Here is a 55,636-nt window from a genome sequence, read left to right as displayed (position 1 = left end):
TAAGAGAGGAAGCTACAACTGGAGTACGTTCGCGACGGCCTGCCTTTTAATTGTAACACTACGAGATAAGAGAGAAAGCTACAACTCCAACTGCCGCCGGTCAAACAGCGTGCAGATTGTAACACTACGAGATAAGAGAGGAAGCTACAACGCGAAAGCCATGACGGGCATGGCGGCCATAATTGTAACACTACGAGATAAGAGAGGAAGCTACAACTCGGCAGATAAAATTCCGCTCTGTGATAGAATTGTAACACTACGAGATAAGAGAGGAAGCTACAACCATCCAGTTCATCAAGGGCAAAGACCGCACATTGTAACACTACGAGATAAGAGAGGAAGCTACAACGTAACGCTCGGAACGTTGGAATTGTTCAAAATTGTAACACTACGAGATAAGAGAGGAAGCTACAACACAACGGTTTTCTCAACGCTACTGCAATCGATTGTAACACTACGAGATAAGAGAGGAAGCTACAACCATTTGATTGATATGGCGACCAAAGATGCAATTGTAACACTACGAGATAAGAGAGGAAGCTACAACCGGGGGCGTTACACAGGAAGGATTACCAGAATTGTAACACTACGAGATAAGAGAGGAAGCTACAACCGGTTTTTGTTTGCCTAGTGCTTGATACCGATTGTAACACCACGAGATAAAATGTAGAAAAAGCTAGCGTTGTTTACAGTATTCTAAGGACAATACCGTAAATGAAGATCCACAAAAACACACGCCTTACCCCGCACCACCGCCAAGTCATCTGGCTGGCCTACACACAGAACAAAGAAAGCGTTACCTCACTCGCCCGCCGTTACATGGTTAGCCGTCAGACCATCTACCGCGTGCTCAAAGCCGCACGCGGCAGGTTGCTCGCACCGCAAAACAGCACCAACAACCGCTGTAAGCAAGCGTATTACGGAATGCGCCGTTTGACCAAAGTGGAACGCGCCATTCAATAGAAGCTCAAAAAGCAAGCCAAACGCTACAACAAGTTCATGTGGATACCACCGAATGGCTGCCGCTGCTCAAAGGGCGGAGAGCCACCGATAAACTCGATTATCTGTTTGTTGCCATTTGCAACTTCTCGCGCGAACTGTACGTCGCCATTCTGCCGGACAGAACTGCACAAAAGTGCGGCCGAGTTTTTCGAATGGCAGGTCATCAAACCTTGCTCGCACCAAATCGACTGCATCTATTCGGACAACAGCAGCGAATACAAAGGCGCAGCCAATCATGCGTTTGGAGTGGCCTGTTTTGAAAACGGTATCAACCAAAAATTCACCCGTCCCGCCCGCAGACCAACGGCAAAGCCGAACGGATAATTCGGAGAATTATGTAAATTTATCGAAAACAACAGGTTGATAGCACTGAACATCGTCAGAAAGAGCTGTGCCGTTTTGTGAATTTCTACAATACCGTGAAGCCGCACGGCAGCCTGAAAGGAGATACTCCGTTTAAGGTGCTAGGCATGCTTTCCCAACCTGTGGTGTAAACAACGAGGTGGTTTTCTATACCTTAAGGTAAGGGGGGCTCGTTACTCCGTTTGCGGAGGCGGGCATGATTGAGAGTCAAGACCCACCTTGTCGCATATATTTACTGCATTGGGCAGGTGCGGTACAGTCCGCACGCGTTTCCTGCTGCAAAACATTCCTCGAAAACATTGCCGCCGACCTGCCGCGCGGCGCGTCCGATACGAGCATACATCGTCCATGAACCCGAACAGGCCGTCTGAAAACCGCAAAAACCGCCCGCGCGACGCCGCCTTCGCGCTTACCCTGTCCGCCCTTTTCGCCCTGCTGTTCGCGGCGGTTTACGGCGGCGCGAACCTGCTGGCTGAGGCTGTGCCCTGGCGCGTGCGCCCCGCGCTGGCGTTTGAAGCCGCGATTCCCTTCCTGCCTGCCGCCGCCACGGTTTATCTGAGCCTGCCGCTGCTGCTTGTTTGCTGCGCCCTGCGTGCCGACCGGCGCGGCGCGTGGACGCTGTTTGCCGTGCTGTGCGCCGAACTCTTGGCCGCCGCGCCGTTTTTCGTGCTGCTGCCGGTGGAAACCGCCTGGCCGCCGCGCGAAGTTCACGGCGTTTGGCGGCCGTTTTTCCTGCTGGCCGACGCGCTGAGCCTGCCGCGCAACCATTTCCCTTCGCTGCACACCGCCTTCGCCTGCACTGCCGCATGGTTCGCATGGCGGCAGAAATTTCCCCGCCGCGCATGGCTTGGCGCGTGGGCGGCGGCGGTGGTCGTGTCCACATTGCTGATACGCGAACACCACCTCGCCGATTTGGCCGGCGGCCTGCTGCTCACCCTCGCTGCCTGCCGCTGGGTGCCGCCGCGCGCCGCCGCCGGGTTCCGCCGCGCCGAAACCGAATATCTGCTGTGGCGCGAACAGGCTGCCTTCGCCCGCCGCCACCGCCGCTACGCCCTGATCAGCCTCGTCCTCGCCCTCTACCGCCTGCGCCGCCCCAAGCGCGGCGGCTTGATGGCGGCGGGCTACTGCTTCTTGCAGGCGTTCGACGACTTGATGGACGGCGACAGGCCGTCTGAAAAACCGCCCGCCGCCGAAGCCGCCCGCCTGATTGGCGAATGGCAGCGCAGCGCGTTCTGCCCGCGCGACCGGTACAGCCGCCTCGCCGCGCATTTCCGAGGCCGTCTGAACGCCGTTTTGCCGCCCGAGACCGCCGCCGAAGCCGTTTTTCAGACGGCCTCACTGCTACACACCATGCGCCGCGACCGCCTCCGCGCCGAACGCGCCGAATTGTGGACGGCCGCCGAAATCGCCGCCCAGCACCGCGCCACCTTTTCCCTGTCGCTCGATCTGCTGTTTGCCGCCGCCGGTGCGTCCGCCCGCAGCCGCGACCTGCCCGAGCTGGCCGACGCGCTGGGCTGGTGCTCCACCATGCGCGATTTGCGCGAAGACCTCGCGGCGGGCATCGTCAACATTCCCATGGAAATCTGGCAGGCGGCGGGCTGGCCGTGCGCCGCCGTGCATACGGAGGCGGACGGCGGTTTTCAGACGGCCTCAATCAAACCGAACGGCGTGCAGACCCAAGACGGCCGCCGCCCCGCCTTTCAGACGGCCTCCGCCGCCGCTGCCGCCCTGTCCGCCAGCCCCGTGATGCGCCGCTGGATACGCGCCGAACGCCGCCGCGCCCTCGCTCTGCTCGACGCGCTCGACCAACGCGCCGCCGCGCTGCCCGACCCAGCCGCCCGCCGCATCGCCCGCCTGTTCGCCCGCTCCGTGCGCGGCTTCGCCGACAAAAGGATGCGGCGGCTGTATCCGTGGCTGTGAAGGCCGTCCGCGTTCGGGCGCAAACCGGCGGCACACGCGTTCTGCGGAGGCAGGGCGGGTCTCGACCCGCCGTTTGCGGGAGTCGGCATGGTTGTGGTGGGTCAGGACCCGCCCTACTGTATGGATTTGCCGCCGAGGCAGGGTGTGTGGCGCAGCCACGCATGCGGTTTGCACCGTTTGAGGCCGTCTGAAAAAGTCCGTAGGTCGGGCATTTATGCCCGACATTATTCGATTTGCCCGTGTCCGCCAGTCGGGCATAAATGCCCGACCTGCCCGCTGTTTTTCAGACGGCCTGTTCCATTCCGACCTATGTCGAACCTGCCGTAGGGTGTGTCGCCCCAAGGCGACGCACGCGTTCCCTGCCGCCCGACGAATCTGTGCTTTCCCCAACATCCCAAACCGCTGAACGGCAAAGGCCGTCCCCGTCTGCGCGGGGATGACGTTTCTGAAAACGCCGCGCAAGCCCGCCGCCGCCGTTTTCAGACGGCCTCTGTGCTACAATCCGCGCCCTTTACAACCGCCTGAACACATTACGGATATGACAGACAATATACAGGCCGGCATACAGGCCGCGCTCGCCCAGCTCAACCAACTGATTCTGGGCAAAGAACCCGTGCTCAAACAACTGCTTGCCTGCATTCTCGCCGACGGCCACGTGCTGCTGGAAGACGTGCCGGGCGTGGGCAAAACCACGCTGGCGCACGGGCTGGCGGCGGTGCTGGGGCTGGACTATCGCCGCGTGCAGTTCACCAACGACATGATGCCCGCCGACCTGTTGGGCGTAAGCGTCTACCGTCCCAACGAGGGTAAATTCGAGTTCCACCCCGGGCCGGTGTTCCATTCCTTCCTGCTGGCCGACGAAATCAACCGCGCCTCGCCCAAGCTGCAATCCGCGCTGTTGGAGGCGATGGAGGAAAAACAGGTGTCGGCAGACGGCAAAACCTACCGCCTGCCGCAGCCCTTTTTTGTGGTGGCGACGCAAAACCCCACCGACCAAATCGGCACTTTCCCGCTGCCCGAGTCGCAGCTCGACCGCTTTATGATGCGCCTGAGCATGGGCTATCCCGCGCCCGAGGCGGAAAAAATGCTGTATTTCCACGGCGACCGCCGCCGCGCCCTGCCGCAGGTGAAACCGGTGTGCAACGCCGAAACATTGCGCGGTTGGCAGCAGCAGGCCGCGCAGGTGCGTTTCGCGCAGGCGGCGGCCGATTATGTGTACCGGCTGGTGGAGGCAACGCGCCGCCCGGGACAGTTTGTTACCGGCCTTTCGCCGCGCGCGGGGCTGGCGGTGGTGAACGCGGCCAAAGCCTGGGCGTTTATGCACGCGCGCGGCCATGTGCTGCCCGACGATGTGAAGGCGGTGTGGGTGTCCGTGGCCAACCACCGCCTGCAACCGGTGCAGCAGGGCGCGACGGCGGCGCAGATTCTCTCGGGCATCCTCAGCCATGTTCCCGTCCAGTAAGCCCGCTCCGGCATCCGGCCGCTCGCCCACCCTCGCCGCCATCCGCTGCCGCCCGACGCGGCTGGGCGCGGGGCTGCTGGTGGTGGTTTTCCTGCTGTGGCTGGTGGGCGTGAACTATCAGGTCAACCTCGCCTACGTCGCCGCCTTCTGGCTGCTGGGCTTTCTCGCCGTGGGCGTGCTGCTCAACCTGCGCCAGCTGCTCGCGCTGAAAATCGACGTGGCCATGCCGCAGGAGGTGTTCGCGGGGCAGGACGCGGTGTTGCAGCTGACGGCGCAGAGCCCGCAGCGCACCCGTTTCCTCTGGCTGTGCAGCGAAGACGACTATCTGGCCGCGCAGAGGCCGTCTGAAAACATCTGGCAGCCCTGGCGCGCGGAAGAGGGCAGCGCGGCTTTCGACTGGCGCGTGCCCGCCCTGCTGCGCGGCCATTTGCGCGTGCCGCCGCTGCGCACCGCCTCGGTCGCCCCCTTCGGCCTCACCGTGTCGCAATGCGTGTGGCACTGGCCGAGCGACGCGGTGGTGTATCCCGCCCCGATTGCCCACGCCGTGCCCGCCGCCGCCCCGCGCGGCAGCGGCGAAACCGCCGAACGCCGCCCCGCCGAAGGCGGCGACGAACCGGCCTATCTCCAAGCGCACCGGGACGGCATGCCGGTGCAGCACATCGCGTGGAAAACCTATGCTAAAACGGGCGAGATGCTGTCCAAACGCTTTGAAGAGGAAGTGCCGCCCGCCGACAAAAACATCATTTCCTACCGCGACTATCCCGCCGGCACGCCCAAAGACCGTCTCGCCGGCCTCTTGTGCCGCCGCGTGCTCGACGCCGACCGCAGCGGCCTGCCCTACATCCTCGAAATGCCCCAGCGCAGCATTGCCCCGCAGCACGGCCAGCGCGAAATCTGCCTGACCGCGTTGGCCTTGTGGTAAGCGGGTTTGAGGCCGTCTGAAAAGCCTGTTTTTCGTTTTTGGCTGCGCCGAAACCGCGTTTTCAGACGGCCTCTCTGCAAGAGGGCGAAACCAAATCAACACGACCCGCCGCAGGCCGGGCTTCGGATGTGTTCAATCCGTATCTACTTTATATATGAAAAACAAAGGCTGTCTGAAAGACGGAAAAGCGCGGGCAGGCTGCCAAGGGAAAACCAAACATCATGCTGATTCTGAACCCCGAATTTTTAAAAGAAACGCCGCCGAAAAAAGCCGTGTCGGCGGTTTTGCTCGCCCTGCTGTGGTCGTCGCTGCCGCTTCTGGCGCAGCTTCCGCTGGGCGTGGGCGCGGTGTTCCTCGGCCTGCTGACTCTGCGGTTTTTCCTGTTGCAGGCGGGCGTGAACAAGCTGCCCGCCGTGGTATTGCTGGCGTTGGCCGTCGGCGGCGGGCTTCTGGTGTGGAGCCAGCTGGGCACGGTCATCGGGCGCGATGGCGGCATTTCCTTTTTGCTCCTGATGGTGCTGCTCAAATCGTTTGAAGGCAGCGGCATGCGCGACTGGCAGGTGCTGCTGCTGGCCATGCTGTTTTTGATCGGCTCGGCGGTGCTGTTCGGCCAGGGGCTGACTACGGGGCTGTGGCTTTTGGCCGCGCTGTTGGCGGTGGGCGTGTGTTTTGCCCTGCTGTGCGGCGCGGACGCGAAAAACGCGCTGCGCCAGGGGTTGTTGGCCTTCGGCCTCACCCTGCCGCTGGCGGCGGTGCTGTTTGTAGTGATGCCGCGCCGCAGCGAGCCTTTGTGGGCGATTCCGCAGCAGAAAGAGGCGCAGGCGAAAACCGGTTTGTCCGACACCATGCAGCCGGGCAGCATCGGCAATCTGGTGCAGAGCAACGAGCTGGTGGCCAACGTAACCTTTTCAGGCAGCCTTAACCCGCGTCAGGACCAGCTCTACTGGCGCGCCATCGTAATGGCCGATTTCGACGGCAGCGCGTGGCACGCCATGCCCGATTTCGACGAAGTGAGCGACCCGCAGGTTTCAGACGGCCGCAAACTCTCCTACCAAATGATCCTGCGCGACCAAAACGGCGTGATTCCCGTGCTGGACTACCCCGTCGGCAGAGTCGGGGCGGGCATGAAAGTGCAGCTCGGCGACGTGGTGCGCGTGCGCAGCCGCGAAGGGCTGCGGCGGATACAGTTACAGTCGCGCGCCAACGACCGCCTGCCGCAGAAACTCAAAAATTTTGAAAAACAAATCTACCTGCGCCTGCCGCCCTCGGGCAACATCCGCACCCGCCAGCTGGCGCAGCTTCTGGCGCAGCAGAGCGGCTCGGCACGGGAGTTCGCAAAAAAAGTCCTCAACCACTACCGCAGCCAGCATTTTTCCTACACCTTGCAGCCGCCCCTCTACGGCAGCGGCGGCGACAGCATCGACAACTTCATGTTCAACGGGCGGCAGGGCTTCTGCGAACACTACGCGCAAAGTTTCGTCGTCATGATGCGCGCCGCCGGCGTGCCCGCCCGCGTCGTAACCGGCTACCTCGGCGCGGATTATCAGGAAAGCGGCGACTTCTGGCAGATACGCAGCAAAAACGCCCACGCCTGGGCGGAAATCTGGCTGGAAAACGAACAAGCCTGGCTGCGCGTCGACCCCACCGCCGCCGTCTCTGCCCAACGCCTCTCCGGCGGCCTCGACAACGCCCTGCCCGAACAGGAACGCGAAATGATTGTCGGCAGCGGCAGTGGCGCGAAAATCTGGAACAAATGGCTCGAGAGCGGCCAATTCTACTGGCAGCAGTGGGTGGTCAACTACGACGAAAGCAGTCAAAACAACCTGTTCGGCAAACTCGGCCTCGGCCGCTTCGGCCCCGCCACTGCCCTGTTCGCCGTCCTCATCGGCACCGCCGCCGCCCTCATCCCCGTCGTCTGGTGGTGGAAACGCGGCCGCCGCAAAGAGCAGGAACCGCTCACCGAAGGCTTCCTGCTGCTCAAAACCGCCTTCGTCGGCGAAGAAGACGAAACCTTCCCCGCCGTTACCGCCTCCGAACTTTTACAATGGATGGAACAAAACCAAACCGCCGACGACACCGTCGCACAATTATTGCGCCAATACGAAGACTGGCAGTTTGCCTACAGCCGTCCGCCTTCGCCCGCCGAACAAAGGGCATGGCTGGCGAAAGTCAGAAAAGCAGTGAAACCCTACCTGGCAAAATGAAAGAACCGCTTTTCAGACGGCCCCTTAAAGCCTTTCACCTGCCTTTGCCCGTTTTTTCCAAAACAAAATTTCCTTTTCTGCCAAGGCAATGCCGTTTTCCCCCGAAATATCCCCGCTGCAAGGCTTGACCTGAAATTCCCGTTCCCGTATAGTTCGCGTCTTCGCTGCTTCGGCGGCACAGTTCTTTAACAAAACGATTACCGATAAGTGTGGGTGCGCGAGCCCCGCACTGCGACAAAAAACAGACAGAGACAAACATTTGTTTCCTGTCGGTTTCTTTGAAGCGGACCAGAAGTTGAATAAGTTAGAGATTGAACATAAGAGTTTGATCCTGGCTCAGATTGAACGCTGGCGGCATGCTTTACACATGCAAGTCGGACGGCAGCACAGAGAAGCTTGCTTCTTGGGTGGCGAGTGGCGAACGGGTGAGTAACGCATCGGAACGTACCGAGTAATGGGGGATAACTGTCCGAAAGGACAGCTAATACCGCATACGCCCTGAGGGGGAAAGCGGGGGATCTTAGGACCTCGCGTTATTCGAGCGGCCGATGTCTGATTAGCTGGTTGGCGGGGTAAAGGCCCACCAAGGCGACGATCAGTAGCGGGTCTGAGAGGATGATCCGCCACACTGGGACTGAGACACGGCCCAGACTCCTACGGGAGGCAGCAGTGGGGAATTTTGGACAATGGGCGCAAGCCTGATCCAGCCATGCCGCGTGTCTGAAGAAGGCCTTCGGGTTGTAAAGGACTTTTGTCAGGGAAGAAAAGGGGCATGTTAATACCGTGCTCTGATGACGGTACCTGAAGAATAAGCACCGGCTAACTACGTGCCAGCAGCCGCGGTAATACGTAGGGTGCGAGCGTTAATCGGAATTACTGGGCGTAAAGCGGGCGCAGACGGTTACTTAAGCGGGATGTGAAATCCCCGGGCTCAACCCGGGAACTGCGTTCCGAACTGGGTGGCTAGAGTGTGTCAGAGGGGGGTAGAATTCCACGTGTAGCAGTGAAATGCGTAGAGATGTGGAGGAATACCGATGGCGAAGGCAGCCCCCTGGGATAACACTGACGTTCATGCCCGAAAGCGTGGGTAGCAAACAGGATTAGATACCCTGGTAGTCCACGCCCTAAACGATGTCGATTAGCTGTTGGGGCACTTGATGCCTTAGTAGCGTAGCTAACGCGTGAAATCGACCGCCTGGGGAGTACGGTCGCAAGATTAAAACTCAAAGGAATTGACGGGGACCCGCACAAGCGGTGGATGATGTGGATTAATTCGATGCAACGCGAAGAACCTTACCTGGTCTTGACATGTACGGAACCTTCCAGAGACGGAAGGGTGCCTTCGGGAGCCGTAACACAGGTGCTGCATGGCTGTCGTCAGCTCGTGTCGTGAGATGTTGGGTTAAGTCCCGCAACGAGCGCAACCCTTGTCATTAGTTGCCATCATTTGGTTGGGCACTCTAATGAGACTGCCGGTGACAAACCGGAGGAAGGTGGGGATGACGTCAAGTCCTCATGGCCCTTATGACCAGGGCTTCACACGTCATACAATGGTCGGTACAGAGGGTAGCCAAGCCGCGAGGCGGAGCCAATCCCAGAAAACCGATCGTAGTCCGGATTGCACTCTGCAACTCGAGTGCATGAAGTCGGAATCGCTAGTAATCGCAGGTCAGCATACTGCGGTGAATACGTTCCCGGGTCTTGTACACACCGCCCGTCACACCATGGGAGTGGGGGATACCAGAAGCAGGTAGGCTAACCGCAAGGGGGCCGCTTGCCACGGTATGCTTCATGACTGGGGTGAAGTCGTAACAAGGTAGCCGTAGGGGAACCTGCGGCTGGATCACCTCCTTTCTAGAGAAAAGGGCTTGGCACCCACACTTATCGGTAATCGGACAGAGCGTTACAAAGGGTTTGTAGCTCAGGTGGTTAGAGCACACGCTTGATAAGCGTGGGGTCGTAGGTTCAAGTCCTACCAGACCCACCAGCGAACATCCGGGGGCATAGCTCAGTTGGTAGAGCACCTGCTTTGCAAGCAGGGGGTCATCGGTTCGATCCCGTTTGCCTCCACCAAGATTTTCAAATTAAAGCGAATTAAACAGAAAGCAAATTGTTGGAAAGTAAAACATACCGGCAATTTGCAAGAGAAACATTCTAAATAGTTTATTTTAATTTGCGAATCAAAACGCATCGATCTTTAACAAATTGGAAAGCCGAAATCAACAAACAAAGACACTGAGGTTTTATCAGAACTACCAAACAGTTCGAAATAAAGCCCAGTAATTTGGGTGATGATTGTATCGACTTAATCCCGAGACACAAAAGGCGGGATTAAGACACAACAAGCAGTAAGCTTTATCAAAGTAGAGGCCTTAAGGTGCCAAGCTAGTCAACGGCAAAGTACCGAAGTCAGAAAGGTACTTCAAATGATAGAGTCAAGTGAATAAGTGCATCAGGTGGATGCCTTGGCGATGATAGGCGACGAAGGACGTGTAAGCCTGCGAAAAGCATCGGGGAGCTGGCAATAAAGCTATGATCCGGTGATGTCCGAATGGGGAAACCCACCTCTTAGGAGGTATCCTTGTCCGAATACATAGGGCAAGAGAAGCGAACCCGGAGAACTGAACCATCTAAGTACCCGGAGGAAAAGAAATCAACCGAGATTCCGCAAGTAGTGGCGAGCGAACGCGGAGGAGCCTGTATACGATAGCCGAACTGTTAGAAGAAAGAATTGGAAACTTCTGCCATAGCGGGTGATAGCCCCGTATTCGAAAACAGATTGGTGGTACTAGGTATACGACAAGTAGGGCGGGACACGTGAAATCCTGTCTGAAGATGGGGGGACCATCCTCCAAGGCTAAATACTCATCATCGACCGATAGTGAACCAGTACCGTGAGGGAAAGGCGAAAAGAACCCCGGGAGGGGAGTGAAATAGAACCTGAAACCTGATGCATACAAACAGTGGGAGCGGAATAATTCCGTGACTGCGTACCTTTTGTATAATGGGTCAACGACTTACATTCAGTAGCGAGCTTAACCGGATAGGGGAGGCGCAGGGAAACCGAGTCTTAATAGGGCGATCAGTTGCTGGGTGTAGACCCGAAACCGAGTGATCTATCCATGGCCAGGATGAAGGTGCCGTAACAGGTACTGGAGGTCCGAACCCACGCATGTTGCAAAATGCGGGGATGAGCTGTGGATAGGGGTGAAAGGCTAAACAAACTCGGAGATAGCTGGTTCTCCCCGAAAACTATTTAGGTAGTGCCTCGAGCTAGACACTGATGGGGGTAAAGCACTGTTATGGCTAGGGGGTCATTGCGACTTACCAACCCATGGCAAACTAAGAATACCATCAAGTGGTTCCTCGGGAGACAGACAGCGGGTGCTAACGTCCGTTGTCAAGAGGGAAACAACCCAGACCGCCGGCTAAGGTCCCAAATGACAGATTAAGTGGTAAACGAAGTGGGAAGGCCCAGACAGCCAGGATGTTGGCTTAGAAGCAGCCATCATTTAAAGAAAGCGTAATAGCTCACTGGTCGAGTCGTCCTGCGCGGAAGATGTAACGGGGCTCAAATCTGTAACCGAAGCCGCGGATGCCGCAAGGCATGGTAGGGGAGCGTTCTGTAGGCCTGAGAAGGTGTATCGTAAGGTATGCTGGAGGTATCAGAAGTGCGAATGTTGACATGAGTAGCGATAAAGCGGGTGAAAAGCCCGCTCGCCGAAAGCCCAAGGTTTCCTACGCAACGTTCATCGGCGTAGGGTGAGTCGGCCCCTAAGGCGAGGCAGAAATGCGTAGTCGATGGGAAACGGGTTAATATTCCCGTACTTTGATTCAATGCGATGTGGGGACGGAGAAGGTTAGGTCAGCAAACTGTTGGAATAGTTTGTTCAAGCCGGTAGGTGGAAGACTCAGGCAAATCCGGGTCTTCATAACACCGAGAAGTGATAACGAGCATCTACGGATGCGAAGTGACCGATACCACGCTTCCAGGAAAAGCCACTAAGCTTCAGTTGGATCAGAACCGTACCGCAAACCGACACAGGTGGGCAGGATGAGAATTCTAAGGCGCTTGAGAGAACTCGGGAGAAGGAACTCGGCAAATTGATACCGTAACTTCGGGAGAAGGTATGCCCTCTAATGTGAAAGACTTGCTCTGTAAGCATAGGAGGGTCGCAGAGAATCGGTGGCTGCGACTGTTTATTAAAAACACAGCACTCTGCTAACACGAAAGTGGACGTATAGGGTGTGACGCCTGCCCGGTGCTGGAAGGTTAATTGAAGATGTGAGAGCATCGGATCGAAGCCCCAGTAAACGGCGGCCGTAACTATAACGGTCCTAAGGTAGCGAAATTCCTTGTCGGGTAAGTTCCGACCCGCACGAATGGCGTAACGATGGCCACACTGTCTCCTCCCGAGACTCAGCGAAGTTGAAGTGGTTGTGAAGATGCAATCTACCCGCTGCTAGACGGAAAGACCCCGTGAACCTTTACTGTAGCTTTGCATTGGACTTTGAAGTCACTTGTGTAGGATAGGTGGGAGGCTTGGAAGCAGAAACGCCAGTTTCTGCGGAGCCGTCCTTGAAATACCACCCTGGTGGCTTTGAGGTTCTAACCCAGACCCGTGATCCGGGTCGGGGACCGTGCATGGTAGGCAGTTTGACTGGGGCGGTCTCCTCCCAAAGAGTAACGGAGGAGTTCGAAGGTTACCTAGGTCCGGTCGGAAATCGGACTGATAGTGCAATGGCAAAAGGTAGCTTAACTGCGAGACCGACAAGTCGAGCAGGTGCGAAAGCAGGACATAGTGATCCGGTGGTTCTGTATGGAAGGGCCATCGCTCAACGGATAAAAGGTACTCCGGGGATAACAGGCTGATTCCGCCCAAGAGTCCATATCGACGGCGGAGTTTGGCACCTCGATGTCGGCTCATCACATCCTGGGGCTGTAGTCGGTCCCAAGGGTATGGCTGTTCGCCATTTAAAGTGGTACGTGAGCTGGGTTTAAAACGTCGTGAGACAGTTTGGTCCCTATCTGCAGTGGGCGTTGGAAGTTTGACGGGGGCTGCTCCTAGTACGAGAGGACCGGAGTGGACGAACCTCTGGTGTACCGGTTGTGACGCCAGTCGCATCGCCGGGTAGCTAAGTTCGGAAGAGATAAGCGCTGAAAGCATCTAAGCGCGAAACTCGCCTGAAGATGAGACTTCCCTGGGGATTTAATCCTCCTAAAGAGCCGTTCGAGACCAGGACGTTGATAGGCAGGGTGTGGAAGCGCGGTAACGCGTGAAGCTGACCTGTACTAATTGCTCGTGAGGCTTGACTCTATCATTTGAAGGACTTTGCTTCTTTGAAGATAATGCTTGCATAGGACTTGTTCCGATATGTTCATCACAGTTGATACGCCGCAAAAGACGGATGTCTTGCTGCGGCCGGCTTTGCCGATTTGACAGTTTCAGTCTGGCGGCCACAGCGGTTTGGTCCCACTCCTTCCCATCCCGAACAGGACAGTGAAACGAACCAGCGCCGATGATAGTGTGGATTCCCATGCGAAAGTAGGTCACTGCCAGACACCTATTGCAAACCCCGCCAAAGTGGCGGGGTTTTTGTTTGGCCGGAAAACGGATCTGTATCTCGGATGCCGTTGTACGGTATGTTGCGGCGTAACCGGCTTGCCTGTTATGTCATTCTTGATTATGATACCTGCTCTTTATATTTAATCCTTTATTTTTAACGGAAGGGACACTATGGATTTGAAGAAATCTTTGTTCGGCCTTTTGGCTTACGGTGTGGCGGCCTGGGTGGCGGCTGCGGTGAATATCAATACGGCGACGGCCGAAGAGCTCAAAGCGCTGCCGGGTATCGGCCAGGCGAAGGCGCAGGCGATTGTGGACTACCGTAAGGAGAACGGCGCGTTCAAGTCGGTGGACGATTTGAAGAAGGTCAAGGGTATCGGCGACGGTATCCTGGGCAAGCTGAAAGACCAGGCGACGGTCGGCGGTGCCGCCAATGCCAAACCGGTCAAACCGGCCGTGCCAACTACAGCCGCGCCCGCAGCAGCAGTGAAAAAGTAGGGCGCAAAACGGAGGATGCCCCGTCCGCAGACGGGTGGGGCTGCAAGACAAAGGCCGGCGGTATGCCGGCTTCGCTTTTGCCCGGTGCGGGCTTGTCCGCCTGCGGGCGGGTCGTGTCCTTCCCAGGCTTGCGGTACAATACAGGCCGTCTGAAAAACGGGAATCCCGCGTTTCAGACGGCCTTTTATTTTCCTAACCAACCTGTTACAAAAGTTTCTCAATCGGGAACAAGGAAAGGATGTTGCTGAACAGCCGTTTCCACAAACCCGCGTCCGGTTCGTTTTTCAGAATTTCTCCCGGTCGGTCGGGGTCTTGCCAGCGCAGGCGGCGGCCTTTGGGATCCAAAATGACTTTATAGGCGTATTCGGGTGCCATCTGCCGGAGCTCCTGCCTCATATCGGCGGCGATTTCGGGGCTGTCCAAGACGATGCCCATTTCGGTGTTGAGGCGGGCGGAGCGGGGGTCGAAATTGAGCGAGCCGATGAAGACGCGTTTGCCGTCTACAACGAAGGTTTTGGCGTGCAGGCTGGTGGCGGAACTGCCGGTAAGCCCTTTGTCTTTGGCTTTGGGCGGGGCGAAGTCGGGTTTGACTTCGTAAAGTTCCACGCCCGCTTTAAGCAGGTCTTTCCGGTAGCGGGCGTAGCCGGAGTGGACGGCGGCTACGTCGGTGGCGCGCAGGGAGTTGGTGAGCACGGTTACGCCCACGCCTTTGGCGGTGATGCCGCGCAGGGCTTCCATGCCCCATTTACTGGGGACGAAATAGGGGGAGACGATGAACAGATCCTGCTGCGGTTTGCCGAGGGTTTCGAGCAGCTTGTCGGCAACGGAAGGTTTTTCGCGGCTGCGTGAGAGACCTTTGGCGGGGTCGTCGCTGACAAGCTGCGCGTCGGTGTAAATCCAGGGGACTTTGCCGGCGGATACGGCGGCGGCCAGCGGGGCGTTTTCGAGGTCGTCGAGATAGCTTTCGCGTATCGGGGCGTCTTTTTTGCGCGACTGCCGTATTTTCAGACGGCCTTTTTCTGCGTTTGCATGTTTGGCGACGGCGGCGAACGGGTAGCTTGACCCGCTCGCCCAATAGCGGTCGAAATCGCGCGAGATGTCGGTTACGACCGCGCCTTTGGCCAGCACGTCCAAATCGGCGAAGCCCGTTTCGGTGGATACGTTGAAATACTCGTCGCCGACGTTGCGACCGCCGATGATGGCATAGCGGTTGTCGGCGGTGAGGGATTTGTTGTGCATGCGGCGGTTGAGGCGGGGAAAGTCGGTGAGGTAGCCAAGGGCGCGGAATTTGCGGTGGGTGAACGGGTTGAACAGGCGGATTTCGATGTTTTCTTCCGCATCGAGCGCAGCGAGGGTGTCGTCCATGCCGCGCGTATTGTTGTCGTCGAGCAGCAGGCGCACGCGCACGCCGCGACGGGCGGCCTGTTGCAGCATTTGGAACAGCATTTTGCCGGACACGTCGTCGTGCCAGATATAGTAGGCGATGTCGAGCGTATGGTCGGCGTGGCCGATAAGGATGGCGCGGGCGACAAAGGCGTCGTGCGGGTCGGCCAGCAGGTACACGCCCGTCTGCCCTGTCTCTTTTTCAGACGGCCTCTCCGAGGGCAGGGCGGCTTCCAAGCGCGGGGAGGATTCGGTGTCGATATAGGTGGAAACGCTGCGCTGTGACAGGTCGGGCAGGCTCTGGCACGCGCCCAAAAGCAGCGCGGAGCCGGAAAAAAACAAGGATTTTGGCAGCTTCATAAATTCGGTCTCAGCAAAAGGAAAGCGGTTCCGGCTGCGCCGCAGCCGCGCTTTCAGACGGCCTATTTTTTCATCACCGCCCGTTTGACAATCAGCCACCAGTCCTGTTTTGCCAACACAGGTCGTTCTTCAAACACATTGTAGCGGCAGGCATCGAGCTTTTGCAGAATCATCTGGCCGCCCACCACAATCATCCGCAGCTCCAAACCGATGCGCCCTTTGAGCGTTCTGCCCAGCGGCGAACCCGCTTTGAGCATCTTAAACGCCCGTTCGCACTGGTAGGCCATCAGCCGCTGAAAGGCGAAATCCGCGCGGCCGGCGGCAATCTGTTCCTCCGTTACCTTGAACTTCGCCAAATCGTCCTGCGGAATATAAACACGCCCTTTTTGCCAGTCGGCAGCCACATCCTGCCAGAAATTAATCAGTTGCAGCGCGGTGCAGATGCCGTCGCTCTGCGCGATGCTGCGCGTGTCGCTCTCGCCGTAAAGGTGCAGCATAATCCGCCCCACGGGGTTGGCCGAATGACGGCAGTAGTCGGCCAGCTCGGCGAAATTCTGATAACGCGTTTTCACCACATCCTGCGAAAATGCATCGAGCAAATCGTAAAACGGCTGCAAGGGCAGGGCAAACGGCGCAACCGCCTCATCGTTCAAACGGCGTACCAAATCCGTCTGCGGCACTTCACCGCGTCCGATGCGGCCGAGTTCCTCCCGCAAAGCGTCCAAAGCCGCCAGCCGCTGCGCCGCCTCCGCCGCACCTTCGTCCGCCAAATCGTCGGCATAACGCGCAAACGCATACACCGCATGCACCGGGCGGCGCAGGCGGCGCGGCAATGCCCACGAGCCGACGGGGAAATTTTCATAATGGTTGACTGACATGAACGAATCCTTGAAAGAAAAAGAAAACCGTCCTTTCAGACGGCCTGTTTGAACGGCGCAACATTCTAAAACAAAGCCCCCGCCGAGGAAACCGAAGCCGCCGGCAAATCCGCTATAATGCCCCGCACCGTTTTCAGACGGCCTGTCATACATAGGAGGCCGTCTGAAAACACATCTGCCGCACCGCAAACCGCTGCCCGAAAGAACCGACCCATGCCGTGGAACATACCGATCCTCCTGACCTGGATGCGCGTCCTCCTCATCCCCGTCTTCACCCTGCTTTTCTACCTGCCTTCAAACTGGATGCAGCCGCAAACCGCCAACTGGGCGGCAGCTTTCGTCTTCTCCGCCGCCGCCGTAACCGACTGGTTCGACGGCTATCTCGCCCGCCGCTGGAAGCAAACCTCCGATTTCGGCGCGTTCCTCGACCCCGTCGCCGACAAACTGATGGTCGCCGTCGCCCTTATCCTCCTCGTCAGCCTCAACCGCACCCATCCGGTGTTCGCCATGATCATCATCGGCCGCGAAATCACCATCTCCGCCCTGCGCGAATGGATGGCACAGATGGGCAAACGCGGCAGCGTCGCCGTCGCCCGCATCGGCAAATTCAAAACCACCGCCCAAATGGCCGCCGTCATCATGCTGCTTATCGGCCTGAAAGACTGCTACGGCTGGAATCTCCTCTTTATCGGCAATATATTGATGGCCGCCGCTTCCGTGCTCACCATTTGGTCGATGTTCTACTACCTCAAAATGGCTTGGAACGAATTCAAATAAATCCCGCGCCATGCTTGACAGGGCGGCAAAAGCCACTATAATGGCGGCTTCTTTGCCTTACGGCAGTGAAAATCCAAGCGGGAATAGCTCAGTTGGTAGAGCGCAACCTTGCCAAGGTTGAGGTCGCGAGTTCGAGACTCGTTTCCCGCTCCACAGTTCGAAATGCAATCCGGTTTATGCGGGAATAGCTCAGTTGGTAGAGCGCAACCTTGCCAAGGTTGAGGTCGCGAGTTCGAGACTCGTTTCCCGCTCCAAAAAAACCGTATTCACATGCGGGAATAGCTCAGTTGGTAGAGCGCAACCTTGCCAAGGTTGAGGTCGCGAGTTCGAGACTCGTTTCCCGCTCCATTTAAGACAAAGTTGTTGGTCAGACAACTTTTTTCTTTATGGCGGGATAGCAAAGTGGTTATGCAGCGGATTGCAAATCCGTCTACGCCGGTTCGATTCCGACTCCCGCCTCCATCAATAACAGCTGATACAGTCTTCCCCGGCGGGGTGGCAGAGTGTTTATGCGACAGGGTGTGCAAGCCCCGTACAGGCCGGTTAAAATCCGCGCCCCCGCCTCCAGAATCCTGCCGTTTCCTCCTTTCAAGCAGGGATAAAGCCCGGGTGGTGAAATTGGTAGACACAACGGACTTAAAATCCGTCGCCCCTGATACGGGCGTACCGGTTCGATTCCGGTTCCGGGCACCAATCAATATACTGTTTAGCCGTAAAAATACCGGAGTTCCGGTATTTTTTTATGTCTCAATCGCGTGTCCGTTTTTTGTTTACGGTTTTGGCATGTGGCGCACAGACATTCTGTGCCGGCTAAAAGGCCGTCTGAAAACCCGGTTTCAGGTTTTCAGACGGCCTTTGTCTGCCTTTTATTCTGCTGCGGACGCTTCGTTTTCTGCAATGCCGTCCAAGTCGGCAAACCATCGGGCGACTGTGGTGTTTACTTCGTCAACTCCTTGTTTTTTCAGGCTGGAAAAAAGCTGGACAGACACTTGGCCGTGTCTGGAAAACGGTTTTAACGCTTTCTTGACAGAAGACAATGTTTTGATTTGGTCGTTCTTGGATAATTTGTCGGCTTTGGAAAGCAGGATGTGTACCGGCCTGCCGGTGGGGGCGAAAAAATCGAGCATTTGGACGTCAAGCGGTTTGAGCGGGTGGCGGCAGTCCATAATCAGCACCAGTCCGATAAGTTGGCGGCGCGTGCGCAGGTACTCGCCCAAGAGCCCAACCCAGTGTCGGCGCACGGCTTCGGGCACTTGGGCGTAGCCGTAGCCGGGCAGGTCGGCCATAAAAGCTCCGTTTTGCAGCTCGAAAAAGTTGATATGCTGCGTGCGGCCGGGGGTTTTGGAAACGTAGGCCAGCCGCACTTGGTCGCACAATGTGTTGATTGCGCTGGATTTCCCTGCGTTTGATCGGCCGACAAAGGCGATTTCCGCGCCGGTGTCGGGCAAATCTTGCAGGCGGTTTACCGTAGTGAAGAATTTCGCGTTTCGGAATAAGTTCATAGCTATGGAAAAAATAAGTAAATCTGGTATAGAATACCACGTTTGTATCGAAATCGGTTCGTCGCGGCGCAAGGCTGCCGCATTTCAGAGTATCAAATAAGACATAAAAAAGGGTGTTGCGCACGCCGCAACGCTGCAATCAGGAGCCTCCATGAAACGTTTAACCCTACTGACTCTGGCACTGGCCGGCGGCGCGGCGTTTGCCGCACCCAAGGCGGATGTCGCCAAAGGCAAGCAGATTGCCCAAAAGGTCTGCGCGGCCTGCCATGCCGCCGACGGCAACAGCGGCATTTCCACCTATCCCAAACTTTCCGCCCAGCATGCCCGTTATCTCGCGGTGCAGACCGCCGCGATTAAAGAGGGCAAGCGCACCACCGGCGGCGCGGCGGCGATGAAGCCGATGGTGATGAGCCTGAGCGAGCAGGACATTGCCGATGTGGCGGCGTTCTACGCCACGCAAACGCCCAAATCGGGCGAAGCCAACCCGAAAGACAATCTCAAGCTGGGCGCGCAGATTTTCCGTGGCGGCATTGCCGACAAAAAACTGCCCGCCTGTATGTCCTGCCACGGCCCCAGCGGCGCGGGCATTCCGGCGGCGGGCACCGATGTAACGGCCTATCCGCGCTTGGGCGGTCAGCACAAGGATTACACGGTTACGCAGATCAAGGCCTATGCCGCCGGCCAGCGCACCAGCCCCAACGGCATGATGGAGGAAATCGCCAAGCGGATGTCGGAAGACGAAATCAATGCCGTGGCGAACTTTATCCAGGGCTTGCATTGATTTTTCAGACGGCCTCAATGCCGTTTGAGGCCGTCTGAAACTCGCGATTGATTCGGCCTATAAGCAACGGGCTGCCGGTATGTGCCAACGTATCGGCAGCCTTGTTTGTAGTAGAATCCGCGTCTTTGATTTTCCGTGTTTTTCCGCTTTCTTTTTCTTCCCTTATGACAACCGCCGACAAAATCCCGCTGATCCGCCGCCCGTGGTTCGCCTTTTTGAGCTCCATGCGCTTTGCGGTTGCCCTGCTGTGCGTGCTGGCCGTCGCTTCGGTGATCGGCACGGTGTTGCAGCAGAATCAGCCGCAGGCGGACTACATCGTCAAATTCGGCTCGTTTTGGGCGCGGATTTTCGGCTTTCTCGGCCTTTACGACGTGTACGCCTCGGGCTGGTTTGTCGTCATCATGCTGTTTCTCGTGCTCAGCACCGCGCTGTGCCTGTGGCGCAACGTGCCGCCGTTTTGGCGGGAAATGCGCTCGTTCCGCCTCAAAGCGTCCAAACGCTCGCTTGCCGCGATGAAGCACAGCGCATTGCTGGACAAGCCGCTGCCGCCGGAAGTGGCGGCGCAGTATTTTGCCGCGCAGGGCTTCGCCGTGAAACGGCAGACGCGCGAAGACGGCTCGGTGCTGGTGGCGGCGAAAAAGGGCGCGATGAACAAATGGGGCTATATCTTCGCCCATCTGGCAGTGATCGTGATTTGCCTGGGCGGCCTGATCGACAGCAACCTGCTGCTGAAAACCGGCATGCTGGCGGGCAGAATCGTGCCCGACGACACCGCCGTTTACGCCCGTGATTTCAAGCCCGAAAGCGTGCTGGGCGCGGGCAATCCCTCGTTTCGCGGCAATGTGAACATCAGCGAAGGGCAGGAGGCCGACGTGGTGTTTCTCAACGCCGACAAGGGCCTGCTGGTGCAGCAGCTGCCGTTTTCGGTGAAACTGGAAAAATTCCACATCGATTTCTACCCCACAGGCATGCCCAGCGATTTCGCCAGCGATCTGCTGATCACCGACAAGGCCACGGGCAAAACGCAACAGCACACCGTGCGTGTCAACCACCCCTTCACCCTGCACGGCGTAACCATTTATCAGGCCAGCTTTGCCGACGGCGGCTCCGACGTGAAATTCAAAGCCTGGGACCTGGCCTCCGGCGGCAGCCGCCACGCCGACTTGAACGGCCGTTCGATGAACGCCTTTCCGCTCAATATGGGCGGCAAACAGAAATACACGCTCGAACTCGACCAGTTTTCCTCCATGAACGTGGAAGACATGGAAAGGCCGTCTGAAAAAGTTTCAGACGGCCTGCAAGACAAAATCAACGACGTGCGCAGCGTGCGCCAAGACAAAAAATTCACCAACATCGGCCCGAGCATCGTTTACCGCCTGCGCGACGCGGCCGGACAGGCGGTGGAGTTCAAAAACTACATGCTGCCCGTGCCGCAGGACGACGGCCGCTTCTTCATGACCGGCACCCGCGCCGGCCTCGAACAGCAGTACCGCTGGCTGCGCATCCCCGCCGACGGCGGCAACAGCCCCGACACTTTCATGCTCTGGCGCGAACTGATGCACGACGAAGCCCTGCGCCGCCGCATCGCCGCGCAGGCCGCCGCAGGCGCGCCGGAAAACGTGCGCGGCCAGTTCGCCACCGCCGTGGAAAACACACTCGTACTGTTCGCGCGCGGCGGCTACCTCGAACTCGACCGCTTCATCCAAACCGCCGTCCCCGCCGCCGAGCGCGACAAAATGAACGGCTACTTCTACCAAATGCTCTACGCCGCCGCCGGCATGGTGCTAGACGAAACCGCCGTGCGGCAAAAACAGCCCCCGCTCGAAGGCGAAGCGCGCAAACGCTTCCTCCTTTCCGCCATGGACGCCTACACCGGCCTCACCGAATACCCCGCCCCCGTGCTGCTGCAACTGGACGGCTTCAAAGAAATCCGCTCCTCCGGCTTGCAGATGACCAAATCGCCCGGCGCGTCGCTGGTCTATCTCGGCTCCCTGCTGCTCGTCCTCGGCACCGTATTCATGTTCTACATCCGCGAAAAACGCGCCTGGCTCTTGTACGACGGTGGACAAACCCGCTTCGCCATGTCCTCCAACCGCCACGAGCGCGACCTCAAACAAGAATTTCCCGCCCGCCTCACCGACCTGCGCACTCTGGCGGAGGAACTGCAACCATGACACACACCAAACCCGCCCCCGCCGCCCCGCAGCACGAACTGCTCGCGCGCAAATCCCTCCTGCGAAGCCTGGCCGGCGCAGACTGGCTCTACGCCGCCCTCATCCTCGCAGCCGCCGCCTTCGCCCAATACGCCCTGCCGCAGCGCATGGATGCCTACGAAACCGTCATGCTCTGGCTGAGCGCGGCCTGCGCCGTCGCACTGGGCTGGTTTTTCAAACCCCTCAGATGGTTTGTCCCACTCGCCCTCTCCCTCGCCTACGGCGGCGTATCCCTCTACGGCGGCGACTTCGCCAACCACAACCGTTTCCTCTTGCGCTACTTCCTCAGCAGCCAGTCCGCAATCATGTGGCAGTGCGCCCTCATCTTCTGCGCCCTGTTCGCCTACCTTTCAGGCGGCCTCATCGCCCTGCACCGCCGCAGCCGGACCAACACCCTGCTGGGCATGGCCACCGCCTTCGGATGGCTCTCCGCCCTGGCCGGCTTCACCGGCCTTCTGGTGCGCTGGCACGAAAGCTACCTCATCCTCGGCAGCGCGGGGCACATCCCCGTGTCCAACCTCTACGAAGTCTTCATCCTCTTCCTCGTCATCTGCGCCCTGATGTACTGGTACTACGAAAGCCGCTTTGCCGTGCAGAAACTCGGCGGCTTCGTCTACCTCTTCATGGCCGGCGTCGTCTGCTTCGTCCTCTGGTACAGTCTCAGCCGCAACGCCCAGCAAATCCAGCCTCTCATCCCCGCCCTGCAATCGTGGTGGATGAAAATCCACGTGCCCGCCAACTTCATCGGCTACGGCGCGTTCTGCATCGCCGCCATGCTCGGCGTGGCGCAGCTTTTGGCCATCCGCGCCGAAGAAAGCGACACCCCCCGCCGCCTGCCCGATTCCGCCCTCATCGAAGAAATCATGTACAAAGCCATCGCCGTCGGCTTCCTCTTCTTCACCCTCGCCACCATCCTCGGCGCACTGTGGGCGGCCGACGCATGGGGACGCTATTGGAGCTGGGATACGAAAGAAACCTGGGCCTTCGTCGTCTGGCTGAACTACGCCGTCTGGCTGCACCTGCGCCTGGTAGCCGGCTGGCGCGGCAAAGTGCTGGCCTGGTGGGCAATCGTCGGCCTCGCCATCACCGCCTTCGCCTTCGTCGGCGTCAACATGTTCCTCAGCGGCCTGCACTCTTACGGCGGGCTGTAAACAGGGCAGTGGAACGAAAAGGCCGTCTGAAAATCGTAAAAGCGGTTTTCAGACGGCCTTTCGTTTCTTTGTCGGGCAAATGATGGCTTCCCAAACCGAAACCGCGTGCGTGGCTTGCGCCACACACCCTACGCCCGCACCGGCTTGGACTGGGTTTTGGCTGCGCCGAAGCTGCGCTTTCAGACGGCCTATTTGGCCAGTTCCGCGTCGATTTGGCGGTAGAGTTCGGCGAAGTCGGGTTCGCCGACGAAGGTTTGGAGCACGCGGCCTTGTTTGTCGATGAGGAAGGAGGTGGGGTAGACCGCTGTACCGAAGGCGCGGGCGGCGGTTTTGTCGGCGTCGTACAGTACAGCGAAGTCCATGCCGCGTTCGCGGGCGTAGGTTTCCACCGCGCCTTTCGGGTCGTAGGGCTGGGCGATGGCGAGGATTTGGAAGCCGTTTTGTTTTTGGTAGCGGTGCGACATTTCGATGATTTTGGGCATTTCCGACACGCAGCCGGGGCACGAGGGGAACCAGAAGTTGACGAAGGTAACTTTGCCCTGCAAATCGGCTTCGGAGACGCGGCGGCCGGAGAGGTCGGCGAGGGCGAAGGCAGGGGCGGGCTGGGCGGCGGGAATCAGGGCGAAGGCGAGAAGGGCGGCGGCGGCCAGCGCGATGGCGGCGGTGAGGATTTTTTTCATGGGGCGGCGAGTTGTTGCAGGGTGTGGAGGACGGGGGGCGGGAAGCCGGCGGAGCGGCCGCCGGTGAGGGGGACGAGGGTGATGTCGGCCTGGGCGGCGGTTTTGCCGCTGCCGACGAAGGCGATGATTTGGCGGATGACGGCCAGGTGGGTTTCGGCGGTTTTGACACGGTTGCGGATGACCAGCACGTCGCCGGCCACTGCGCTGCGGCGGTAGCGGATGTCGATGCGGGCGACGACGATCTGCACGCCGCCGAGTGTTTCCAAAAGGCCGTGCTGCTCGAAAAAGTGCCAGCGGGCTTCTTCGAGGAATTCGAGGTAGCGGGCGTTGTTGACGTGGCCGTAGCCGTCGAGGTGGTAGTTGCGGATGCGGACGGTGCAGTCTGTCATCATGCCTCCAAGGGGCGGAAGGCTTCGCGTTCGAGTGCGGCGGCGGAGAGGTCGGTGGCGACGGGGGCGGGGCGGATGTCGAACCATTGGGCGAAGGTGTCGGGGTGCAGTTCGGGCCACAGGCTTTCGTCGGCGCACCAGTCGGCCAGTTCGGCGGAGAAGATTTCTTCGAGGCGGCTGTCGATGGTGTCCAAAATGTCCTCCGCGCTGTCGCAGGGGTCGGTGAGGTAGGCGTTGGCGTCGGCCTGCACGTCTTCCAGGGTGAGGCCGGACACGCCGACCGATTGCAGCCAGCGCAAAAAGGGTTCGCGGGGGATGAGCAGGAATGCGCTGCGGTTGACTTCGTACATGGGGTACTCCTTGTTGGGCGTGGGAATCCGTTTGAGGCCGTCTGAAAACAGGTTTTCAGACGGCCTGTTTGTCCTGCGCCGTCCATTCGGCGTAGGGGTGGCGGCTGAGGTAGGCGTTGGTGTAGCGGCCGTCGCTGGTGATTTCGCGGCCGAGCCAGGCGGGGCGGGGGAAGGGGGTGTCTTCGGCGGGCAGTTCGATTTCGGCGACGACGAGCGGCGCGTTGCCGCCGAGGTATTCGTCGATTTCAAAGGTGAAGCCGCCGGCGCGGATTTCGTAGCGGCGTTTTTCCATGCGGAACGGGCACATGGTGGCGAAAATCTCGCGGGCGTGCGCCACGGGAACGGGATATTCGAACTCGCTGCGGGTGATGTCGGACACGTAGCCTTTGAGCGTGAGCCAGGCGTGTCCGCCGTCGATGCGCACGCGCACGGTGCGCTCCTTTTCCACGCTGATGTAGCCCTGCACGAGGAGGCGCGGCGCGGCGGCTTCTGCGCGCCAGCTGTCGTTTGCCAGTAAAAAACGGCGTTCTATTTCCACGGTCATTTTTCAGACGGCCTTTCAGAAGGGTTTGAACACGACGAGATACAGCGCGGCGGCCATCGCCAGCACAGGAATTTCGTTGAACACGCGGTACCATTTGTGGCTGCGGCGGTTGCGCTCTGCCGCAAAGTCGCGCAGCAGCAAGAAACAGTAAACATGGTAGGCCGCCAGAGCCAGCCCGAGCGCGAGTTTGCCGTACACCCAGCCCTGCCCCCACCAGCCGGCCGCAAATGGGGTGAGCAGGCCGAACAGCAGCGCGAGGCCGCCCAGCGGCGTCATAAAGCGCAACAGCCGCCGCGCCATGTCCAGCAGCCGCCGGTATTCCGCGCCGCCCGCCTGCGCCGTCGCCAGATTGACGTAGATGCGCGGCAGGTAAAACAGCCCCGCAAACCACGAAATCATAAAAAAAACATGCAGTAGCTTAAACCACAGATACATTTTTCAGACGGCCTCATCCGTGTTCCCGAACGGCGCGCATTATATAGCAGCCGATGGCGGCGGGCGGCGGCTTTTGCTAGAATGCCGCCTTTCAAACCAACTTCCAACAAGGGAAAACGCCATGCTCAAACAATTTGAAATCCACGGCGGCGTGGTTAAAAACCTCAACGCCTTCCTCGCCGAAAAAAACACCGACCTCAAAACCGCGATGGACGACGAGGCGTTGAACAAACAAGTTGCCGCCATCATCCATGAAGGGCTGCCCGGCATGGTGCGCCGCATTTATTCTTTGGAAAAAATGCAGACCTTCTTCTGGGAAAAGAAAGACCTGATGGTGGACTACGTGGCCGCACGGCTCGAAGCGGCAGAGAAAAAAGCTCAGGCGCGCGCGCAGAAAAAATAAGCCGTCCGAGAAAAAAACACAGCAAGAGGCCGTCTGAAAACCCGTTTTTCAGACGGCCTTCTGACAATAATTGTTAATCTTGTTTTACAATAACCGCCGCCAAACGCCCGTCCGGATGCCATTAAAGCCGCAGAACAACCGCAAAGGCCGTCTGAAAAACGCACCCGCCGCCCGTTTGCGATAATGGGCGCGCCAAACACAAGCGGCCGTCTGAAAAAACGGCCTGCGCGGACAAACAGACGAAACACAAAAAACAAAACATGAAAAACTCCTTCTTAACCAAAGCCGACGACTGGGAAGAGCAGATCGACCGCATCCCGTGGCTGATCAACATCTGCCGCCTCACCATCGTCGTATCCATGGTCTGTCTGCACCTGATGGCCATGTTCACCGACAACAGCGGCCTGCGCGAAATCATGTCGCCCGCCGTGTTCTATCTGTGGACGGCGGTGTACGCGGGCATCACCCTCGGCTCCTTCGTGCGCCCCGGCTGGATGCAGCAGCGCAACGACCGCCTGCCCAACGCCAGCGCGGTCATCGACATCCTGATGATTATGGTGCTGGTGTACCTCACAGGCGGCATCGGCTCGGGCATCGGCATCCTCGTGCTGCCCTTCGTCGCCACCTCCTGCATGCTCAGCTACGGCCGCTTCCCCGCCCTCTATGCCGGCTTCACCGCCCTGTGCGTCGTCTGCGTCATGTTCCTCACCGACCAGCTCGGGCTGGACATCGAAAAATGGAACGGCCGCAACATCGGCACCGCCGTGGTGCTGATCGCCGCCTCCTTCGCCGTCGCCTACCTCACCTCATACAGCGCAACCTTCCTCAAAGCCGCCAACGCCTCGGCCAAAAAACACAAAAGCAACTACAACCGCGTGCGCGGCCTCAACCAGCTCGTGCTCAACCGCATGCAGGAAGCCGTCATCGTCATCGATCCCGAACTCACCGTCTGGCTCTTTAACCGCCAGGCCAAAACCTACTTCCCCGGCCTCGCCCCCGAGCGCAAAGAACCGATTTTCGAAGACATCGCCCGCCGCTGGCTCTACAACCCCGAGCGCACCTTTGAAACCGACATCCACCTGCACCAGCACTCCATGCACGTGCGCGCCGTGCCCCTCGTGCAGGAAGACGGCAAACTGCTCATGCTCTTCGTGCGCTCCCTGCGCGAAATCGCCTCCGAAGCGATGGCCACCAAGCTCGCCTCCCTCGGCCAGCTCACCGCCAACCTCGCCCACGAAATCCGCAACCCTATGTCCGCCATCCGCCACGCCAACGACCTGTTGAAAGAAGGCAGCGACAACCCGATGGAAAACAAACTGCACGGCATCATCGACGGCAACATCCGCCGCATCGACAAAATGCTCGAAGAAGTATCGATGCTCAACAAAAAAGACAACCTCGGCCGCGAACACATCAACATGATGAAATTCTGGCTCTCGTTCAAACAGGAATTCACCCTCAACAACCCCGACGCCGTCCACTGCATGAAAATGGAAATGCAGGGCAAAAACCTCTCGGTAACCGCCGACCCCATGCACGTCCAGCAAATCATGTGGAACCTGTGCAACAACGCCTGGCGGCACAGCAAAAAAGACGAAAACGCCATCAAAGTAACCATCCGCCCCAGCGGCAAGCTCAATATTTCCGTCGTTGTTTCCGACAACGGCCCGGGCGTGCCGCCCGACATCCGCAACCGCCTGTTCGAGCCGTTTTTCACCACCGCCAAAGGCGGCACCGGCCTCGGCCTCTACGTCGCCCGCGAGCTGGCGCACGCCAACCTGGGCGAACTGCACTACCACCCCGAAATGAACGGCTTCGAGTTCATACTGCCAAAGGACAAAAACCATGAAGAGTAACGACCTGCAACACCCCGTACTGGTGGTGGACGACGAAGCGGACATCCGCGACCTGATGGAAATGACCCTGATGAAAATGGGCCTGCGCGTGGACACCGCCACCGGCGTGGAAGACGCCAAAAACAAACTCGAAGGCGACGACTACTCCCTCGTCCTCACCGACATGCGCATGCCCGACGGCTCCGGCCTCGAAGTCGTCCAGCACATCAACCGCCTCGCCCTCGACACCCCCGTCGCCGTCATCACCGCCTTCGGCAACGCCGACCAGGCCGTAGAAGCCCTCAAAGAAGGCGCGTTCGACTACCTGCAAAAACCCATCACCCTCTCCCAGCTGCGCTCGCTGGTCAAATCCGCCGTCAAAGTCAACGAAGCCGACACCGCCCACGAGCCCAAACCCGCCCCCGCCCAACCCGCGCCCGCGCCGCAGCCCGCCCCCGCCTACACCCCGCCGCCGCGCCCGCAGCCCGTCGCCGCCACCCCCGCCTCCGTGCGCAGCACCCCCGAAGCCCCCCGCCCCGTGCGCAAAGGCGTCTCCGGCGGCATCGACAAACCCATGACCCCCTCCGGCGCGCTCAACTCCCTGCGCGAACGCTTCCGCAGCGCGCCGCCCCCCACCGCCGAAATGACCGCCCACAACCCCGCCGCCCCCGCGCCGGAAGTGGGCGGCGACATCGACATGCCCCGCCTGTTGGGCATGTCGCCGCAAATGATCGAAGTACGCCACCTCATCCGCCGCCTCGCCGGCAGCAACGTCCCCGTCTACATCTCCGGCGAATCCGGCTCCGGTAAAGAACAGGCCGCCCGCAGCATCCACGAACTCTCCCCGCGCACCACCGGCCCCTTCATCGCCGTCAACTGCGGCGCGATACCCGAAAACCTGATGGAAAGCGAATTTTTCGGCTACAAAAAAGGCAGCTTCACCGGAGCCGACCAAGACCGCATGGGCTTCTTCCAACACGCCGACGGCGGCACCCTCTTCCTCGACGAAGTGGCCGACCTCCCCCTGCCCATGCAGGTCAAACTCCTGCGCGCCATCCAGGAAAAAGCCGTGCGCCGCATCGGCGACGCCAAAGAAACCCCCGTAGACGTACGCATCGTCTGCGCCACCCACAAAAATCTCGAAGCCCTCGTAGAAAGCGGCGCGTTCCGCCAAGACCTTTATTACCGCCTCAACGTCGTAACCCTCCACATGCCCCCCCTGCGCGAAATGCGCGAAGACCTCGGCGGCCTCATCCTGCGCATGCTGCACAAATACAGCGGCAACGTCCCCGGCGGCTACAAACTCAGCCCCGGCGCGCAGGAAGCCCTGCTCTCATACAGCTACCCCGGCAACTTCCGCGAACTGGAAAACATCCTCGAACGCGCCGTCGCCCTCACCGCCGGCAGCGTCATCCAAATCGACGACCTGCAAATCACCGCCGGTAGCGGCGTGCGCGCCGCCGACCTGCCCGAGCAGAGTGCCCCCGCCGACGCCTCCTCCTTTGCCCAGCCCGACGACTGCGACGGCGGCGACTGCCCCCCGCTCGATTTCAGCGGCATGCCCGCCTTCGTCCCCGGCCGCAGCCAGATACAGGACTACCTCGACCTGCTCGAACGCACCATCATCGAACAAGCCCTGCAAATCACCCGCTACAACCGCACCCAGGCCGCCAAACTCCTCGGCATCAGCTTCCGCTCCATGCGCTACCGCATGGAAAGGCTGGGCATCGAATAGGCCGTCTGAAAACGCAGCCCGACGAAACCAAACACCCCAAAAAACGCAAAAAGGCCGTCTGAGAACCCGAAAACCCGTTTTCAGACGGCCTCAACACCATCACAAACCACCATGCCCCGCCCCCACATCCTCGCCGCCCTCATCCTCACCACCGCCGCCCAAGCCGCGCCCGACCCCCGCCCCGAACCCGAACCCCGCTTCGACCTCACCGCCCCCACCGCCATCCCCGCCCCCGAACCCACAGCCAACCGCCTCACCCCCAACCCTACCGGCCAAACCCTCACCATAGACAACCCCGATCAACTCCTGCAACAGCCCGAACTCCTCCACCGCGCCCTCTCCTCCGCCGCCATCGCCGGCAACGCCCAAGCCGTCAAACTCCTCCTGCCCGTCTACCGCCGTCTGCCCGAACCCAAAGACCACACCCTCCTCGACCTCGCCGAAGGTATCGCCGCCCACGCCGACGGCCACTACACCCGCGCCGTCAAACACCTGCAACGCGCCCACCAAACCATGCCCCAAGCCGTCATCATCCGCCTGCGCCTCGCCCAAGCCCTCAAAGACGACCACCGCGACCTCGCCGCCGAGAGCCACTACCAAACCCTCCTCGACACCGACCTCCCTCCCGAAGCCCGCACCGCCCTGCAAAGCCAACTCGACGAAATTCGCAGCCGCAGCCGCTGGCAGACCGAACTCAACGCCAACTACACCCGCGACAACAACATCAACAACGCCCCAAGCCAACGCACCGTCCGCTACGCCGGTGGCACCTGGATCCTGCCCGAACCCCAAAAAGCCCAAGGCATCGCCTACAATGCCGGCCTTGCCCGTGACATCAACCTCCCCGGCCACTGGCGCATCCGCAGCGAAACCGACGCCTACGGTAAAACCTACTGGGACAACCACCCCTACGACGACCACACCGTCCGCACCGCCCTCGGCATCGCCTACAAAAGCGGCCGCAGCGAAGCCGCCCTCCTGCCTTATCACCAACACCGCTGGTACGGCGGCGCGACCTACGCCCGCGAAAACGGCCTCCGCGCCCAATGGCAGCGGCAGCTTTCCGAACGCCACCGCCTCATCACCGCCGCCGAAACCGGCCGCCCCCGCCACCCACACCGCCCCTCCGCCGACGGCCGCGACAGCAGCCTCTCCGCCACCTGGGTCTACCTGCAAAGCCCCCGCCAATACCTCACCCTCGGCGCAGACCTCGCCCGCAAACGCGCCCGCGACCCCGACGAAGCCTACCGCCGCAAAGCCCTCCGCGCCTCCATCGTGCGCATCTGGGGCAAAGGCCTCGGCACCGCCCTCACCGCCGCCTACGCCCGCCGCAAATACGACGGCGCATTCATCGTCCCCACCCTCCGCAGCGACCGCGAATACACCGCCACCGCCGCCATCTGGCACAACCGCCTCAGCTTCCGGGGCATCACCCCCCGCCTCGTAACCGTCTGGCACAAAACCGACAGCAACATCCCCTTCTACACCTACCGCAAAGCCAACGCCTTCATCCAACTGGGCAAAACCTTCTGAACCCGCGCACAGAGGCCGTCTGAAAAAACACTTTCAGACGGCCTTAATCCCAAATAACCGCTTTCACTGCACACACCCTACTTGGCGGCGGCAGTCTGAAAGCTCTGTTTCGGCACAACCAAAACCCTTATCCGTCATTCCCGCGTTTATGCTCCGAAGGAGTACTGGCGGGAATCTCGGCGGTGTCTGACAACTGTTTGTTTATTTGAGAATTGTCGAAGGTTAAGAAAGATTCCTGCCAGTACTCCTTCGGAGCATAAACGCGGGAATGACGGTAGGGCGGGGCTGACGTAGGGCGTGCCGCCCCCAGGCGACGCACGCGTTCCCTGCTGTCCAACAGATGCCCGCCGCCTCGGAAAACCGCATTAACCAAGTAATTCGTAGGTCGGGCATTTATGCCTGACGTTTTTTTGTCGCCGGTGTTTGTCGGGCATAAATGCCCGACCTACCCGAAATCCCGAACAACTCCGCCCCAAGGCAGCGCACACGTTTTCTGCCATGCAACAGGCCGTCTGAAAAGCGTATTCTGCTTTTCAGACGGCCTGTTTTGCGGACGGGCGGGACGGGGGTTAATGCGCTTGCGGCTGTGTTGCCTCCGGTGTTTCCGTTGTGTCCTGCGGCGGGGTTTCGGGCGTGGCGGGAGCGTCCGCATTGTCAGTCGGGGCTTCGGCGGTGTCGGGCGTTGCTGCGGGTGGGGCGGCCTGCGGGGCGGTTTGTGCGCCGCTGCTTTCGGGGGCGACGAGTTCGTCGATGTCGATGTCTTCGCCGCCGCCGTTTTCAGACGGCCTGTTGCCGATTTGTTTGTCGCGCATCTGCATGTAGGCGTCGCGCACCATGATGTAGGGGTCGAGGGCGGCATCGTCGAGGCTGTCGGTGAGGTCGAGATAGCCTTCGCGGGTGCTGACGGCGTTGAGGCCGCTGGCGGCGGCGCGGCCGGCGGTGGTGTGGAAGATGGTGTTTTGCACGGGGTAGGCCATCAGGGCGGTGGTGCCGACGCTGTCGCGCAGGGTGGAGGGGCCGAGCACGGGGTAGACGAAGTAGTGGCTGTTTTTCCAGCCCCAGGAGGCGAAGGTGTCGCCGAGGCTGTTTTTGTTGTCGGGGATGCCGCCCGCACCGGCTACGTCGATGAGGCCGGCCAGGCCGAAGGTGGTGTTGACGGAAACGCGCATGAAGTCTTCGCTGGCGCGTTTGATGTCGAGCCGCAGCAGGTTGCTGCCGAAGCTGACGACGTCGCGCAGGTTGTTGAAGAAGTTGCGCACGCCGGTGCGCACGGGTTTGGGCGCGGCTTTGCGGTAGCCGCGCGCGACGGGGGCGAAAACATAGCGGTCGGCTTTGTCGTTCACTTTGAACATGAAGCGGTTGTAGCGTTCGTAGCGGTCGCGCACGGGGGCGGTTGCGGGCAGGGCGGGTGCGGCATCGGCGGCGTTGCCGTTTTGCGGCGCGTCTTCCTGCGGGGCGGCGGAGGCGGGGGCGGCTGCCAGCAGAAGGGCGAGGGCGGCGGCGGTGATGGCGGGGCGGGTGTTCATAGGGGCATCCATTCTCGGACTTCGTAGAGTTCGGCCAGTGCGGACACGGCGGGGGGGAGGCTGCGCAGGGCGATGCCGCTGTTGGCGCGCAGGGCGGCCAGGAGCAGGGAGAGGCAGGCGGAGTCGGCGCGGCCGACGGCGGAGAGGTCGAGCGCGGCGGCGTTTTGGCGGCACAGTTGGCAGAAGCGGTGGTAGGCGGCCGGCTGCACGGTTTTGACGGTGATGTCGCCGGAGAGGTGGAGCACGCCGTCGCGAAGTTCGCAGTTCATGGTTTATCTGCCGCCGTTTTTGCTTTTGAGGTCTTGGATCAGGCCGTCGAAGCCTTTGTTTTTGATGGTTTCGCCAAACTGGTTGCGGTAGACGGTAACGAGGCTCGCGCCTTCGACGGCCACGTTGTACACGCGGTATTTGCCGCCGCTTTGGTAGACGGTGAAGTCCATGTTGACGGGTTTGCCACCGCTTTGGCTGCTGATTTCGGCGCGCACGACGATTTCTTTGCCGCCTTTGTTGACAAGGGGGTTGCCTTTGACATCGACGGCGGAGTTTTTGAATTTGAGCATGGTGCCGGAGTAGGTGCGGATGAGCAGGGCCTGGAATTCGCGGGTGAGCGCCTGTTTCTGCTCGGCTGTGGCCTGCGCCCACGGGCGGCCGACGGCCTGGGCGGTCATGCGCTGGAAGTCGAAGTAGGGCAGGGCGTAGTTTTCGGCTTCTTTGCGCACGGCGGCGTCGTTGCTGCCGTTGGCTTTTTTCAGGATGTTCAAAACCTGCGCGGCGTTTTCGCGCACTTGGCCGACGGCCTGCTGCGGGGTGGCGTACGCGCTGCCGGTGGCGGCGAAGGCGATGATGGCTGCTATGTAGAAGGTTGTTTTCATATGTGTTTTCTCTTTTCTTGTTACGTGTTTGCGGTTTGCGGGATTATTCTTCGCCGCTTGCGGTTTTTTCCGAGGGCTTGGCGTTGCCTTCGGCAAAGTTGGTCATGAATTTGCCGATGAGGTTTTCCAGCACCAGCGCGGAGCTGGTGAGGGTGATGGTGTCGCCGGGGGCGAGGTTTTCGGGGTCGCCGCCCTGCATCAGGCCGATGTATTGTTCGCCCAAAAGGCCGGAGGTGAGGATTTGCGCGGAAACGTCGCTGCTGAACTGGTACTGTTTGTCCAGTTGCAGGGCGACTTTGGCGCGGTAGGTCTGCGGGTCGAGGGTGATGCTCTGCACGCGGCCGACCAGCACGCCGGAGGCTTTGATGGGTGCCTGGGTTTTCAGGCCGCCGATGTCGGAAAATTCGGCATACACGGTGTAGCCCTGCGACGCGCCGCCGCCGAAACCGCCGCCGCCGGCCACGCGCAGCGAGAGAAAGCCCAGCGCGGCCGCGCCGGCGAGGACGAAGAGTCCGACCCAAAATTCCAAGATATTCCGTTTCATAGTTGTTATCCGGTGAACATAAATGCGGTGAGGATGAAATCGACGGCCAGCACGGTGAGCGCGGAGGAGACGACGGTGCGGGTGCTGGCGCGCAGGATGCCTTCGGAGGTGGGCACGCAGTGGAAGCCCTGGTGCACGGCAATCAGGGTAACGGCCACGCCGAAGCAGGCGGATTTGATCAGGCCGTTGAGCACGTCGTAGCCGAAGGCGATGTTGTTCTGCATCTGCGACCAGAAAATACCGCCGTCCAGCCCGAGCCACTCGACGCCGACGAGATACGCGCCGTAGATGCCGGCCACGTTGAAAATCGAGGCCAGAAGCGGCATGGAAAACACGCCCGCCCAAAAGCGCGGGGCGACGACGCGGGCGACGGGGTTGACCGCCATCACGTTCATCGCTTCGAGCTGTTCGGTGGTTTTCATCAGGCCGATTTCGCTGGTCATCGCGCCGCCCGCGCTGCTGGCAAACAGAATCGCCGCCAAGACGGGGCCGAGTTCGCGCAGCAGCGAGGCGGCCACCATATAGCCCAGAATGTCGGCCGATTTGAATTTGGCCAGCTGGGTGTAGCCCTGCAAGCCCAGCACCATGCCGACAAACAGGCCGGACACGGCGATAATCAGCACCGAGAGCACGCCGGCAAAATACACCTGCCGCACGGAAAGCCGCAGGCGCAGCAGCGATGTGCCGGAGTGGGCGAGTATCTGCGCGAAAAACAGGCAGACGCTGCCGATCGAGCGGATGAAGGCCAGCGTTTTCGCGCCGACGGTTTGAATGAAGTCCATAGTTTTGCGGGTTTCAAAAAAAGGGTTTCAGACGGCCTTTCAGGCTTTTGAGGCCGTCTGAAAACGTGTTTTGCGGGTGAGAAACCACACCCACAGGGCTTTGCCCAGCTCTGCCGCCAGCAGCAGGGCGATGAGGGCGCGGGCCTGCCATATCGGCGGCAGCAGGGCGGAAATTTTTTCGGCGGCGGCGGTTTCGAGATAGGGCACGGAGGGCGAAAAATCCGCAAGCCGCAGCGGCAGTTGCGCCAGCACCGCCCATTTTACCCAGCGGCGGCGGCGGATAAAACCGTAGGCCGACACGGGCAGCAAAACGTAAAGCAGCAGGGCGGACAGCGGCGCGGCGAGAAACAGCAGGCCGAAGGCGGGGTCGCCGAAGGAAAAATCCGCCGCCGCATCCAGCGTGCGTTCCGCCAGAAAGGTATAAAGAAACGCGCCTGCGTCGGCATACTGCCACAGCGCGGCGGCGAGCGCGGCCAGGTCGGCGGCGGCAAGCAGGATAAAGGCGGCGTGTTTTTTTGTCATGGATTGAACCTGTGCGGCGCGAAAGGCTTTCAGACGGCCTCAAACAGTTTCAGGCCGTCTGAAAACTCAGTCGCCCCATTCGATCGCATCCCATTCTTCGTCGTAACGCGCAAACGGGGCGTGGCGTTGCAGCAGGGCGTTCAATTCGTCTTCTTCCAGAATGTAGGGGTCGTCCCATTGGTCGCGGGAAAACGGGCGGCGGTAGGTTTCGGCCAGCGCGGCGGCGCGTTCGGGTGTGAGGTAGGGGCGGTGGGTTTCCAGCTGCGCCAGCAGCTCGGCGCGGTAGTCTTCGCTGTCGGTTTCGTAGCATTCGTTGGCGGCGGACAGCAGCTTGCGGAAGACAAAATCGTCGAAGTTTTTTGCCAGGATTTCGCAGAAGTCGTCGTCGTGCACCAGGCGGGCAACCAGCGGTTCGGCCGCGCCGTTTTCGTAGTAGAAAACGTAAACGTCGCCGTTGCCCGCACCGGCGAAGGGGGCGACGCTGTTCAGGTATTGCGCTTTCAGCGGCAGCAGGCTGTCGGGGTCGGCAAACTCTCCGTAATATTCGACCAGGGTGTCGGCATCGGGTATTTCAAACTCGAAGCCGACGGCGCACAGATCGGGCAAAAGGCCGTCTGAAACCATGCGTTTGTAGGTGGCAGGCAGGGGCAGGCCGAGGCGGTTTTCCGTTGCGGCGGCGTATTCGGTGTAGTTCATTTGGTTTTCCCTGTGTTCAGCAGGTCGTCCTGCAAGGTGGTCGGCGCGGGATAGCGGAAGGCGACGGGGCCGTCGGCCTCGCCGCCGACAAATTGTTTCACCCACGGCGAATCGAGTTCGCGCATTTGTTGCGGCGTGCCGGAAAACATGATTTCGCCGTGCGCCAGAAAAATCACTTGGTCGACGATTTGCAGCGATTTTTCGATGTCGTGGGTAACCATAATGCTGGTAGAGCGCAGGGCTTTGTTGGTGCGGCTGATGAGATGGGCGATGACGCCCAGCGAAATCGGGTCGAGGCCGGTAAACGGCTCGTCGTAGAGCATGATTTCGGGGTCGAGCGCGATGGTGCGGGCGAGGGCGGCGCGGCGCGCCATGCCGCCGGAGAGTTCGGCGGGCATCATGTTTTCCACGCCGCGCAGGCCGACGGCGTTGAGTTTGAGCAGCACCAGATCGCGGATGACGGCTTCGGGCAGGTCGGTCAGCTCGCGCATCGGGAAGGCGATGTTGTCGTACACGGAAAGGTCGGTGAACAGCGCGCCGTGCTGGAACAAAACGCCCATGCGGCGGCGGTGTTCGTAGAGTTCGGCGGATGTGAAGCGGGCGAGGTTGCGGCCTTCGATCAGCACTTGGCCGCTTTGCGGGCGGATTTGGCCGGTAATCAGGCGCATGAGGGTGGTTTTGCCGCTGCCCGAGCCGCCCATCACGGCGGCGAAGCTGCCCCGTTCGACGGCGAAGCTGACACCGTTCAGTATCGGGCGGTCGCCGTAGGCGAAGGCGACGTTGTTCATTTCGATGAAGGGCTGGGGCATGGCGGCGGCTCGCGGTGGAAAGTTGCGCATTCTAAATAGTTGCTGCGGCAGGGGCAATTTTTTCAGACGGCCTTTGCGCCGGCACGGGCGGCAGTTGCGGTTTTGCTGTGCGGAGGCCGTCTGAAAACGCGGTTTTCAGACGGCCTCTTGCCTTTTTAAATCAATGGCGGAAATGGCGCACGCCGGTTACCACCATCGCCATGCCGTGCTCGTCCGCTGCGGCGAACACTTCTTCGTCGCGCACCGAGCCGGCGGGGTGGATCACGGCCTTGATGCCCTGATCGGCGATTACGTCCACGCCGTCGCGGAAGGGGAAGAATGCGTCCGACGCGGCACACGCGCCGTGTAAATCCAAGCCCGCGTCCTGCGCTTTGCGGGCGGCGATGCGGGTGCTGTCCACGCGGCTCATCTGGCCTGCGCCGATGCCGTAGGTTTGGCCGCCTTTGCCGAACACGACGGCATTGGATTTGACGAATTTGGCCACGTTCCACACGAACAGCAAATCATGCCATTCCTGCTCGGTGGGCTGCCGTTTGGAGACGACTTTCAAATCTTCGCGGCGGATGCGGTGGATGTCGGGCGTTTGCACCAACAGGCCGCCGCCGACGCGTTTGAGTTCGAACCGGTTCGCGCCGTCGCCGAGCGGGATTTCCAGCACGCGCACGTTTTTCTTGGCGGCGGTGATTTCGAGGGCTTCGGCGGTGAATTTGGGCGCGATCAGCACTTCCATAAACTGATTGTCGGTAATCTGTTTAGCGGTTGCGCCGTCCACTTCGCGGTTGAACGCGATAATGCCGCCGAACGCGCTGGTGGTGTCGGTGGCGTAGGCGAGGCGGTAGGCGTTGAGCGTGTTGTCGGCCACGGCCGCGCCGCAGGGGTTGGCGTGTTTCACAATCACGCAGGCGGGCGCGTCGAACGATTTGACCATTTCCCAAGCGGCATCGGCATCGGTGATGTTGTTGTACGACAATTCTTTGCCCTGCAACTGTTTATAGCTGGAAAGGCTGCCGGCAAAGGGGGCAAGGTCGCGGTAGAACGCGGCGCGCTGGTGCGGGTTTTCGCCGTAGCGCATTTCCTGCACTTTGAGCCAGCTTTGGTTGAACTGCTGCGGAAATTCGCCGATTTGCGGTTCGCCTGCCAACACGTCGTCTGAAAGCGAAGTGAGGTAGTTGGAAATCATGCCGTCGTATTGGGCGGTGTGGCTGAACGCTTTGCGGGCGAGATTGAAGCGGGTTTTGTCGGAAAGGCCGTCTGAATGTTCCAGCTCGGCGATGATGGCGGCGAAATCGGCGTTGTCGGTAACGATGGCGACGTGTTTCCAGTTTTTCGCGGCGGAGCGCACCATCGTCGGGCCGCCGATGTCGATGTTTTCAATCGCGTCTTCGAGGGTGCAGCCGGGTTTGGCGATGGTGGCGGCGAAGGGGTAGAGGTTTACGGCGACCAAATCGATGTTGCCGATGCCGTGTTCGGCCATTTTGGCGGTGTGCGCTTCCAAATCGCGCCGGCCGAGGATGCCGCCGTGAATTTTCGGGTGCAGCGTTTTCACGCGGCCGTCGAGCATTTCGGGGAAACCGGTGTAGTCGGCGACTTCGATCACGGGGATGCCAGCGTCGGCCAAGAGCTTGGACGTGCCGCCGGTGGAGAGGATTTCCACGCCTTTTGCGGCGAGGGCGCGGGCAAATTCGACTGCGCCGGTTTTGTCGGAAAGGCTGATGAGGGCGCGTTGGATTTTTTGGGTGGACATGGGGCGTTCCTTTGAATGGTGGGGAAAGGGGCGGATGAGGCCGTCTGAAAAAACGGATTCTCAGAAAAACCGATTTTCAGACGGCCTCATAAAGAGCAGGGCAAGACAGGGCGCGATTATCCGCTTTTTCGGGCGGTTTTGCAGCACGGCGGTTTTCAGACGGCCTGTCCGCCGCATTCACGCGCACGCGCGCTTTGGGCTACAATCCGCGCCTTGTTTAAACACTACCGCAGAGGCCGTCTGAAAAATGGAAAAACCTACCTTCAATCTCTGGCAGACCGTGCGCGACGAGGCGCAAAGCGCGGCGGCGGGCGAGCCGATGCTGGCCAGTTTCCTGCACATGACGGTGCTGCGGCACGACAGCTTGGAGCGGGTGCTGGCCTTTCATTTGTCGAGCAAGCTGGGCAACCCCACCATGGACATGCGCACGCTCTATGAGCTTTACCTGTACGCCTTGGAGCGCGAGCCGCAAATCGGCGCGGCGATGCAGGCCGATATGGTGGCCTATTACGAGCGCGACCCGGCCTGCGACCAATACTGCCTGCCGCTGTTGTATTTCAAGGGTTTCCACGCCATTCAGGCGCACCGCATCAACCACTGCCTGTGGAAGGAGGGGCGCAAAACGCTGGCCTATTTCCTGCAAAACCGCGCCTCGGAGGTGTTCGGCGTGGACGTGCATCCGGCGGCGCGTTTCGGGCGCGGGATTATGATCGACCACGGCACGGGCGTGGTGATCGGGGAAACGGCGGTGCTGGGCGACGATATTTCGATTCTGCACGGCGTTACCCTCGGCGGCTCGGGCAAGGAGGGGGGCGACCGCCATCCGAAAATCGGCAGCGGCGTGATGATCGGGGCGAACGCTTCGGTGCTGGGCAACATCCGCGTCGGCGAATGCGCCAAAATCGGCGCGGGCAGCGTGGTGGTGGCCGACGTGCCGCCGTTTTCCACCGTGGTGGGCGTGCCGGCGAAGGCGGTCGGCAACAAGAGCCGCGTGAAGCCCGCCGCCGAAATGAACCAGAATTTCTTTGAGGAAGTGCATCAGGACTTTTATATCTGACAGGCTTGGAGGCCGTCTGAAACCGGTTTTAACTTCGTTGAAGCTGCGCTTTCAGACGGCCTCACGCCGCCCCGATACGGTACAATCCGCCGCTTCCCTTTATCCCTTATCCGCAACCGTTTGCGGCCGTCTGAAAAAACAAGACCGGCCGTTCTGAGTGAAACCCATGAACCAGACCAAACACACCGCCATCGCCAAATTCGCCGGCAAATCCGCCAAAATCGGCATCGTCGGGCTGGGCTATGTCGGCCTGCCGCTGGCCTTGCGCTACGTTGAGGCAGGCTTTGCCGTGCTCGGCTTCGACATCGACGCGGCCAAAGTCGAAAAACTCAACAAAGGCGAAAGCTACATCGAGCATATCCCCGCCGCAAAAATTGCCGCCGCTTCCAACAGCCTGTTTGAAGCCACCACCGATTTCTCGCGCATCGGCGAAGCGGAAGCCGTGATTTTGTGCGTGCCGACCCCGCTGAACAAATACCGCGAACCCGACATGAGCTTTGTGATCGACACCGCCGACGCGGTCAAACCCTATCTGCGTGCCGGACAAGTGTTGTCGCTCGAATCCACCACCTACCCCGGCACCACCGAAGAAGAACTGCTGCCGCGCATGGAAGAGGGCGGCTTGAAAGTCGGCGAAAACGTGTTTCTGGTGTACTCGCCCGAGCGCGAAGACCCGGGCAACCCCGATTTTGAAACCCGCACCATCCCGAAAGTGATCGGCGGCCACACGCCTGCCTGTTTGGAAGTGGGCCTGGCACTGTATCAGCCCGCCATCGACAAAGTCGTGCCCGTCAGCTCCACCAAAGCCGCCGAGCTGACCAAGCTGTTGGAAAACATCCACCGCGCGGTGAATATCGGCCTGGTGAACGAGATGAAAACCGTGGCCGACAAAATGGGCATCGACATCCACGAAGTGATCAACGCCGCCGCCACCAAGCCGTTCGGCTTCGTGCCCTACTACCCCGGCCCCGGCCTGGGCGGCCACTGCATCCCCATCGATCCCTTCTACCTCACATGGAAAGCCCGCGAATACGGCGTAAACACCCGCTTTATCGAGCTGGCCGGCGAAGTCAATTCCGCCATGCCCGACTATGTGGTCAACAAAGCCGTGTTGGCCTTGAACGACCGCCAGCGCGCCATCAAAGGCAGCAAAGTGCTGGTGTTGGGCATCGCCTACAAGAAAAACGTGGACGACATGCGCGAAAGCCCGTCGGTGCAGGTGATGGAACGCTTGCGCGATTTGGGCGCGGAGGTGTCGTATTCCGACCCGCATGTGCCCGTGTTCCCGAAAATGCGCGAGCATACGTTCGACCTGCAAAGCGTGCCGCTCACCGCCGAAACCGTGGCGGATTACGACTGCGTCATCCTTACCACCGACCACGACAAATTCGACTACGCGCTGCTGTTGGACAACGCCAAACTCATCATCGACACGCGCGGCAAATACGCAGGCCGCCGCGCCAACGTCGTCAAAGCATAAGAGGCCGTCTGAAAATGTTCGAACCCGTAAAACACCAAACCATCACCGGCCGCAAAATCAAATTCGCCCTCGTCGGCTGCGGCCGCATTTCCCGCAACCACTTCGGCTCGTTTGAAGCACTCCAAGACGATTGCGAACTCGTCGCCGTGTGCGACACCGACCCCGCCGCGCTCGAAGCGGCCGTGCAGCGCACCGGCGCGAAAGGCTACGCCGACTACGCGCAGATGCTCGCCGAAACCGACGCCGACATCATCGTGATTACCACGCCTTCCGGCCTGCACCCCGAACAGGCCGTGCAGGCTTTCAAAGCCGGTTTCCATGTCGTTACCGAAAAACCGATGGCCACCCGCCTCTCCGACGGCGAGCGCATGGTGCAGGCAGCCGACCAAGCGGGCAAACGCCTGTTTGTCGTCAAACAAAACCGCCTCAACGCCACCCTGCAGCTTTTGAAACGCGCCGTTGAAGAAAAACGCTTCGGCAAAATCTGCATGGTGCACCTCAACGTATTCTGGACGCGCCCGCAGTCGTATTACGACCAGGGCGGCGGCTGGCGCGGCACATGGGAATTCGACGGCGGCGCGTTTATGAACCAGGCCAGCCATTATGTCGACCTGATGGAATGGCTCATCGGCCCCGTTGCCGACGTGCAGGCCATGATTGCCACCCACCGCGACATCGAAACCGAAGACACCGGCGTGATGAACATCCGCTGGCGCAACGGCGCGCTCGGCTCGATGGCCGTAACCATGTGCACCTACCCGAAAAACCTCGAAGGCTCGATTACCATCTTGGGCGAAACGGGTACGGTACGCATCGGCGGCGTGGCCGTAAACGAAATTCAGGAATGGCAGTTTGCCGACAGCCGCGACTACGACGAACAAATTCAAACCGCCAACTACCAAACCACCTCGGTTTACGGCTTCGGCCACCCGCTCTACTACAAAAACGTCATTGACGTCATGCGCGGCCAAGCCCAACCCATAACCGACGGCCGCGAAGGTCTCAAATCGCTGGAACTGCTCATCGCCGCCTATCTCTCCGCCCGCGACAAACGCACCGTTTCCTTCCCGCTGCACTACTGAACCGCCCCGCAGGACAAAGAGGCCGTCTGAAAAGCATTTTTCAGACGGCCTCTTGCCGCGTATGTAGGGTGTGTGGCGCAAGCCACGCACGCGGTTTAAGGATTTTTTTGGGGAAACACGCGGATTCGCTGAGCGGAAGAAAACGCGTGCGTCGCCTCGGGGCGACACACCCTACCTTGGAATCGGCATGGGCTGGATGGAGTGGGGTAGGTCGGGCATTTATGCCCGACAGAAAACGGCAGATTGGAAAAACGTCGGGCATAAATGCCCGACCTACTCTACCGGCGGCGGATGTATCAGAGAGGCCGTCTGAAAAAGTAAAACCCGCTTTTCAGATGGCCTTTTGCCGCGTATGTAGGGTGTGTGGTGCAAGCCACGCACGCGATTGCGGATTTTTTGGGGAAATTTACGGATCCGTTCAGTAGCACAGACCGCGTGCGCCGCCTCGGGGCGGCACACGCTACCTTGGATTCGGTATAGGCTGAATGGAGAACAGGCCGTCTGAAAAGCGTTTTTGGCTGTGCCGGAACTGCGTTTTCAGACGGCCTTTCGGGTTTTCAGGCTGTCTTTGAGGCCGTCTGAAAACCCGTTCCCTTTCCCGCTCGCGGGGGAGGGTTAGGGGGGAGTGGCGTAGGTCGGGCATTTATGCCCGACAGACACCGGCAGATTGGCAAAATATCGGGCATGAATGCCCGACCTACTTTAACTGCGCCCTGATTTTCTCCGCCACTGGGCAACTTGCATCGTGCGCGCCTGCCAGATAGCCGGTGCTCATGAGAAATTCGCCGACGATTTCGCCGCCCATAAATTTGAACTGTTTTTTAAACAGCTTCACCCATTCGTCTTTGCTGCGCGGGTGGTGCGCGTCGAGCCAGTTTTTAAACGAGCCGTATTCGCGCTGTAAGGCGATTATCTGCTGCGCGTTGTGGATGGCGGCGTTGATTTTCAGGCGGTTGCGGATGATGCCTGCGTCGGCGAGCAGGCGGGCGCGGTCGGTGTCGTCGAAGGCGGCAACGGCGGCGATGTCGAAACCGCGATAGGCCGCTTGAAACGCGGGGCGTTTTTTCAGCATCAGCGTCCAGCTTAAACCGGCCTGGTTGATTTCCAACACCAGACGTTCAAACAGAATGCGGTCGTCTGAAACGGGGAAACCGTATTCGTGGTCGTGGTAGTGTTTGTTGGGGTTGTCGGTGTTATCGGGCAGGGCGTTGGCAAGGTCGCAGTAGCTCATGGTTGCGCGCCCATTTCTTCCATTGTTTCAAATACCGCATCGGGGAAGTGGCGTTGCAGATAATTTTGCAGATAGGCGGCGGTTTCGTTTTCGATCAGCGCGTCGGTTTGCGGGAAGCGGTTGTACACCAGCATTTCCACGGCAATGCCGTTGTGGCGGCAGGCTTCGAGTGTGAGCAGGGTGTGGCTGATGCTGCCGAGCCGCCCAGAGGTAACAATGATTAAGGGATAACCCTGATTGCGGACGAAATCCAGCGTGGTTTCTTCATCATTGAGCGGCACAGCCGGCCCGCCCGCGCCTTCGAGCAACACATAATCGTAACGCGCGGCCAGCGTTTCGGCGGCGCGGGCGATGGCGGCGGGGTTGATGGTTTTGCCCTCCATGCGGGCGGCCAAATGCGGCGAGCAGGGGTAGGCAAACAGGTAGGGGCAGGTGCTGCCGTCGAGGTCTTCGGGCAGCAGCGGCAGGTTTTGCAGGCGGCGGTGGGTTAAAAGGTCGTCTGAAACTTTTTCGCAGCCGGTCTGCACGGCTTTGGCGGTAATCACCGAATGCCCCAGCCGCATGAGTTTGGCGGCGAGATAACCGGTGGCAAAGGTTTTGCCGATGCCGGTGTCGATACCGGTAACAAACAGGATTTTGCCTTTTGGTGTCGAACTCATTTTACGCTCCGTATTCTTCTGCCAGCGCGCCAATCAGGCCGTCTGAAAGTGTTTCCAAATCATAGTCTTGCATGATAAACGGCGGCATGGTGTACACCAGTTTGCCGAAGGGGCGCAGCCAGATGCCGCGCTTGACGAATTTGGGCTGCAGGCGGCGCAGGTTGACGGGTTCGCGCATTTCTACCACGCCGATTGCGCCGAGGGTGCGCACTTCTTTTACGGCACTGATGGCGGCGGCGGGGGCAAGGCCGTCTGAAAGCTGCTGCTCAATCCGCGCGACATTTTCCTGCCAGCCGCTGTCGAGCAAAAGCCGCACCGATTCGGCGGCGACGGCGCAGGCGAGCGGGTTGGCCATAAAGGTGGGGCCGTGCATAAAGCAGCCCGCCGCGCCGCCGCTGATGGTGTCGGCGATGTGTTTGTGCGTTACCGCCGCCGAGAGCGTGAGATAGCCGCCTGTTAAGGCTTTGCCCAGACACATGATGTCGGGGACGACATGCGCGTGTTCGCAGGCGAACAGTTTGCCGGTGCGGCCGAAGCCGGTGGCGATTTCGTCGAAAACCAGCAACACGCCGTGCCGGTCGCACAATTCGCGGGCGGTTTTCAGGTATTCGGGCGAATAAAAATACATGCCGCCCGCGCCCTGTACGACGGGTTCTAAAATCAGCGCGGCGATTTCGTGCGCGTGTTTTTCCAAGAGATCGGCCAGCGGCGCGGCGGCCTCTTCGCGCCACGCTTCGCCGAATTTCACGCTCGGCTGCGGCAGGAAAAACTGCACGGGCAGGCTGCCGGAAAACAGGCCGTGCATGCCGGTAACGGGGTCGCACACCGACATCGCGTGCCAAGTGTCGCCGTGATAACCGGCGCGGATGGCGGCGAATTTGTGTTGTCCTTTTCGATTGAGCGCGTGCTGGTACTGCACCGCCATTTTCATCGCCACTTCCACCGCCACCGAGCCGCTGTCGGCGTAAAACACGGTGTCCAAACCTTCGGGCAGGATGTTTAGCAGCAACTCGGTGAGTTCGCCCGCCGCGTCGTGGGTGAAGCCGCCGAACATCACATGGCTCATCTTTTCAAGCTGGCGCGTGGCGGCGGCATTCAGGCGCGGATGGTTGTAGCCGTGTACCGCCGCCCACCACGACGACATGCCGTCGATGAGCGTTTGCCCCGTTTTCAAATGAATGCGCACGCCCTCGGCGCGTGCCACGGGATAAACGGGCGCGGGGTCGGCGGTGGAGGAATAGGGATGCCAGATGTGGGCGCTGTCGAGCGCGAGGAGGGTTTCGGTGTTCATGGTTCGGGGGATTGATGGTGGAACAACGCAAACAGGCATTTTGCCAACTGTGCGTCCGGCGGGGGTGTTGAGGCCGTCCCCGCCGGTACTCTTTCAGCGCATAAACGAGGGGATGACGTTTCTGAAAAGGTTTTTGGCTGCGCCGAAACTACGTTTTTCAGACGGCCTGTCTTCTATTTGTACTATGCCGAACCTAAGGTAGGGTGTGTCGCCCCAAGGCGGCGCACGCGGTCTGTGTGCCGTACAGCCAATCCGAGTGTTTCCCGCAAACCCCAAACCGCGTGCGTGGCTGCGCCACACACCCTACCTTGGCAGCAGAGGCCGTCTGAAAAGTGTTTTTCGGAAACGTCATCCCCGCACAGGCGGGGACGGCCTGAATCCGTTGTGGCTCGGTGCGGCTTGGTTGCGCTTTGCAATACGCGTTATGCGGCCTTCGGCGGCGGGTGTTTCCTGTTTCGAGGCCGTCTGAAAAACGGGTTCAGCCGCCGTTTTGGTGGTCGCGCAGGATTTTTTCGTACACGGCTTCGGGCAGGTAGCGGCGCACGGTGTTGCGCCAGCCTTCGGGGCCGACCAGCCCTTTGACGAGGGTAGAGGAGACTTCGGCGTATTCGCGCGGGGGGATGAGCAGCACAGTGGCGATTTCGGGTTGCAGGTCGGAATTGATGTAGCGGATGGTGCGTTCGTATTCGTAGTCGGACGCGCTGCGGATGCCGCGTACGATGTAGCCGGCGCGGACGCTGTGGGCGTAGTCGACGAGGTAGCGGTTTTCAAACGAGCGGATGACGACGTTGGGGAAGGGGGCGGTGATCTGTTCGAGCATCCGCCGCCGCTCGGCCAGGGTGTAGGTGGGCTTTTTGTCGGGGTTGATGCCGATGGCGACGATGAGTTCGTCAAACAGTGCCTGCGCCTCGCGTATCATCCAAAGATGGCCGTTGGTGGGCGGGTCGAAGCTGCCGGCATAAACGGCGCGGCGTATGGTGTTGGTTTGCATATTGTTTTTGTCAGCGTGGGCGGGAAGGTGGCAGGATAGCGGGATGGTGAAGAAATGTCAAAAGGCCGTCTGAAAACTTTACATTCGGTTTTCAGACGGCCTGTTTGGCGTGCTGCAGGGCGGGGTTTAGTCGTCGCTGCCGGCCAGGGCGAGCAGGATTTGCAGCAGGCTGGAAAAGAGGTTGTAGATGGAGATGAAGATGGACAGAGCCGCGCTGATGTGGCTGTCTTCGCCGCCTTCGATCACCACGCGGGTCTGCCACATAATCGCCAGCGAGCTGAACACGGCGAATCCGCCGGCAATCGCCAGGCCGAGCATGGGGATGTGGAAGGCGAAGTTGGCGACCACGCCGATCATCAGCACCACCGCGCCGATCATCATGAAGCGGCTGAGGGATTGGGTGTTGAAGCTGGCCTTGTGCGCGGTGAAGGACATGATGCCGAAAATGGCGGCGGTCATCACGGCGGCGGTACCGACCAGCCCCGCGCCGCCGGGGATGCCCAGGCTGTATTGCAACAGCGGCGAAATCAGGCCGCCCATGCCGAAGGTGAACACCATCAAGAGCCCTGCGCCGACGTTGGAGTAGCGGTTTTTCTCAATCAGGAAAATCATGCCGTAGAAGAAGGCGAGGACGATGGCGAAACCGATCCAGCGGTTGCCGGATGCGCCGTAAATATTGAATCCCGTGGCGGCTGCCGCGAATGCGCCCATCGCACAGGGGATGAAGGACAGTGCCAAGAGGCCGTAGGTTTTGCGCAGGACGCTGCTGCGCTGCACGCCTGCGGCGGGGTTGGTGTAGTCGTAAACATCATTTTGCATGGTGTCGTTCCTATGTGTGGGTTAATTAAGTCGAAAGGGCGGCGATTGTAACAGCAAGCCGCTATTTTTGGTGAATTTTTCCGCAGAGGCCGTCTGAAAAGGGCGTTTTCAGACGGCCTCTGTGGCGCAGGGCGGCTCAGCGGGCGGCCAGGCGGTCGTAAACGGCGAGGATGACGACGGCGGCCACGGTGGAAACAATCCAGCCGGCGGGCTGGCCCGGGGCATACCAGCCCATCACCTGCCCCGCCCAGCTGCCGAGCACCGAGCCGCCGATGCCCAGCAGCGTGGTCATAATGATGCCCATGCGCTCGCGGCCGGGGTAGAGGAATTTGGCCAGCACGCCGATGACGAAGCCGATTAACAAAGTAACAATCATGGTTCTTCCCTTAGTATGCGCGTTGTTGCGTGAAGCACGGATATAGCGCGTTTTCGCCGGATTTAAAGCGCGGCTGTACAGGTTAACGGTTTTTTGCCGAACCATGTTTTTTGTAAACGGAAAGGCCGTCTGAAAAGCGGCATTGCAACGGAACGGAAGCCGTTTTACATTTTTCAGATAGCCTCATGCCTTTCAGACGGCCTTTTGTCCGAACGTCATAAACGCTGGACAATCCCGCGCGAATCATAACAAGCGGAAAACACCGCCGCCGCCGTCGGGCGGGAAAATCGCGCGCGGCGGACAAAATTGGTATCATCCCGCCTGTTACAGCATATCCCCCGCCCCCGTCCGGCGGCATGCGCGGTACAGATCTTTCGTTCGCGCGGCCAATCCGCGCCGCGTGCGACCTTATCCGGATAAACCGAATAAACCAAAGCGAAACAACAGTATGACCCACCTGAAAAAGTTTTTCCTCCACATTTTCGCCGCCCTCTCGCTGATGGCGGCGGCACTGCCCGCACAGGCGGCCAACAAAAAAACCGAGCCGAAAACCGCCGCCAAAAAAGAAGCCCCGAAAGCGAAAAAAGACAGCGCGCCCGCCAAAAAACAGCCCGTCGCGAAAAAAGAACCCCCCGCCAAAGAGTCGGTAAAAGGTAAAAAAGACGCGGCAAAAGGTAAAAAAGAAAACGCGCCAGTCGGCAAAAAGCAACAGTCCGACAAAAAAACGGCGGGCAAAGACAACAAAAAAGACCAGGCCAAAGACAAAAACGGTAAAAACAAAAAAGACGCGGCCAAAGATAAAAAAGAGGCGGCGAAAAACAAGAAAGACAACGCGAAAAACGCCAAAGACACGGCCAAAGGCAAAACCGGCAAAGACAAAACCACCGCCAAACACGAGCCGGCCAAAACGGCGCAAAAGCCCGCGCCGCAGCAAAAAGAACCCACCCGCCCGCGCGCCGACCCCCGCGCCCACCGCCCCGAAACCCAGTTCCCCATGCCCGGCCGTGCCGAAACGCCGCAGCCCAAGGCGGATTACGACGAAGACGCGATGCAGGCACTGGTCAAACGCCAGAACGACAAAGAAAAACAGGCGCAGGCCAAGCCCTTCCCCGCGCCGAAAACCGCCGAAGAACGCCACGACGGCGGCACGCCCATCGGCCGGCGCGAAGCCGACGAACTCATCGGCAGCGCGATGGGGCTTTTGGGCGTGAGCTACCGCTTCGGCGGCACGTCGGCCAGCACCGGCTTCGATTGCAGCGGCTTTATGCAGCACATCTTCCGCAAAACCATGCAGGTGAGCCTGCCGCGCACCGCCGCCGCCCAAGCCGGCATGGGTTCGCCCGTGTCCCGCAGCGAGCTGCAACCGGGCGACATGGTGTTTTTCCGCACCCAGCGCGGCCGCATCTCCCACGTCGGCCTCTACATCGGCGGCAACCGCTTCATCCATGCCCCGCGCACCGGGAAAAGCATCGAAATCACCAGCCTGTCCAACAAATACTGGAACAGCCGCTACGCCCTCGCCCGCCGCGTCAAACGCTACGATTCCGGCCGCTTCACCAACTGATAACAAGGAGGCGCACCATGCCCATGCCCGAAATGCCCAAATGGTACGGCGACGACGGCAGCATCGTTTCCTGCACCGAAAAAGTCAAAGTGATGAACGAAAACATGAGCGAACTGTTCCAGCTCGCGCAGGACGCGTTTGAAGACGCGCTGCTGATGGGCTGCGGCGAAGCCCAGCTGCGCGAATACCTCGCCGCGCTGGTGGCGGGGGTGGACAATCCCTACCGGCCATAGCCGCACCGCTGTAAACATTCAGGCCGTCTGAAAACCCATAAAACAGGTTTTTCAGACGGCCTTATGTTTTGCGGCGGCAAATCGGCGGGATGACGACAACGCAAATATGGGTAATGAGGCAGGGTGTGCCGCCCCGAGGCGACGCACGCGTTTCTGCCGCATCACGGATTCCGTCTCGCCATCCGCAGCCTGCCGAAACCGCGTGCGCGGCTTGTGCCACACACACTACCTGAATGGCAGAGGCCGTCTGAAAACCCGTTTGGCAGGTTTTCAGACGGCCTGTTTGCTTTGCCGCCGCGCAGTTGCGCCGTTCAGTCTTCCAGCGTGGTCAGCAAATCGAGCATGGTTTCCATTTCTTCGTGCTGCGCTTCGGAGAAGCCTTCGGGGCGGCGGAATTCGCTGAGGACGGCTTGTCCGGCGGGGGTATGGCCGAGGTTGAGGAAGGCTTGTTTGACGCTGTCGGCACTGTCGCGCGAGTCGGGGTGCAGCAGCAGGAGGTAGCAGATGTCTTCGATTGCGCTGCGCATGATGACGCGGAACTGCTGTTTGCCGAATTCGGAGAGGCCGTCGAACATTTCGGCCATCAGAAAGCCGATGCAGGCTTTGCCGTGGAACACGGAGGAGAGGATGGCTTCTTCCGATTCTTCGCGGTAAAACAGGGTGTTGTCTTCGTTGAGGCCGAAGCCTTCGAGCAGGCGCATGCCGATGAGGTGCACGTCTTCGTCGGCGCAGACGATGCTGCAATGCGGCTGCACGTCGCGCAGGCTGCGGTAGGGGGTGTCGGCGCGGCAGATGATGACGGTTTCGTCGGAGCCGGCGGCGGGTTTGAGCAGGAGTATCCAGCCTTGTTCGCGGATGAGGCGGGAGGCGGAGAAGGAGTTGACGTAGGCGATGCCTTCCTGCTGCCGCGCCAGGGTGTCTTCGAGTTCGCGGGTGTCGCCGGGCATGTGCAGGCGCACGGGGCGGCCGGTTTCTTGTCCGACCAGGCCGCTGATGAGGTACCACGCGCCGAAATGCGGCGGCGGGTAGTCGGGGGCGACGGTCAGCTGCATGTTCCGCTCCTTTCGTCTTGGCGCATTTCGCGGTAGACGTGGGTGATTTCGGCTACTTTGTCGGGCGCGGGGCGGCGGCGTACGGAGGTGTAGCCTTGGATTTCGCCGTTGCGGATGTTGGGGATGACGGTGGCGTAGGTCCGGTAGTAGCGGCCGTCTTTGCGCAGGTTTTTCACATAGCCGAGCCATCTTTCGCCGTTTTTCACCTGCTGCCACAAGTCGGCAAAGGCGGCTTTGGGCATGTCGTGGTGGAGTAGGATGTTGTGCGGCCGGCCGATGAGTTCGTCTTTTTCCCACGCGCTCATCAATACGAAGGCTTTATTGGCGTGGGTGATGATGCCGTTGGGGTCGGTGCGCGAGGTGATGAGCTGGCCGTCGGGAAATTATACTTCTTCGTCAATGATATACCGTCTGTTGACCGCTTCGGTGCGGCCGTTGCGGACGATTTCGGCGTAGGGCAGGATGTTGGTGGCGGGGCGCATCATGGCTTTATTCTCCGTCGCCGAGCTGGCGGCGGATTTCTTTCACCGCGCGGCGCAGCTGTACCAGAATCATCCCCATCGGGGTGTTGGAATGGGCGGTGCTCACTAGTGCCAACTCGTCGCTGATCTGCATCAGCAGTACGTCGCCCTGGTTGCCCTGCAAGGTCATTTGGTTGAAGTTGCCGCAGGAGAGCAGCCGCGCGGTTTGGGCGCACAGCGACATCAGTACCGCCGAGAGCGAGCCGACGCGGGAAGAATCGATATTGCGTTCGAGCACGCTCACAATCGGCAGGCCGTCTATCGACACAATCGCCGAAGCGGTCAGCCCTTTCGATTCCGCATGGAGCGTATCCAGTGTGTTACGCAGCATTTCTCTTTTCACAACTTTTCTCATTATTTACTCCTTTTGTCTTAATATAGAACAAACAACACCATGAAATGCGGGCCGGGAAATGCAGCCCGCCGGGAAAACAGTCAAATCGTGATAGTTAATATAACATTGATTTTTTGCCTACGCATCAGGTGCGTTAAAAACCGTTTGTTTGAAATCCTTTTAAATTCAATCGATATATGCCGTTTTATCATAAAAATAAAACGTTCATGATAAAGCAATGTTCATAAATGAAGAATAATTTCCAGACGAAAGAACAGCTAGCATGAACGAATAACAATTTATAACAAATATTGTCTTTTATTTTCATTATGTGTCATTCCGGAAACATTTCGCAAGAAAGCGCAATGAGGCCGTCTGAAAAACGCCCTATTGCACCGCGCTTTTTCAGACGGCCTCATCTGTTACAATCGTTTCCCTTTGATTTTCATCTGCCGACAGGAGGCAAACATGAGCTTAAACAGCCTGCCCGTGCTGGAAACCGCGCTTTCCCACCGCTCCATCCGCCGCTTCACCGAAGAACCCGTTTCCGCCGAAATGCTTGCCGCCGTGCTCGAAGCCGGCCGCGCCGCTTCCACATCGAGCTATCAGCAGAACAACAGCGTCATCCGCGTCAGCGACCGCGAAATTCGCAAAGGGCTGCGCGAAATCTGCGCCTCCGAAGGCGGCATGGGGCATGCCTATGTCGAGCATTGCGCCGAGTTTCTCGTGTTCTGCATCGATGCCGCCCGCCATCACACGGTGGACGCCCAAGTGCAGACCGACTGGACGGAAGTGCTGCTTACCGGCGCGATTGATGCGGGCATTATGGCGCAAAACGTCGTGCTGGCCGCCGAATCGCTCGGCCTCGGCGCGGTGTACATCGGCAGCATCCGCAACGACATCGCGCGCGCCGGCGAACTGCTCGGCCTGCCCGAACACACCGTGCCGCTGTTCGGTCTCTGCCTCGGGCACCCCGACCAGCAGCCGCTGCAACGCCCGCGCCTGCCGCTGGACACGCTGGTGTCGGAAAACCGCTACCGCCCCGCCTCCGCCGAAGTGCTGGCGGCCTACAACGAAGAGGTGAAAACCTATTACCGCGAACGCAGCGGGCGGGATTTGGACTGGGCGGGGCAGATTGCCAACACCCTCGCCCGTCCAGTGCGCCCGTTTGTGCTGGAATACTTGCAAAATCAGGGGTTTGCCAAACGCTGATCGGAAATGCCCGCACTGTTTGCCGTGCATTGAAAGGCCGTCTGAAAAGTTTTCAGACGGCCTTTTGCTTGTGCGGTGAAATGCCTGCGCGGCCGCACATGCGCTGCATCAACGGCGACGTTTTCAGACGGCCTCCGCCGTTTTGTAGGGTGTGTGGTGCAACCACGCACGCGGTTTCGGGTTTGCGGGTGGTACGGATTTTGCGGAACGGCAAAGCACGCGTGCGCCGCCTTGGGGCGACACACCCTACCTTTGATTTGGCATGGAAAGGCCGTCTGAAAAAGCGTTTTGGCGTTTTTCAGACGGCCTCCGATATAAAGAACAGAAAACCGTCGCGCGACGGGATGCGCCGCGGGCGGTTTTTATGCGGGCGTTGCGGCTGCGCCGAAGCCGCGCTTTCAGACGGCCTTATTTCAAGCCCAGCACGCCGCGCAGTTTGCCCAGTTCCTCGGCCAGGGTGTTGATCGGGGCTTTGAGCTGTTTGCGGTCTTCTTCCGACAGTTTGTCGTAGGGCTCGAAGCCGTCGCCTTTTTTGTATTTGGCGAGAATATCGTTGATTTTTTTGAAGTTCTCGTCAACAGTGTCCAGCAGTGCCTGGTTTTTCTCGGCAATGGCGGGGCGGAAGAGGTCGACGATTTTTTTCGAGCCGTCGATATTGGCCTGGAAGTCGGACAGGTCGGTGTGGCTGTAACGGTCTTCCTCGCCGGTGATTTTGGTGCCGGCCACTTCTTCGATCAAATCGGCCGCGCCGCCGACGACTTTGCCCGGCGGGAAGCTCAATACGTCGATTTCGGCTTTGAGCGTTTTCACGTCTTTGTCGAGTTTGTCGGCGGTGGCTTTGACTTTGTCGTCGATTTTGCCGTCGATCCACAGGGCGTGTTCGATGCGGTGGAAGCCGGTGAAGGCGTCGTCTTTGGCTTTTTCTTTGTAGTCGTCTTCGCGCGAGTCGATGGCGGGGTCGAGTTCGTTGAACAGCTCGGCTATCGGCTCGATGCGTTCGTAGTGGACGCGGGTGTCGGCAAACAGGGCTTTGGCTTCGTCAACTTTGCCCGCTTTGACGGCGGCGACGAATTTTTCCGTTTTTTCAACCAGCTGCTTGGCTTCGCCTTGGACGTAGGTTTTGTAGTTGGCCAGGGGCTGCGCCAGTTTGTTCATGTCGGCCTGGGCGGGCTGGGCTTTGAAGCCGCTGTCGGTAACGGTGAGTTTGCCGCGCGGGTTGGTCAAGAGGCCGCAGGTCATTTCGTATGTGCCCGGCAGCAGGGTTACGGTCATTTTGTCAGACAGGCCGGGGGCGATGTTTTCGCGCTCGTCCACCACCATCACGCCTTCGAGGATTTCCCATTCGAGTTTGCGGCCGCTGTTGTTTTTAATGTGGAACACGGTTTCGCCGCTGGGCACGGTCAGCTCCATCGGTTCGCAGGCGGCGTCGTTGACGGCGACGTTGTAGCTGCCGTCGGCATTGGCGGCGGCCGGTGCGGCGGAAGCAGCGGCAGGGGCTGCGCCCGAAGCGGCCGGCGCGGCGGCTTTTTCCGCTTCGGGCGGCTGGCAGGCGGCCAAGCCCATGGCGAGTAAAACGGATAAGGTGAGGTGTGTCATTCTCATAAAAATACTCCTTTATTTAACGGGAAGAAGATGCGGCACGGCTGCCGCGCAAAAACCAAAACAATACCGGTATGAGGTAAACGAAATACCACGCCGCGTCGCTTACGGTGGGATGGGCGGTGTAGCCGAAAAAGCCGCCCAGCACCACGCCCAGCGGGCTGTCATCGTGCAGGATATGGGAGAAGTCGGCGATGACGGTCTGCCCGATGTTCCACACGCCCGCTTCGTGCAGGGCGCGGAATGCGCCCGAGAGCAGGCCGGCGGCGACAAAAATCAGGAACACGCCCGTCCAGCGGAAAAATCTGGCCAGATTCAATCGGATGCCGCCCTGATACAGCAAAACGCCGACCACGGCCGAAGCCAGCAGCCCCGCCGCCGCGCCGACGGGCAGGGCACTGTCTTCGCTCTGCGTGAACACCGCAATCAGAAAAAACACGCTCTCCAAACCTTCGCGCAGCACGGCAAGAAACGCCATCAGCACCAGCGGCCAGCCCGCGCCGCCCTTGTTCAGCGCGGCCTGCAAAGAATCCTGCAATTCGCGTTTCATCGAGCGCGCCGCCTTCTGCATCCACAGCAGCATATAGGTCAACATCCCCACTGCCACCAAGCCGATCGCGCCGACGACAAATTCCTGCTGCTTCTGCGGAATCTCGCCCGTGGCCGCGTGGATGGCAAAACCCAGTCCGAAACAGATCAGCACCGCCGCCGCCACGCCCAACCACACTTTCGGCATCAAATCGTTGCGGCCGGACTGTTTCAGAAAACCGGCAACAATGCCGACAATCAGCGCGGCTTCAATGCCCTCGCGCAGCATGGTCAGGAAAGCGATCAACATCAGCATGGGAAATTCTGCGGGGATGGTTAAATTTCGCAAATTATCCCCGTTTCCATAATCTAATGCAAACTGTTTTCAAAATATCGGTATTTGTTAGGGATAAAAGGCGGCGGGGCGGAGGTGTTTGAAGGCCGTCTGAAAGCGCGGCTGCGGTGCAGCCGCGCTTTCAGACGGCCTCAAAGATTGTTGAGGCGGGCGGAGTGGATGAGCTTGCGTAAAATGAAAATGTTTGAAATTTATCAGTAGATTATTTCTCTATCGTCGGCTTGTAGGCGGCATGCCGCCGTGGAAAACCAAACCACTGCTTACGGCTGCCGTATCGGGCTGGGTAAATTTATGTGTTGCAGCCAAAAATGCAGGGTATGCGGATGGCGCGGTGAAAGCGGGCGATGTGGGCGGGAAACCGTTTGCTGGAAGAAAGGGAAACGGCGTTTTGGCGGCAATGAAAATCCAAAGAGAGGCCGTCTGAAAACCGTTGTTCAGGTTTTAACTTCGTTGAAACTGCGCTTTCAGACGGCCTTTTGACGTGATGAGCCAATTAAACCGTTTGCTGTCGCTAGCCTTGCGCAGGCGTGAATCTTGAATGTTTGGAAAACTTAAACCCCGCCAAGTCTGCCGTCCGATAATTTATGTATATCTACCGCTGGCACACGGGGCAGTAAAACGTGCCGCGCTGCCCGATAACCGTTTTGGCAATCGGTGTGCCGCATTGAGAGCAGGGCTGGTTGGCTCTGCCGTACACCTTGTATTCCTGCTGGAAATAGCCGCTTTTGCCCTCGCTGTTGACAAAATCGCGCAGGGTGCTGCCGCCTGTTTCAATCGCGCGGCGCAGGATTTGTTTGACGGCGGCGGTTAAGGCGGCACATTCGGTTTTGCTTAACGATTTGGCGGCGCGTTGCGGGGCGATGGCAGCCT

Annotated in this window: 49 protein-coding genes, 8 tRNA genes, 3 rRNA genes, 1 pseudogene and 1 CRISPR repeat array (2 of these 62 running past the window's edge); of the genes and pseudogenes, 32 read left to right on the top strand and 29 right to left on the bottom strand. The window is 59.6% G+C overall.

The window, feature by feature from the left end; translation table 11 throughout:
- Positions 1-613: a CRISPR direct-repeat array (repeat unit 36 nt; unit sequence ATTGTAACACTACGAGATAAGAGAGGAAGCTACAAC); it reaches 3,451 nt to the left of the window's first position.
- A gap of 101 nt (positions 614-714) precedes the next feature.
- From H3L91_RS12585 to H3L91_RS10970, 11 genes and pseudogenes are all read left to right on the top strand, one after another.
- Positions 715-1,528 (top strand): annotated as a pseudogene (locus tag H3L91_RS12585) (integrase core domain-containing protein).
- A gap of 185 nt (positions 1,529-1,713) precedes the next feature.
- Positions 1,714-3,285, top strand: a complete 1,572-nt coding sequence (locus H3L91_RS11015) for a phosphatase PAP2 family protein (protein ID WP_007341020.1) — start codon at positions 1,714-1,716, stop codon at positions 3,283-3,285.
- Positions 3,286-3,823: 538 nt separating this feature from the next.
- On the top strand, positions 3,824-4,747 hold the full coding sequence (locus H3L91_RS11010) for an AAA family ATPase (RefSeq protein ID WP_007341018.1): 924 nt from the start codon (positions 3,824-3,826) through the stop codon (positions 4,745-4,747).
- Positions 4,731-5,669 carry a DUF58 domain-containing protein gene (locus H3L91_RS11005; protein ID WP_007341017.1) on the top strand — a complete coding sequence of 313 codons (939 nt, stop codon included), beginning with the start codon at positions 4,731-4,733 and terminating at the stop codon, positions 5,667-5,669. Before H3L91_RS11010 ends, H3L91_RS11005 begins: the two co-directional genes overlap by 17 nt.
- A 221-nt stretch (positions 5,670-5,890) precedes the next feature.
- The gene (locus tag H3L91_RS11000) at positions 5,891-7,873 is read left to right on the top strand and encodes a transglutaminase TgpA family protein (protein WP_007341016.1); all 1,983 of its coding nucleotides are present in this window, start codon (positions 5,891-5,893) and stop codon (positions 7,871-7,873) included.
- A 313-nt stretch (positions 7,874-8,186) separates the two neighbouring features.
- Positions 8,187-9,727, top strand: a 16S ribosomal RNA gene (locus tag H3L91_RS10995).
- A gap of 56 nt (positions 9,728-9,783) precedes the next feature.
- A tRNA-Ile gene (locus H3L91_RS10990) sits at positions 9,784-9,860 on the top strand.
- Positions 9,861-9,870: 10 nt separating this feature from the next.
- Positions 9,871-9,946: transfer RNA gene (locus tag H3L91_RS10985), tRNA-Ala, on the top strand.
- A 360-nt stretch (positions 9,947-10,306) separates the two neighbouring features.
- A 23S ribosomal RNA gene (locus H3L91_RS10980) occupies positions 10,307-13,191 on the top strand.
- Positions 13,192-13,323: 132 nt separating this feature from the next.
- Positions 13,324-13,436, top strand: a 5S ribosomal RNA gene (rrf, locus tag H3L91_RS10975).
- Together the 16S, 23S and 5S rRNA genes with 2 tRNA genes alongside form the textbook arrangement of a ribosomal RNA operon.
- 175 nt (positions 13,437-13,611) lie before the next feature.
- Complete coding sequence (locus tag H3L91_RS10970) at positions 13,612-13,938, top strand: ComEA family DNA-binding protein (protein WP_007343959.1); 327 nt, start codon at positions 13,612-13,614, stop codon at positions 13,936-13,938.
- Positions 13,939-14,142: 204 nt separating this feature from the next.
- Here H3L91_RS10970 and H3L91_RS10965 read toward each other — a convergent pair whose 3' ends face one another.
- Complete coding sequence (locus H3L91_RS10965; protein WP_040659173.1) at positions 14,143-15,681, bottom strand: phospholipase D family protein; 1,539 nt, start codon at positions 15,679-15,681, stop codon at positions 14,143-14,145.
- A 62-nt stretch (positions 15,682-15,743) separates the two neighbouring features.
- Positions 15,744-16,559 (bottom strand): squalene synthase HpnC, encoded by an 816-nt coding sequence (hpnC, locus tag H3L91_RS10960; protein ID WP_040659171.1) that lies wholly within the window; start codon positions 16,557-16,559, stop codon positions 15,744-15,746.
- 213 nt (positions 16,560-16,772) lie between these two features.
- On the opposite strand from hpnC, the gene pgsA reads away from it, so the two are divergent.
- The 7 genes from pgsA to H3L91_RS10925 all read left to right on the top strand — a co-directional run bounded on the left by pgsA (position 16,773) and on the right by H3L91_RS10925 (position 18,029).
- Positions 16,773-17,336, top strand: a complete 564-nt coding sequence (pgsA, locus tag H3L91_RS10955) for a CDP-diacylglycerol--glycerol-3-phosphate 3-phosphatidyltransferase (RefSeq protein WP_007343955.1) — start codon at positions 16,773-16,775, stop codon at positions 17,334-17,336.
- 77 nt (positions 17,337-17,413) lie between these two features.
- A tRNA-Gly gene (locus tag H3L91_RS10950) sits at positions 17,414-17,489 on the top strand.
- Between the two features lie 25 nt (positions 17,490-17,514).
- A tRNA-Gly gene (locus tag H3L91_RS10945) sits at positions 17,515-17,590 on the top strand.
- Positions 17,591-17,608: 18 nt separating this feature from the next.
- A tRNA-Gly gene (locus H3L91_RS10940) sits at positions 17,609-17,684 on the top strand.
- A 40-nt stretch (positions 17,685-17,724) separates the two neighbouring features.
- Positions 17,725-17,798: transfer RNA gene (locus H3L91_RS10935), tRNA-Cys, on the top strand.
- Between the two features lie 27 nt (positions 17,799-17,825).
- Positions 17,826-17,903: transfer RNA gene (locus H3L91_RS10930), tRNA-Ala, on the top strand.
- A 36-nt stretch (positions 17,904-17,939) separates the two neighbouring features.
- A tRNA-Leu gene (locus H3L91_RS10925) sits at positions 17,940-18,029 on the top strand.
- 173 nt (positions 18,030-18,202) lie between these two features.
- On the opposite strand, the gene yihA is transcribed toward H3L91_RS10925, so the two are convergent.
- Positions 18,203-18,838: a ribosome biogenesis GTP-binding protein YihA/YsxC gene (gene yihA, locus H3L91_RS10920; protein WP_007343954.1), complete on the bottom strand. Its 636-nt coding sequence runs from the start codon at positions 18,836-18,838 to the stop codon at positions 18,203-18,205.
- Between the two features lie 151 nt (positions 18,839-18,989).
- Between yihA and H3L91_RS10915 the strand changes: the two genes are divergently transcribed.
- From H3L91_RS10915 to ccsB, 3 genes are all read left to right on the top strand, one after another.
- The gene (locus tag H3L91_RS10915; protein WP_007343953.1) at positions 18,990-19,619 is read left to right on the top strand and encodes a c-type cytochrome; all 630 of its coding nucleotides are present in this window, start codon (positions 18,990-18,992) and stop codon (positions 19,617-19,619) included.
- A gap of 164 nt (positions 19,620-19,783) precedes the next feature.
- Positions 19,784-21,793 carry a cytochrome c biogenesis protein ResB gene (locus tag H3L91_RS10910; RefSeq protein WP_007343951.1) on the top strand — a complete coding sequence of 670 codons (2,010 nt, stop codon included), beginning with the start codon at positions 19,784-19,786 and terminating at the stop codon, positions 21,791-21,793.
- Positions 21,790-22,983, top strand: coding sequence for a c-type cytochrome biogenesis protein CcsB (gene ccsB / locus H3L91_RS10905; RefSeq protein WP_007343950.1), 1,194 nt, complete (start codon positions 21,790-21,792; stop codon positions 22,981-22,983). The genes H3L91_RS10910 and ccsB overlap by 4 nt, the downstream gene beginning before the upstream one ends.
- Positions 22,984-23,171: 188 nt before the next feature.
- Here ccsB and H3L91_RS10900 read toward each other — a convergent pair whose 3' ends face one another.
- From H3L91_RS10900 to H3L91_RS10880, 5 genes are read right to left on the bottom strand one after another with little or no spacing between them, the layout of a single operon-like run.
- On the bottom strand, positions 23,172-23,663 hold the full coding sequence (locus H3L91_RS10900; RefSeq protein WP_007343948.1) for a TlpA disulfide reductase family protein: 492 nt from the start codon (positions 23,661-23,663) through the stop codon (positions 23,172-23,174).
- Complete coding sequence (locus tag H3L91_RS10895; protein ID WP_007343947.1) at positions 23,660-24,055, bottom strand: acyl-CoA thioesterase; 396 nt, start codon at positions 24,053-24,055, stop codon at positions 23,660-23,662. The genes H3L91_RS10900 and H3L91_RS10895 overlap by 4 nt, the downstream gene beginning before the upstream one ends.
- Positions 24,052-24,402, bottom strand: a complete 351-nt coding sequence (locus tag H3L91_RS10890) for a hypothetical protein (protein WP_007343946.1) — start codon at positions 24,400-24,402, stop codon at positions 24,052-24,054. The genes H3L91_RS10895 and H3L91_RS10890 overlap by 4 nt, the downstream gene beginning before the upstream one ends.
- A 55-nt stretch (positions 24,403-24,457) precedes the next feature.
- Positions 24,458-24,946: a CYTH domain-containing protein gene (locus H3L91_RS10885; RefSeq protein ID WP_007343945.1), complete on the bottom strand. Its 489-nt coding sequence runs from the start codon at positions 24,944-24,946 to the stop codon at positions 24,458-24,460.
- A 15-nt stretch (positions 24,947-24,961) separates the two neighbouring features.
- A complete protein-coding gene (locus H3L91_RS10880; RefSeq protein ID WP_007343944.1) occupies positions 24,962-25,381 on the bottom strand; it encodes a CopD family protein in 420 nt (139 codons plus the stop codon).
- A 121-nt stretch (positions 25,382-25,502) separates the two neighbouring features.
- Here H3L91_RS10880 and H3L91_RS10875 point away from each other — a divergent pair, with 121 nt between their 5' ends.
- The 4 genes from H3L91_RS10875 (at position 25,503) to H3L91_RS10860 (ending at position 30,887) form a co-directional block, all read left to right on the top strand.
- Positions 25,503-25,784 carry a hypothetical protein gene (locus H3L91_RS10875; RefSeq protein ID WP_007343942.1) on the top strand — a complete coding sequence of 94 codons (282 nt, stop codon included), beginning with the start codon at positions 25,503-25,505 and terminating at the stop codon, positions 25,782-25,784.
- A 260-nt stretch (positions 25,785-26,044) separates the two neighbouring features.
- Positions 26,045-27,640 carry a two-component system sensor histidine kinase NtrB gene (locus H3L91_RS10870; RefSeq protein WP_007343940.1) on the top strand — a complete coding sequence of 532 codons (1,596 nt, stop codon included), beginning with the start codon at positions 26,045-26,047 and terminating at the stop codon, positions 27,638-27,640.
- On the top strand, positions 27,630-29,354 hold the full coding sequence (locus tag H3L91_RS10865) for a sigma-54-dependent transcriptional regulator (RefSeq protein ID WP_182109840.1): 1,725 nt from the start codon (positions 27,630-27,632) through the stop codon (positions 29,352-29,354). Before H3L91_RS10870 ends, H3L91_RS10865 begins: the two co-directional genes overlap by 11 nt.
- A 111-nt stretch (positions 29,355-29,465) precedes the next feature.
- Positions 29,466-30,887 (top strand): surface lipoprotein assembly modifier, encoded by a 1,422-nt coding sequence (locus H3L91_RS10860; RefSeq protein WP_007343937.1) that lies wholly within the window; start codon positions 29,466-29,468, stop codon positions 30,885-30,887.
- 569 nt (positions 30,888-31,456) lie between these two features.
- On the opposite strand, the gene H3L91_RS10855 is transcribed toward H3L91_RS10860, so the two are convergent.
- The 9 genes from H3L91_RS10855 to purH form a co-directional block, all read right to left on the bottom strand.
- The gene (locus tag H3L91_RS10855; protein WP_007343936.1) at positions 31,457-32,425 is read right to left on the bottom strand and encodes an MlaA family lipoprotein; all 969 of its coding nucleotides are present in this window, start codon (positions 32,423-32,425) and stop codon (positions 31,457-31,459) included.
- Positions 32,410-32,682, bottom strand: a complete 273-nt coding sequence (locus H3L91_RS10850) for an STAS domain-containing protein (RefSeq protein ID WP_007343935.1) — start codon at positions 32,680-32,682, stop codon at positions 32,410-32,412. The genes H3L91_RS10855 and H3L91_RS10850 overlap by 16 nt, the downstream gene beginning before the upstream one ends.
- A 3-nt stretch (positions 32,683-32,685) precedes the next feature.
- Positions 32,686-33,285, bottom strand: coding sequence for an MlaC/ttg2D family ABC transporter substrate-binding protein (locus tag H3L91_RS10845; RefSeq protein WP_007343934.1), 600 nt, complete (start codon positions 33,283-33,285; stop codon positions 32,686-32,688).
- 43 nt (positions 33,286-33,328) lie between these two features.
- The gene (gene mlaD / locus H3L91_RS10840) at positions 33,329-33,829 is read right to left on the bottom strand and encodes an outer membrane lipid asymmetry maintenance protein MlaD (RefSeq protein ID WP_007343933.1); all 501 of its coding nucleotides are present in this window, start codon (positions 33,827-33,829) and stop codon (positions 33,329-33,331) included.
- Between the two features lie 5 nt (positions 33,830-33,834).
- Complete coding sequence (gene mlaE / locus H3L91_RS10835) at positions 33,835-34,611, bottom strand: lipid asymmetry maintenance ABC transporter permease subunit MlaE (RefSeq protein ID WP_007343932.1); 777 nt, start codon at positions 34,609-34,611, stop codon at positions 33,835-33,837.
- A gap of 39 nt (positions 34,612-34,650) precedes the next feature.
- On the bottom strand, positions 34,651-35,133 hold the full coding sequence (locus H3L91_RS10830; protein ID WP_007343931.1) for a hypothetical protein: 483 nt from the start codon (positions 35,131-35,133) through the stop codon (positions 34,651-34,653).
- 66 nt (positions 35,134-35,199) lie between these two features.
- Entirely contained in the window at positions 35,200-35,829 is a 630-nt protein-coding gene (locus tag H3L91_RS10825) for an SMI1/KNR4 family protein (RefSeq protein WP_007343930.1), read from the bottom strand.
- Complete coding sequence (locus tag H3L91_RS10820) at positions 35,826-36,638, bottom strand: ABC transporter ATP-binding protein (RefSeq protein ID WP_040659164.1); 813 nt, start codon at positions 36,636-36,638, stop codon at positions 35,826-35,828. The genes H3L91_RS10825 and H3L91_RS10820 overlap by 4 nt, the downstream gene beginning before the upstream one ends.
- 160 nt (positions 36,639-36,798) lie before the next feature.
- The gene (purH, locus tag H3L91_RS10815; protein WP_007343928.1) at positions 36,799-38,382 is read right to left on the bottom strand and encodes a bifunctional phosphoribosylaminoimidazolecarboxamide formyltransferase/IMP cyclohydrolase; all 1,584 of its coding nucleotides are present in this window, start codon (positions 38,380-38,382) and stop codon (positions 36,799-36,801) included.
- 247 nt (positions 38,383-38,629) lie between these two features.
- On the opposite strand from purH, the gene cysE reads away from it, so the two are divergent.
- The 3 genes from cysE (at position 38,630) to H3L91_RS10800 (ending at position 42,001) form a co-directional block, all read left to right on the top strand.
- A complete protein-coding gene (gene cysE / locus H3L91_RS10810) occupies positions 38,630-39,439 on the top strand; it encodes a serine O-acetyltransferase (protein ID WP_007343927.1) in 810 nt (269 codons plus the stop codon).
- A 166-nt stretch (positions 39,440-39,605) separates the two neighbouring features.
- Complete coding sequence (locus H3L91_RS10805) at positions 39,606-40,919, top strand: nucleotide sugar dehydrogenase (RefSeq protein ID WP_040659162.1); 1,314 nt, start codon at positions 39,606-39,608, stop codon at positions 40,917-40,919.
- A 14-nt stretch (positions 40,920-40,933) separates the two neighbouring features.
- Positions 40,934-42,001, top strand: coding sequence for a Gfo/Idh/MocA family protein (locus H3L91_RS10800; RefSeq protein ID WP_007343924.1), 1,068 nt, complete (start codon positions 40,934-40,936; stop codon positions 41,999-42,001).
- A 697-nt stretch (positions 42,002-42,698) separates the two neighbouring features.
- Here H3L91_RS10800 and H3L91_RS10795 read toward each other — a convergent pair.
- The 6 genes from H3L91_RS10795 to H3L91_RS10770 all read right to left on the bottom strand — a co-directional run bounded on the left by H3L91_RS10795 (position 42,699) and on the right by H3L91_RS10770 (position 47,368).
- Positions 42,699-43,232, bottom strand: coding sequence for a DNA-3-methyladenine glycosylase I (locus tag H3L91_RS10795; protein ID WP_007343922.1), 534 nt, complete (start codon positions 43,230-43,232; stop codon positions 42,699-42,701).
- Entirely contained in the window at positions 43,229-43,891 is a 663-nt protein-coding gene (bioD, locus tag H3L91_RS10790; protein WP_007343921.1) for a dethiobiotin synthase, read from the bottom strand. Before bioD ends, H3L91_RS10795 begins: the two co-directional genes overlap by 4 nt.
- A gap of 1 nt (position 43,892) precedes the next feature.
- Complete coding sequence (gene bioA / locus H3L91_RS10785; protein WP_007343920.1) at positions 43,893-45,182, bottom strand: adenosylmethionine--8-amino-7-oxononanoate transaminase; 1,290 nt, start codon at positions 45,180-45,182, stop codon at positions 43,893-43,895.
- A gap of 478 nt (positions 45,183-45,660) precedes the next feature.
- Complete coding sequence (coaD, locus tag H3L91_RS10780; RefSeq protein WP_007343917.1) at positions 45,661-46,173, bottom strand: pantetheine-phosphate adenylyltransferase; 513 nt, start codon at positions 46,171-46,173, stop codon at positions 45,661-45,663.
- A gap of 126 nt (positions 46,174-46,299) precedes the next feature.
- The gene (locus H3L91_RS10775) at positions 46,300-46,992 is read right to left on the bottom strand and encodes a Bax inhibitor-1 family protein (RefSeq protein ID WP_007343916.1); all 693 of its coding nucleotides are present in this window, start codon (positions 46,990-46,992) and stop codon (positions 46,300-46,302) included.
- 136 nt (positions 46,993-47,128) lie between these two features.
- Complete coding sequence (locus H3L91_RS10770; RefSeq protein WP_040659159.1) at positions 47,129-47,368, bottom strand: GlsB/YeaQ/YmgE family stress response membrane protein; 240 nt, start codon at positions 47,366-47,368, stop codon at positions 47,129-47,131.
- Between the two features lie 994 nt (positions 47,369-48,362).
- On the opposite strand from H3L91_RS10770, the gene H3L91_RS10765 reads away from it, so the two are divergent.
- Together H3L91_RS10765 and H3L91_RS10760 are read left to right on the top strand one after the other, a co-directional pair.
- Positions 48,363-48,932, top strand: coding sequence for a C40 family peptidase (locus H3L91_RS10765; RefSeq protein ID WP_081458619.1), 570 nt, complete (start codon positions 48,363-48,365; stop codon positions 48,930-48,932).
- Positions 48,933-48,949: 17 nt separating this feature from the next.
- Positions 48,950-49,165, top strand: a complete 216-nt coding sequence (locus tag H3L91_RS10760) for a hypothetical protein (protein ID WP_007343912.1) — start codon at positions 48,950-48,952, stop codon at positions 49,163-49,165.
- A gap of 311 nt (positions 49,166-49,476) precedes the next feature.
- Here H3L91_RS10760 and H3L91_RS10755 read toward each other — a convergent pair whose 3' ends face one another.
- From H3L91_RS10755 to H3L91_RS10745, 3 genes are all read right to left on the bottom strand, one after another.
- Positions 49,477-50,217: a phosphate/phosphite/phosphonate ABC transporter substrate-binding protein gene (locus H3L91_RS10755; protein ID WP_040659157.1), complete on the bottom strand. Its 741-nt coding sequence runs from the start codon at positions 50,215-50,217 to the stop codon at positions 49,477-49,479.
- Positions 50,208-50,582 carry a PAS domain-containing protein gene (locus H3L91_RS12400; RefSeq protein ID WP_256998618.1) on the bottom strand — a complete coding sequence of 125 codons (375 nt, stop codon included), beginning with the start codon at positions 50,580-50,582 and terminating at the stop codon, positions 50,208-50,210. Before H3L91_RS12400 ends, H3L91_RS10755 begins: the two co-directional genes overlap by 10 nt.
- A 124-nt stretch (positions 50,583-50,706) precedes the next feature.
- On the bottom strand, positions 50,707-51,093 hold the full coding sequence (locus H3L91_RS10745) for a roadblock/LC7 domain-containing protein (protein ID WP_007343910.1): 387 nt from the start codon (positions 51,091-51,093) through the stop codon (positions 50,707-50,709).
- 447 nt (positions 51,094-51,540) lie between these two features.
- Between H3L91_RS10745 and nfsA the strand changes: the two genes are divergently transcribed.
- On the top strand, positions 51,541-52,284 hold the full coding sequence (nfsA, locus tag H3L91_RS10740) for an oxygen-insensitive NADPH nitroreductase (protein WP_040659155.1): 744 nt from the start codon (positions 51,541-51,543) through the stop codon (positions 52,282-52,284).
- A 408-nt stretch (positions 52,285-52,692) separates the two neighbouring features.
- Here nfsA and efeO read toward each other — a convergent pair whose 3' ends face one another.
- Positions 52,693-53,886 (bottom strand): iron uptake system protein EfeO, encoded by a 1,194-nt coding sequence (efeO, locus tag H3L91_RS10735; RefSeq protein WP_007343904.1) that lies wholly within the window; start codon positions 53,884-53,886, stop codon positions 52,693-52,695.
- A 16-nt stretch (positions 53,887-53,902) separates the two neighbouring features.
- Positions 53,903-54,721 carry an iron uptake transporter permease EfeU gene (gene efeU, locus H3L91_RS10730; protein ID WP_040659728.1) on the bottom strand — a complete coding sequence of 273 codons (819 nt, stop codon included), beginning with the start codon at positions 54,719-54,721 and terminating at the stop codon, positions 53,903-53,905.
- A gap of 229 nt (positions 54,722-54,950) precedes the next feature.
- On the opposite strand from efeU, the gene H3L91_RS10725 reads away from it, so the two are divergent.
- The gene (locus tag H3L91_RS10725) at positions 54,951-55,190 is read left to right on the top strand and encodes a hypothetical protein (RefSeq protein WP_154647226.1); all 240 of its coding nucleotides are present in this window, start codon (positions 54,951-54,953) and stop codon (positions 55,188-55,190) included.
- Positions 55,191-55,358: 168 nt separating this feature from the next.
- Here the strand turns inward: H3L91_RS10725 and mutM are convergent, their stop codons facing one another.
- A protein-coding gene (gene mutM / locus H3L91_RS10720) for a bifunctional DNA-formamidopyrimidine glycosylase/DNA-(apurinic or apyrimidinic site) lyase (protein WP_007343900.1) crosses the window boundary here: on the bottom strand, positions 55,359-55,636 show its final stretch. The gene runs 541 nt beyond the window's last position; 278 of the gene's 819 nt are visible here — the last part of the coding sequence; its start codon lies beyond the right edge, outside the window; it ends in the stop codon at positions 55,359-55,361.

Source organism: Neisseria bacilliformis, assembly GCF_014055025.1.
GTDB classification, from domain to species: domain Bacteria; phylum Pseudomonadota; class Gammaproteobacteria; order Burkholderiales; family Neisseriaceae; genus Neisseria; species Neisseria bacilliformis.
This window is presented reverse-complemented; position numbering and strand designations above follow the sequence as displayed.

Excerpts from the sequence above, each read along its gene's own strand:
- H3L91_RS10770 (WP_040659159.1), bottom strand. The coding sequence starts at position 47,368 with ATGATTGTTACTTTGTTAATCGGCTTCGTCATCGGCGTGCTGGCCAAA.
- H3L91_RS10755 (WP_040659157.1), bottom strand. The coding sequence starts at position 50,217 with ATGCAGCTGACCGTCGCCCCCGACTACCCGCCGCCGCATTTCGGCGCG.
- H3L91_RS10800 (WP_007343924.1), top strand. The coding sequence starts at position 40,934 with ATGTTCGAACCCGTAAAACACCAAACCATCACCGGCCGCAAAATCAAA.
- H3L91_RS10885 (WP_007343945.1), bottom strand. The coding sequence starts at position 24,946 with ATGACCGTGGAAATAGAACGCCGTTTTTTACTGGCAAACGACAGCTGG.
- H3L91_RS10825 (WP_007343930.1), bottom strand. The coding sequence starts at position 35,829 with ATGAACTACACCGAATACGCCGCCGCAACGGAAAACCGCCTCGGCCTG.
- pgsA (WP_007343955.1), top strand. The coding sequence starts at position 16,773 with ATGCCGTGGAACATACCGATCCTCCTGACCTGGATGCGCGTCCTCCTC.
- hpnC (WP_040659171.1), bottom strand. The coding sequence starts at position 16,559 with ATGTCAGTCAACCATTATGAAAATTTCCCCGTCGGCTCGTGGGCATTG.
- bioD (WP_007343921.1), bottom strand. The coding sequence starts at position 43,891 with ATGAGTTCGACACCAAAAGGCAAAATCCTGTTTGTTACCGGTATCGAC.
- H3L91_RS10865 (WP_182109840.1), top strand. The coding sequence starts at position 27,630 with ATGAAGAGTAACGACCTGCAACACCCCGTACTGGTGGTGGACGACGAA.
- H3L91_RS11010 (WP_007341018.1), top strand. The coding sequence starts at position 3,824 with ATGACAGACAATATACAGGCCGGCATACAGGCCGCGCTCGCCCAGCTC.
- H3L91_RS10890 (WP_007343946.1), bottom strand. The coding sequence starts at position 24,402 with ATGTACGAAGTCAACCGCAGCGCATTCCTGCTCATCCCCCGCGAACCC.
- H3L91_RS11005 (WP_007341017.1), top strand. The coding sequence starts at position 4,731 with ATGTTCCCGTCCAGTAAGCCCGCTCCGGCATCCGGCCGCTCGCCCACC.
- H3L91_RS10745 (WP_007343910.1), bottom strand. The coding sequence starts at position 51,093 with ATGAGAAAAGTTGTGAAAAGAGAAATGCTGCGTAACACACTGGATACG.
- yihA (WP_007343954.1), bottom strand. The coding sequence starts at position 18,838 with ATGAACTTATTCCGAAACGCGAAATTCTTCACTACGGTAAACCGCCTG.
- bioA (WP_007343920.1), bottom strand. The coding sequence starts at position 45,182 with ATGAACACCGAAACCCTCCTCGCGCTCGACAGCGCCCACATCTGGCAT.
- H3L91_RS10915 (WP_007343953.1), top strand. The coding sequence starts at position 18,990 with ATGAAACGTTTAACCCTACTGACTCTGGCACTGGCCGGCGGCGCGGCG.
- H3L91_RS10795 (WP_007343922.1), bottom strand. The coding sequence starts at position 43,232 with ATGAGCTACTGCGACCTTGCCAACGCCCTGCCCGATAACACCGACAAC.
- cysE (WP_007343927.1), top strand. The coding sequence starts at position 38,630 with ATGGAAAAACCTACCTTCAATCTCTGGCAGACCGTGCGCGACGAGGCG.
- H3L91_RS10880 (WP_007343944.1), bottom strand. The coding sequence starts at position 25,381 with ATGTATCTGTGGTTTAAGCTACTGCATGTTTTTTTTATGATTTCGTGG.
- H3L91_RS10765 (WP_081458619.1), top strand. The coding sequence starts at position 48,363 with ATGCCCGGCCGTGCCGAAACGCCGCAGCCCAAGGCGGATTACGACGAA.
- H3L91_RS10805 (WP_040659162.1), top strand. The coding sequence starts at position 39,606 with ATGAACCAGACCAAACACACCGCCATCGCCAAATTCGCCGGCAAATCC.
- H3L91_RS10965 (WP_040659173.1), bottom strand. The coding sequence starts at position 15,681 with ATGAAGCTGCCAAAATCCTTGTTTTTTTCCGGCTCCGCGCTGCTTTTG.
- H3L91_RS10875 (WP_007343942.1), top strand. The coding sequence starts at position 25,503 with ATGCTCAAACAATTTGAAATCCACGGCGGCGTGGTTAAAAACCTCAAC.
- H3L91_RS10830 (WP_007343931.1), bottom strand. The coding sequence starts at position 35,133 with ATGACAAAAAAACACGCCGCCTTTATCCTGCTTGCCGCCGCCGACCTG.
- H3L91_RS10895 (WP_007343947.1), bottom strand. The coding sequence starts at position 24,055 with ATGATGACAGACTGCACCGTCCGCATCCGCAACTACCACCTCGACGGC.
- H3L91_RS11015 (WP_007341020.1), top strand. The coding sequence starts at position 1,714 with ATGAACCCGAACAGGCCGTCTGAAAACCGCAAAAACCGCCCGCGCGAC.
- H3L91_RS10820 (WP_040659164.1), bottom strand. The coding sequence starts at position 36,638 with ATGCCCCAGCCCTTCATCGAAATGAACAACGTCGCCTTCGCCTACGGC.
- H3L91_RS10760 (WP_007343912.1), top strand. The coding sequence starts at position 48,950 with ATGCCCATGCCCGAAATGCCCAAATGGTACGGCGACGACGGCAGCATC.
- mlaD (WP_007343933.1), bottom strand. The coding sequence starts at position 33,829 with ATGAAACGGAATATCTTGGAATTTTGGGTCGGACTCTTCGTCCTCGCC.
- mlaE (WP_007343932.1), bottom strand. The coding sequence starts at position 34,611 with ATGGACTTCATTCAAACCGTCGGCGCGAAAACGCTGGCCTTCATCCGC.
- H3L91_RS10860 (WP_007343937.1), top strand. The coding sequence starts at position 29,466 with ATGCCCCGCCCCCACATCCTCGCCGCCCTCATCCTCACCACCGCCGCC.
- H3L91_RS10900 (WP_007343948.1), bottom strand. The coding sequence starts at position 23,663 with ATGAAAAAAATCCTCACCGCCGCCATCGCGCTGGCCGCCGCCGCCCTT.
- efeO (WP_007343904.1), bottom strand. The coding sequence starts at position 53,886 with ATGAGAATGACACACCTCACCTTATCCGTTTTACTCGCCATGGGCTTG.
- H3L91_RS10855 (WP_007343936.1), bottom strand. The coding sequence starts at position 32,425 with ATGGATGCCCCTATGAACACCCGCCCCGCCATCACCGCCGCCGCCCTC.
- H3L91_RS10970 (WP_007343959.1), top strand. The coding sequence starts at position 13,612 with ATGGATTTGAAGAAATCTTTGTTCGGCCTTTTGGCTTACGGTGTGGCG.
- coaD (WP_007343917.1), bottom strand. The coding sequence starts at position 46,173 with ATGCAAACCAACACCATACGCCGCGCCGTTTATGCCGGCAGCTTCGAC.
- nfsA (WP_040659155.1), top strand. The coding sequence starts at position 51,541 with ATGAGCTTAAACAGCCTGCCCGTGCTGGAAACCGCGCTTTCCCACCGC.
- purH (WP_007343928.1), bottom strand. The coding sequence starts at position 38,382 with ATGTCCACCCAAAAAATCCAACGCGCCCTCATCAGCCTTTCCGACAAA.
- efeU (WP_040659728.1), bottom strand. The coding sequence starts at position 54,721 with ATGTTGATCGCTTTCCTGACCATGCTGCGCGAGGGCATTGAAGCCGCG.
- H3L91_RS10775 (WP_007343916.1), bottom strand. The coding sequence starts at position 46,992 with ATGCAAAATGATGTTTACGACTACACCAACCCCGCCGCAGGCGTGCAG.
- H3L91_RS10850 (WP_007343935.1), bottom strand. The coding sequence starts at position 32,682 with ATGAACTGCGAACTTCGCGACGGCGTGCTCCACCTCTCCGGCGACATC.
- H3L91_RS10845 (WP_007343934.1), bottom strand. The coding sequence starts at position 33,285 with ATGAAAACAACCTTCTACATAGCAGCCATCATCGCCTTCGCCGCCACC.
- ccsB (WP_007343950.1), top strand. The coding sequence starts at position 21,790 with ATGACACACACCAAACCCGCCCCCGCCGCCCCGCAGCACGAACTGCTC.
- H3L91_RS11000 (WP_007341016.1), top strand. The coding sequence starts at position 5,891 with ATGCTGATTCTGAACCCCGAATTTTTAAAAGAAACGCCGCCGAAAAAA.
- H3L91_RS10910 (WP_007343951.1), top strand. The coding sequence starts at position 19,784 with ATGACAACCGCCGACAAAATCCCGCTGATCCGCCGCCCGTGGTTCGCC.
- H3L91_RS10870 (WP_007343940.1), top strand. The coding sequence starts at position 26,045 with ATGAAAAACTCCTTCTTAACCAAAGCCGACGACTGGGAAGAGCAGATC.